The sequence below is a fragment of the Mycobacterium sp. genome, assembly GCF_035499775.1.
Lineage (GTDB): Bacteria > Actinomycetota > Actinomycetes > Mycobacteriales > Mycobacteriaceae > Mycobacterium.
This window is the reverse complement of the sequence record NZ_DATJYB010000093.1, coordinates 1-56,211: the sequence shown is the minus strand read 5'-3', so window position 1 is coordinate 56,211 and position 56,211 is coordinate 1. Positions and strand designations below refer to the sequence as shown.

Sequence of the window (56,211 nt, the reverse complement as noted above, 5' to 3'; positions counted from 1 at the left end):
GCCGTGGACAACCGCGCCGTGCTCGACGCGCTGTTCGGTGACTGCGAGCGCCTTGGCGTTGAGTGGGCGGCGCCGGTCGACGATCTGTCCGAAGTCGAAACCGACGCCGTTGTAATTGCCAACGGCATTGACGCACCGGCACTCTGGCCCGGACTGCCGATCCGTCCGGTGAAGGGGGAGGTGTTGCGGCTGCGCTGGCGCAACGGTTGTATGCCGCTGCTGCAGAGGGTAATTCGTGCCCGGGTCCATGGGCGCCAGGTGTATCTGGTGCCGCGCCGCGACGGCGTGGTGGTGGGCGCCACGCAGTACGAACACGGTCGCGACACCGCGCCGGTCGTGTCGGGGGTGCGGGATCTGCTCGACGACGCGTGTGCGGTGGTGCCCGCGCTCGGTGAATACGAACTTGCCGAGTGTGCCGCCGGGCTGCGCCCGATGACGCCCGATAACCTGCCAATTGTGCAACGCCTGGACGCACGGACCCTGGTCGCCGCCGGTCACGGCCGGTCGGGATTTCTGTTGGCGCCATGGACCGCCGAACAGATCGTGTCCGAACTCGCTCCGGTGGGGGCCGTGCCGTGATCGTCGTGGTGAATGAGCAGCAGGTCGAGGTCGACGACCGGACCACTGTCGCGGCTCTGCTGGAGTCGCTGGGCTTCCCGGACCGGGGTATCGCGGTGGCGCTGGATCAGGCGGTGTTGCCTCGGTCTCACTGGGCGGCAACGCTTTCCGAAGGTGTCCGAATTGAGGTGGTGACGGCGGTGCAAGGTGGTTGACTCCAAACTGACGATCGCGGACCGCAGCTTCGCCTCGCGGCTCATCATGGGTACCGGGGGAGCGACCAATCTGGCGGTGCTGGAAGAGGCGCTGATCGCCTCGGGAACCGAGCTGACGACCGTCGCGATCCGCCGCGTCGACACCGAAGGTGGAACCGGACTGCTCGACCTGCTCAACCGGCTGGGCATCACGCCGCTGCCCAATACCGCGGGGTGTCGCGGTGCCGCCGAGGCGGTGCTCACCGCTCAATTGGCGCGCGAGGCACTGAATACCAACTGGGTCAAGCTCGAAGTGATCGCCGACGAACGCACCCTGCTGCCCGACGCGGTCGAATTAGTCAAGGCGGCAGAGCAATTGGTGGATGACGGGTTCGTGGTTCTGCCGTACACCAACGACGACCCGGCGCTGGCGCGGCGGCTGGAGGACACCGGTTGCGCGGCGGTGATGCCGCTGGGTTCGCCGATCGGCACCGGCCTGGGCATCACCAACCCGCACAACATCGAGATGATCGTCTCGCGGGCCGGTATTCCGGTAGTGCTCGACGCCGGGATCGGTACCGCGAGCGACGCGGCGCTCGCGATGGAATTAGGTTGTGACGCTGTGCTTTTGGCCACCGCGGTGACCAGGGCCGTAGACCCCCCGACGATGGCCGCCGCGATGGCCGCCGCCGTCACCGCGGGCCATCTGGCGCGCCGGGCCGGACGGATCCCGAAGCGCTTCTGGGCGCAAGCGTCCAGCCCGACCCGATGAGCGCACCGAAACGATATGTCGCGCTGGGGAGTTCGATGGCGGCCGGGCCCGGCATCCGGCCCCGCGCCGCCGGAGCGCCGTGGCGGTCGGGCCGATCGGCGCGCAACTACCCGCATCTGGTCGCCGAACAACTGCACTTCGACCTGGCCGACGTAACCTTCTCGGGTGCGACCACCGCGCACGTGCTCGCCGATCGTCAGTTCGGTGCGCCACCGCAAGTCGACGCGCTGGACGGATCGGAGGCCCTGGTCACGGTCACTGTCGGCGGCAACGACGTCGGCTACATCCCCCTGCTGATGGCCGCGTCGTTACCGGCAGCGATCCGTAGGCTTCCGCTGCTCGGCGATCGCATACGTGAGCTGCTGGACCGCGACATGCGTGATCGGGCGCTGGGTCAGGTATTTGATTCACTGTGCGCGGTCGGGCAGGCGCTGCGCGAGCGCGCGCCCGACGCGCGGATCTTGTTCGTCGACTATCTGACGGTGCTGCCGCCTGCGGGTGAATCCGCCTCGCCGCTTTCGGGATCCGTCGCCGAGCTGGGCCGCCACGTCGCGACCACGCTGGAACGGCTCACGGCCGAGGCCGCAGCGGCGACCGGCTGCGAGGTGGTGCAGGCCGCGGCGGCCAGCCGGGACCACCACGCGTGGTCGGCCGCGCCTTGGACGACCACGCCGACCAGAACCGGTGTGCCGCTACCGTGTCGGCCGGCGCCGCTGCATCCGAATGCCGCCGGAATGCGTGCGGTGGCGGAACTTGTTGCGGCCCAGTTGTGATCAGCCGTTGGTCTGCCACCACTTGTAGAGCGCACCGTTGTCGGTGTTCGACGCGCGCAGGTGGCCCAGCACCTTCTTGGCGTCGATAGTCCAGGTCAGTGTCGCGGCGCCCTGGTAGGTCCCGCACGCGACCTGTCCAGCCGTACCCGAACCGCCCTGGTGCCAGGTGCCGGGTGACTGGCCACCGTCTCCGCACGCGGTCAGGGATATGTCGTGGATGTTGGAAGTGAATGCGGAGGACAAATCGGTGGTGCTGCTGAAGAGTTGGTAGATCGCGGAGGCCGGTCCGCTCGAGTCGGGGCTTTGTCCGCAGTCGAGCTCGGCCAGGACAGGACCGCTCAATGAACCCGATTTGCAGCTGTCGATGGTGTAGCCCTTGGAGAGGGAGCCGGCCAGCGTATTGAGATCCGCCGAGCTAGCGGTGGGATCTGCGTGCGCGGTCACAGTGCCCAGGCAGGCGAAGCTGCCCATGAGCGCTGCAGCCGCCGCGGCTCGGAGCGCATGGGTGAGATGAGACATTTTGACTCCTTGCGGTGGTAGGACGTCGTTGACCGGATGCAGAGCTTTCCCAAAAGGCATCGTAAAGCTATGCCGCAGGCATGCAACATGTTCGGCGAAAATTGTTTTGGGCGATTTCGGCCGCCCAGTGGGCCACCGTCGTCCAACCGGCTTGAATTCACCAATACGGGAACGTGATTCGCTGCTCGCATGCCAGGCAGGTGGATCGATTTCCGCCGCTGCCCAAGGTCAGCCGTTGGCTTTCCACCACGTGTACAGCGCGGCGGTGTCCCCGTTGGATGCGCGGATAAGACTCATCACGGTCTTGGCGTCGGTGGTCCAGATGACCTCGGCCTGGCCCTGGTAGGTCCCGCATGCCAGTTGCCCGGCAGCGTCGGTGGAGGCGCCCTGGTGCCAGGGGCTGGGCGACTTGACGTCCCCGCAGTTGGCCAGCGCGTCAGCCGCGATGCTGCTGGTGAACGCACCGCTGAGGTCGCCGGCGCTGCCGAACAGCAGGTACTTGGCAAACACCGGCCCGCTGGGGTCTGAGTTCTGCCCGCACTCGATTACCGCTTGCACGCCGCTCGGACCGACCGTGGATTTGCAGTTGCTGGAGCTGTAGCCCTTGGAAAGACTGGCGGCGAGCGTGTCGGTGGGGTCTGCGTTCGCGGTGGCGGTACCCGCGCAGACGAAGCTTCCCACGAGCGCCGCGGCCGTCAGCACGTTGGTGAGATGAGACATCTTGACTTCCTTACGGTTGTCGGACCGGCGGACCGAAAGCAGGGCTTTTGCTACAGGCATCGTAGGGCTACGCCCAGGCCACGCAACACATTCCGCTAGAAATTGTCTGTGTGGGCATTAATTCCCGCACTGGCAGGTGTCGCCGTATTGGCGCCGAAACAATAAAACAACAACGTATTTCGGATGCGCATTACCGCCGGTCCGTAATGGGATTTGCGATTGGTATGCCGGTGTCACGGCGTAAGGGTATGGTAGGCACCGCTTTGCGCCAGCTAACTCCTCGTGACCGGAGATCCCGTGACAGAGCCGCCGCCACCATCGCCCGGGTATCCGCCGCCACCGCCGGCCGAGCAGGCGCCGAACAACTACTTGGTGTTGTCCATTGTCGGGCTGGTGCTCTGTGTGATCCCCGGGATCTTCGCGGTGGTCAAGTCCGCCCAGGTCTCCGGACTGTGGGCGCAGGGTCAGTACGCGGAGTCGCAGGCGGTCGCCAACAGTGCCAAGACGTGGGCGATCTGGTCGATCATCCTGGGCGGCGTCGCTTACGTCGCCGCCGGCATCCTGGCGACCGTTTTGATCTTTGCCGGCGACCACAGCGCGGCGATGCCCGCCATGATGTTCTGAGTCAGGAGATCGCTGATGCTGACCCGCCAAGAGTCGGCGCCGCGGCGTCTGGGCGCGCCGCTCCTGGTGGCCGCCTCCGCGACGTTGGTGTGTGCCGCCGTCTGGGTGGGTGATCCGACCACACCGCACGGTCCGCTGCCGGTTTGCCCGACGAAGGCGCTACTGGGTATCGACTGCCCCGGATGCGGCAGTATGCGGATGCTGTATTCGCTTATGCACGGCAACCTGTCGGCGGCGGCCAGGTTCAACGCCATGGGTCTGGTGGCGGTGGCGCTGCTGGTGTGGGCATATGTGGCTTGGACCTATGGCCGCCTGAAGGGCCGACGGATCAAAAGTTGGCAGCACCAGCGCTGGGCGCCGGCGGTGACACTGGGGTTGATGCTGGCTTGGTTTGTGGTGCGCAACATTCCTTTTCCGCCGTTCAGCGGACTGTTCGTCTGAACGCCGCTGAGCCGGGACTATCAGCGGTGGGTACCGAACGGCTAACCTTGGGCGCGATGGTGAACAAATCAAGAACGACGCCGGCTGTGCTTGCCGTAGTCGCCCTCACTTTATTTATCCTGACCGGCTGTTCGCACGGCAAGGGTCAGGCGCTGCCGACGAACGGCAATCCCGCCGCGGCCGAATTCGCCACCTCGGTGCGCAACAAGGTGACCGCCGACGCGATGATGGTGCATCTATCGAAGCTGCAGGACATCGCCAACGCCCACAACGGCACCCGGGCGGTCGGTACCCCGGGCTATGAAGCCAGCGTCGACTATGTGGTGAATGTATTGCGCAACAGCGGTTTTGACGTGCAAACGTCCCAATTCTCCGCTCACGTGTTCCACGCCGAGAAGGGATCGCTGACCGTTGGCGGCAAGACCCTGGAGGCACGTGCGCTCGAGTACAGCCACGACACCCCGCCGGACGGGGTGACCGGGCCGCTGGTGATCGCGCCGTCCAACGACAGCCCGGGCTGCTCGCCGTCGGACTACGACGGGTTACCGGCGCAAGGCGCGGTGGTGCTGGTCAATCGTGGCAACTGCCAGTTCTCGCAGAAGTTGGACGCCGCAGAGAAGCGCGGAGCGGTAGGGATGGTCGTCGTCGACAACGTCGACGAGCAGCACATGGGCGGCACCCTGGGGGAGAACACCGACGTCAAGATCCCGGTGGTGAGCGTCACCAAGTCGGACGGCATGGTGCTGCGCGGATTGACCGGGCCGGCCACCATAAAGCTCGCTGCGAGCACCCAGAGTGTCAACGCGCGCAACATCATCGCGCAGACCAAGACGGGGTCGACCAACGACGTGGTGATGATCGGCGCGCATCTGGACAGCGTGCCCGCGGGGCCGGGTATCAACGACAACGGCTCCGGGGTGGCCGCGGTTCTGGAAACCGCGGTTCAACTGGGCAACTCGCCGCAAGTGCACAATGCGGTGCGGTTCGGCTTCTGGGGTGCTGAGGAACTAGGACTGATCGGGTCGCGCAACTACGTCCAGTCGCTGGACCTGGACGGGCTCAAACACATTGCGCTGTATATGAACTTCGACATGCTGGCATCGCCCAACCCGGGCTACTTCACCTACGACGGCGACCAATCGCTGGCGCTCAAGGACCGCGGCCAACCGGTGGTTCCGGAAGGCTCGGCCGGCATCGAGCGGACATTCGTCGCCTACCTGAAGGCGAACGGGAAGACCGCGCAGGACACCGGGTTCGACGGTCGTTCCGACTACGACGGATTCACCCTGGCCGGTATCCCGGCCGGCGGCCTGTTCTCCGGCGCCGAGGCGAAGATGTCTGACGAGCAGGCCAGGTTGTGGGGCGGGAAGGCCGGCGAGCCGTTCGATCCCAACTACCACCAGAAAGGCGACACCCTCGAACACATCGACCGCACGTCGCTTGGGATCCAAGGCGGCGGGGTGGCCTACGTGGTGTCCCTGTACGCGCAGGACCTCAGCGGGCGAAACGGTGTTCCGGTGCTGGAGGACCGTACGCGGCACGTGCTCGTCAAGCCATGACGCCGGTTCGCGGCCTGGCCACGGTCCTGGTGGTGATCGGGCTGCTGGCGGGCTGCTCGTGGCACCGGTCTTCGAGCACCGGAACGCCGGTTGCCGCGCCGGATCTGGGTCGTGCGTTGGCCGCAAAGGTGACCCTGGACCGGATGGTCACCCACCTGCGCGCGCTGCAGGATATCGCCAACGTCAACAAGGGCAACCGGGCGCAGGGCACACCGGGGTTCGACGCCAGCGTCGATTACGTGGCGAAGGCGTTGCGCGGCAGGGGGTTCGACGTTTCGACGCCGCAGTTCGACCGGTTGTACACGGTGTCGGCGGGCAAGCCTGCGCTGACGGTTGCCGGCCGCAGCTACCAGGTCGACCAGGCCTCGCTGCTGGTCCGCACACCTGCCGGCGGGCTGACCGGCCAGCCGGTCCGCCCCAAGCAACCGGCCGGCTGCGCGCCCGGTGACTACCCGGCGGAGGTGCCGAAGGGGGCGATCGCCGTCGTCGACGACAGCCACTGCTCGGTGGTCGACAAGCAGAACAGCGCAACGGCCAGGGGCGCCGCGGCGCTGATCGTGATCAGCCAGCCCAGTGGTGCGGGAGCTCCGCCCACGTTGTTCACCCCCGGCTACTACAACCAGCTGACCGTGCCGGTCGCGGTGGTAGGTGGCGCCGGTGCCGCCGCGCTGGGCCGTACCAGCGCGCCGGTGCGCCTGGTGCTGGACGCTGAGACCCGCAAGATCACTTCGCGAAACGTGTTGGCACAGACCAAGACCGGCAAGACGGAAGAGGTGGTTATGGTCGGGACCCACCTCGACAGCGGGCCGGACAGTCCAGGCGTCAACAACGCCGGGTCCGGGGTGGCCGCGGTGCTGGAAACCGCGTTGCAGATGGGCCCGTTGGCGCCGGTGACCAACGCGGTGCGCTTCGTCTTCTGGGGGGCCGCCGAGGACGGACTCAACGGGTCCACGGACTACGTCTTCGGCCTGGACCGCGATCGGCTCAACGACATTGCGCTGTACCTCAACTTCGACATGCTGGGTTCCCCGAACGCCGGCTTCTTCACCGACGACGGCGACCAGTCCGGTCCGCCCGGCACCGGTGTGGCGTCTTCGGATGTGCCCGAAGGCTCGGCGGGCATCGAGCGGACGCTGTCCGGCTATCTGAACCTGGCCGGTAAGCGACCCGCTGACATGCCGTTGAACACCCGGACCGATTACCATCCGTTCCTGGTCGCGGGGGTGCCGATCGGGGGTATGAACACCGGCGCCTCGCAGACGAAAACCATAGTGCAGGCCCGACTCTGGGGCGGTCAGGCCGGCGTCGGGTTCGACCCGAACTATCAGAGCCCCCGTGACACGGTAGACAACATCAACCGGGAAGCATTGGCGGTCATGGGTTCTGGGGTGGCCTATGCGGTGGGCAGTTACGCGGAGTCGATCGGCGGCCCCAACGGAGTCCCGGGCCACGACAAGCGGCATCGCCCGCGGATGCCGTAACTGAGGATGGCCGCTACGGCGTCTTTGGATTTCGTTGTGCGGGGTTCGTTGTGCCGTTACGGTTAGCCGAGCGTTCTAAGATGGGGTTCCTTTTAGTGCTGCTGTGCAGGCCGGTCGGGACGGGGTTGGTCAATGAATAGCCACGTGCGAAAGCTACGTTGGTTGCCGGGTGGTCGCCCGCGCAGAGCGGTCGTCGGTGTGCGCGCGGCGTTTGCCTGCGTAACGGCGACACTCGTGCTGGCGGCATGCACCACCATGGTCGACGGGCGGGGCCTGTCGGTGCTCAACGACCCGTTCCATGTGGGGGGTCTGCCCGCGACCAACGGACCCAGCGGGCCCCGCCCGAACGCGCCCGCCGCGGTCGGCACGGTCGTCAACACCAACAACGGACCGATTGACAAGCTGGCGCTGCTATCGCTCAACGACATCGAGGATTACTGGAAGGCGCACTACGGCCCACCGCTGAAAGGAACGTTCAAGCCGCTCGACAAGTACGTCTCGTATGACTCCACCGATCCGCGCAGCCCGATCATCTGTCACAGCGAGACCTACAAGATGCCCAACGCCTTTTTCACCTCGCGGTGCAACTTGATCGCCTGGGACCGTGCCGACTTCTTGAACGTCGCGCAAAAGTATTTCGGCGACATGTCCGTCACCGGTGTGCTGGCGCACGAGTTCGGCCACGCCGTGCAGTACATGGCCAAGTTGGTGACCAGAAGCACCCAAACCATCGTCAAGGAGCAGCAAGCCGACTGTTTTGCGGGTGTCTACATGTTCAACGTGGCAGACGGCAAGTCGAAGCGCTTCACGATAAGCACCGCCGACGGGCTCGACCACGTGCTGGCCGGCATCATCACCACCCGTGACCCGGTCATGGACTCCGATCAGGAAAACGACGACGAACACGGGAACGCGCTGGATCGGGTCAGTGCCTTCCAGATGGGCTTCATCACCGGCACCCCGGCCTGCGCCGCGATCGACATCAAGGAAATCGAGCAGCGCCGCGGCGACCTGCCCAAGACCTTGCGGCGAGAGGCCAACGGGGACAGGGAGACCGGTGAGGTCCCGATCAACGAAGACACCCTGCAGACGTTGATGGAGCTGTTGGGGAAGATCTTCTCCCCCAAGAACCCACCCTCGTTGGTCTTCAAGCCTGCCAATTGCCCCGATGCCAAGGCCAGCCCGCCGGCGTCGTATTGCCCGAAGACCAACACCATCTCGGTCGACCTGTCCAGCCTGTCCTCGATGGCGAAGGTCGCCGGCATGAGACAACACTCGCTACCGCAAGGTGATGACACCGCCCTGTCGATCGTGATGTCGAGATACACGCTTGCGGTGCAGCATGAACGCGGCTTGCCGATGCAGAGCCCGTGGACCGCGCTGCGGACCGCGTGCCTGACCGGTGTCGTGCACCGCCAAATGGCCGAGCCCATCGAGCTGCCGTCCAAGAAGCAGCTTTTGCTGACCGCCGGTGACCTCGACGAAGCCGTCTCCGGGCTGCTGACCAACCGCCTGGTCGCCAGCGACGCCGACGGTGCCACGGTGCCGGCCGGGTTCACCCGGATAGCGGCGTTCCGTGGCGGCGTGGTCGGCAAAATGGAAGCCTGCTACACGCGCTACCCCGCATAGTCTGCACGGGCGGACTGGCTGACCTGGGGTTTGGCGTGAGCCCAGGGCGGAAATCCGCCCCTGCCGATCTCCGCGCAGGTTCACACCGTTGTGCGGCAAGGCAATATGTCGCTTAGAGGTGGAGCCGGCGGTGCCCCAGCCCGTTAAAAGTGCCGAGCGATCTCCGGGTGTGGAACGTAGTGCGCAGGCTCTGCGTCTTCGTCTTTTGAGTGGTCGTTGTGTACCCAGCTCGCCAGAAACCAGGTGACCAGCAGCCAACCCAGCACCATGGCGGAAATGGCCCAGGCGCGCCGGACCATCAGCGCGCTCCCACACTGCCCGGCGACGTCGTGACCCTCGGTTTGGCTGGCTTGGCTCAGGGTGGAGTTGAAGCCGTTGCCGCAGCTCACCTTGATCCCGTACGTGTCGTAGAGGCCGAGGTGGATCGGATAGAACATGGCCGCCAGACCGAAGGCCGCCAGCAGCACGCCGACGACCCCTATGTATACCTGTCGATGACTCACGGCTTCTCCCTGGATGTTAACTACGAATTCGGCAGCCGGGCTCAAGTCATGCAGACGTTTGCGAACAGCAGGACGGGCCAGGACACGATCGAACCCAAGAAAGAGACCGCCAGATCGGCACCGTGCATTTGACTCAAATGCTGGGTGTGCGTCGCCGACCAGATGGTCCCTAACAGCAGATACGGTGTGCCGAGGATTAATCCGATGACGAGCAGTTGACCGATGGTGATCTCGAAGTCGAGCACCTGACGAATCCTCTGCAGCATGTGCGATCTCCTCGGCGGGGGTCCCGGTGAGCCGTAATTATGTTAATCGAGATTCCTACCATCCGAAAGGTAATGGCAAGGTTTGGGAAGGGCCCGTCCGGGCTATGGTGAAGCGGTGTCTACCGCGCCCGCCCCGACCGGCTTGTCGGGCGAGGCGGCGCCCGGCGTTCGGCGGCGGCCCAAGGACCGCAAAACCCAGATCGCCCGTGCGTCCGCCGAGGCGTTCAGCGCGCAGGGGTATCACGCGGTCAGCATGGAAACCATCGCCGCCAAGGTCGGGATTTCGGCGGCCGCGCTGTACCGGCATTACGACGGCAAATATGACCTCTTCCGCGGCGCCGTGCTGAACTTGAGCCAGCAACTGGTCGATTGCACCGATGCGGCGGAACCCGACGACTCGTCGGCAACGCTCGACAAACTGGTCGCGGCACTCATCGACGCCACGCTGGACAATCGCGAGTCCGGTGGTCTGTACCGCTGGCAGGCGCGGTATCTGCGGGCCGAGGACCAAGCCACGCTGACCGATCAACTGAAACTGGTGAACCGGCGAATCCACAAGCCGCTCATGGCGATCCGGCCGACGTTGGTATCCACGCAACGGTGGATGCTGTCGGCGGGTGTGCTCAGCGTGATCGGCAGCATCGTCGACCACGGGGCGCGGCTGCCCACCGACGACATTCGGCTGCTGCTGGCCGAGGCCGCCTCGGCGGTACTGGGTGCCGACCTACCGCAGCCGGGGGACATCTTTCCCCGCCCGGCGTCCTGGCGGATCTTCGCCGAGGACGCCGGCGTCTACGAAGCGTTGCTGCACGCGTCGATGGCGCTGTTCAAAGAGCGCGGTTATTCCGAGACCAGCATGGCGCAGATCGCCAAGGCCGCCGGTGTGTCGGTGTCCGGGATCTATCGCTATTTCTCCGGCAAGTGCGAAATCCTGGCGACCGGGCTGCGCCGCGCGGCCGACCGGGCCTCCGGCCAGCTGTCGCCGATTCTGGGCGCGCTCACCGAGCCCCGCCAGACGTTGACGCTGCTGATCGATGCTTATGTGGCAACATCTTTCGCCAACCCGGAGCTGGCCGCCGTCTACTACACCGAGCGGGTCAACCTGACACCGGCCGACCAGATGCTGCTGCACAATGTGCAGGGGTCCACGATCGACTCGTGGGTGCGGCTGCTGACGGCGGCGCGGCCGTCGTGCACACCGATGCAGGCGCGGTTTCTGGTGCACGCGGCGATGGCGCTGGTGGTCGACTTGGGGCGGATGGTCAATTATGAAGACGAGTCGGCCTACACGCAGGCGTGTGTGCGAAAACTGATGGAGCTCACGCTTTTTGGCCCGGAAGAAGATGCAGCGCCGCCGCAACCGCCAGGCCGGCGACGTCGAGGGTCTTCGAGCCCAAGTCGTGGCGCGCGCCGGTGATTTCGACGACCTCGGTCGGTGCGGCGATCAGCGCCGCGGCAGCGCGTAGCTCGGCCAGTGTGCCGAACGGATCCGAGCTGCCGTGGGTGAACACGGTGGGCACCGTGATGTCCGGCAGGTGCTCGGTGCGAGGACGCTCGGGCTTACCCGGCGGATGGACCGGGTAGGAGAACAGCGTCAGCACATCCACCGGTGCTTGCTTCTGGGCCACCACCATCGAGGTCTGCCGACCGCCGTAGGAATGTCCACCGGCGACCAGCGGACCGTCGGCCAGGCCACGGCACAACTCCATCGCTTCGACGATGCCCGCCTGGTCGCTGGCCGCCGAGCCGGGCGGCGGACCTTTCGGGCGGCGCCGTCGATAGGGCAGGTTGTAGCGCACCGCCAGCCAGCCGCGCCGGGCCCACTCGTCGCAAACCTGTTGCAACAGTTTGGAATCCCGGTTCCCACCGGCGCCGTGGGTGAGCACAACCACTCCGAGCGGGGAGCTTTCCGGTTCGTGCGCGACACCCGCGATCTCCTCGAGGCTCATAAGCCGAGCCTGAACAGCGGCGAGACGGGCCCGTGGCCGCCGCCGAGCGGATAAGCGGCGCGCAGGGATTCGGTGACCCATTGCTTCCCGAAGCCGACCGCGTCGGGCACGGTGTACCCGTGCGCGAGCGCACACGCCACCGCCGTGGCCAGCGTGTCACCGCCGCCGTGGTCGTCGCCGGTGGCCAGCCGCTCGGCTTCGAACTCGTAGAAGTCCGCGCCGTCATACAACAGGTCGCAACTGAACTCCGAGGATCGCAGGTGCCCGCCCTTGACCAGTGCCCATCGCGGGCCCAGGGCGTGCAGGGCCTTCGCCGCGGCCCGCTGCGATGTGGAGTCGATAACCTCTATATCCACCAGCAGGCGCACCTCGTCGAGGTTGGGTGTCACCAGTGTGGCCAACGGAAACAGTTGGCCCCGAAGCGACTCCAGGGCAGACGGGGCCAGCAGGGGATCTCCGTGCATGGACGCGCACACCGGGTCGACGACCAACGGGACGGACAATTCGAGCCGCTGCCAGGTGTCGGCCACCGTGGCGATGATGCTCGACGACGCCAGCATCCCGGTCTTGGCCGCCTGGATGCCGATGTCGGTGACGACGGCTTCCATCTGGCCGGCCACCACGTCGTCGGGAACTTCGTGAAAGCCCTTGACTCCCAAGGTATTCTGCACCGTCACCGCGGTGACCGCGACGCACGCGTGCACACCCAGCAGCGCCATGGTGCGCATGTCGGCCTGGATGCCCGCGCCGCCTCCGGAGTCCGATCCGGCGATGGTCAGCACCCGCAGCGGCGTCGCCCCCGGCGACGGCAGGGGCAGGATCGGGGGCAGGAAGCTCACTGGGTGATCGGCAGATACACCCGGTTGCCGTGCTCGGCGAACTCGCGCGATTTTTCCGCCATTCCGTCGGCAAACAGCGCGTCGATGTCCTCTTCGGTCTCCAGCCCGTGTTTGGCGGCGTAGTCCCGCACATCCTGGGTGATCCGCATCGAGCAGAACTTCGGCCCGCACATCGAGCAGAAGTGCGCGGTCTTGGCGGGCTCGGCCGGCAGCGTCTCGTCGTGGTATTCCCGTGCGGTGTCGGGATCCAGCGACAAGGCGAACTGGTCGTTCCAGCGGAACTCGAAACGCGCGGTGGACAGCGCGTCGTCCCGCTCCTGCGCGCGGGGATGTCCCTTGGCCAAATCGCCTGCGTGCGCTGCGATCTTGTAGGCGATCACCCCGTCCTTGACGTCCTTGCGGTCCGGCAACCCGAGGTGCTCCTTCGGGGTGACGTAGCACAGCATGGCGGTGCCGGCCTGGGCGATGATCGCCGCGCCGATCGCCGAGGTGATGTGGTCGTAGGCCGGCGCGATGTCGGTGGCCAGCGGACCCAGCGTGTAGAACGGGGCCTCCTCGCACCACTCCTCTTCCAGCCGCACGTTCTCGACGATCTTGTGCATCGGGATGTGGCCCGGGCCCTCGATCATCACCTGTGCGCCATGGGCTTTGGCGATCTTGGTGAGCTCGCCCAGGGTGCGCAGCTCAGCGAATTGGGCGGCGTCGTTGGCGTCGGCGATCGAGCCCGGCCGCAGGCCGTCGCCCAGGGAGAAGGTGACGTCGTAGCCGGCCAGGATGTCGCAAAGCTCCTCAAAGTTGGTGTAGAGGAACGACTCTTGGTGGTGGGCCAGGCACCAGGCCGCCATGATCGATCCGCCGCGGGACACGATGCCGGTGACCCGCTTGGCGGTCAGTGGCACATACCGCAGCAGCACGCCGGCGTGCACGGTCATGTAGTCGACGCCCTGTTCGCACTGCTCGATGACGGTGTCGCGGTAGATCGCCCAGGTGAGTTCGGTCGGATCGCCCTTGACCTTCTCCAGCGCCTGGTAGATCGGCACCGTGCCGACCGGAACCGGCGAATTGCGCAGGATCCACTCGCGGGTTTCGTGAATGTTCTTGCCGGTGGACAGGTCCATGATGGTGTCCGCGCCCCAGCGGGTGGCCCACACCATCTTGTCCACCTCTTCGGCGATCGACGAGGTCACCGCAGAGTTGCCGATGTTGGCGTTGACCTTGACCGCGAACGCCTTGCCGATGATCATCGGCTCGCTCTCGGGGTGGTTGTGGTTGGCCGGGATGATCGCGCGGCCCCGGGCGACCTCGTTGCGGACCAGCTCCGCCGGCAGGTCTTCGCGGGCGGCGATGAACGCCATCTCGGCCGTGATTTCGCCGGCGCGGGCGCGCTGCAACTGCGTGCCGCGGTCGCGGATCACACCGGGCCGCGGCGGCAGGCCGGCCGCCAGGTCGATTTTCGCGTCGGGATCGGTGTAGGGCCCGGAGGTGTCGTACAGATCGAAGTGGTCGCCGGTGGACAGGTGCACCCGGCGGAACGGGACACCGAGACGCGCCCCGCCCGGGCACTCCACGTCGCGGTAGACCTTGCTGCTGCCCGCAATCGGTCCGGTGGTCACGGAAGGTTCGACAATTACGGTCATTTCTCATCTCCCTACGCCGGCATTACCCGGTCAGGTTCGTACGGTCGACGGCCCCGAGCCGTCCTCTCAGCACACTCGGCGTGCGCTCCCGCGTTTGGGTGGTTTCCACGCTAGCGCAGACCCGCCGTGATTGGCAGCCTGGCAGCGTCGGTCGCACGAATCGGCCAGCGGATGGACGCCAGTCGCTAGCACAAACTGCTAGCATCCAGCGATGGCGAGGATGATCACGCTACGACTCTCGGACGCCGCATACAACGCCGTAAAGCGCTACGCAGACGACGACGGGAAGTCGATGAACGCATGGATCGAGTCCTTGTTGGATAGCGAGGACATGCGGCGACGCTGCGCGGCGCACGACCAGTGGATGCAGCAGCACCCTGAGTTCGCCGCATTCAGTGAGACCTGGCCCGACCGCAATCTCGACGATTTGCCGAAGCGTTGAAATCACCTCGCCGGGGCGACATTTGGACGACGGGCATTGGGATCGGCGTCTTGGTCATCTCGTCGACGGTGTACAACGAGATTTCCAGCGAACCGACCGTCATTGTCGTGCCGATATTCGACCAAGACCCTGACACCGGCTTCGGGGTGGAGCTGGGCGACTCCCAGTGGGTGGCGCCCGGCCTGGTGACCAGTCTGCGAAAGGCTGCCCTCAACAAACTCAGCCGTCGAGTCGACATCCAAGCCCTCACCGATGTCGACGACGTGCTGTTCAAGATTCTCGCGACACCGGACCGATAGCAGCGTTGGCCCGGCTCATCTCCGGGCCCGGGCCTCCTGGTAGCCGGTGGGACCGCAGAGTGGGATGATTCGAGGCGTGCAACAGCCCGCCAAGAACGGCGCACCGGATCAGAGCGACGAGCTGATCAGCGCGGCTGTGGCCGCCGGCCCCGGGTACTTGAACGTGGGGAGCTTCCGTTTCTGGTTCGTGGGTCAGCGCTGGGAGTGGTCCGACGAGGTGGCCCGGATGCACGGGTATGAGCCCGGATCCGTGGTGCCGACGACCAAACTGCTGCTGTCGCACAAGCATCCGGACGATCGCGCACACGTCCAGGACCTGCTCGACTACGCGTTGCGCTCAGGCGAGTCGTTCTCCAGCCGGCACCGGTTCGTCGACACCTCGGGCAATGTGCACGACGCGATCGTGGTGGCCGACCGCATGCTGGACGAGTCGGGGGCGGTGCTGGGCACCGAGGGCCATTACATCGACCTCACCGACACCTTCGACGAGACGCGCCAGGAAGTGCTCGACGAGGCTCTGCCCGACCTGTTCGAGAGCCGTGCGGCGATCGAGCAGGCCAAGGGCGTCCTGATGGCGATCTATCGGGTCAGCCCCGAGCAGGCGTTCCGTGTGCTGCAATGGCGCTCGCAGGAGACGAATATCAAGTTGCGTGCGCTGGCGGCCCAACTCGTCGCGGACGTTCAGGGCCTGTCAGCGGTGCCTGCCGCCACCCAGAGCAAGTTCGATCACCTGCTGCTGACGGTGCACGAGCGCGTCAGTGGCGAACCCGCCAGGTAGGCCCACTAGGCTCAAAAGCGTTTTGGACGGCGCGCGGCATCGGGCTCCCCACGTCGTCTACCGGCCGGATTTGACACATTCGAGGCGGAGAAACGCAATGGAACTGTTGGACGTCGATCACGAAGCTCGCGACGACGCGGTCGTCGTGCACGTCAAAGGCGACGTCGACTCCAGCACCGTCGACCAGTTGATCGCCAACCTGACCGACGCGCTGGGCCTGGCTGGGGCCCACCCGGCAAGGCTTCTCATCATCGATCTGGCGCTGGTGAGCTTCTTCGGGAGCGCCGGGTTGAATGCGGTGCTCGAGAGCCACCAGGAAGGCACGGCGGCCGGGACGTCCGTCCGGCTGGTGGCCGGCCACGGTCAGGTGCTGCAACCGATTCAGGTCACGGAGCTGGACCGGATTCTCGACATCTACCCGACGCTGTCCGACGCGCTGCGGGGCGTCAAACCTGCAGAGGATCCTGAGCGGTAGCGATGGGCGGTGCTCTGCCGGCTGACCTTGCGGCTGCGGCCGCGTTGGGCGGGGAGATGGGCCGCCGGTTCGCGGAGTTCGACTGGGCCGCTCATCCGCTGGGCCTGCCGCAAGACTGGCCGGCCGAGATGCGGACGATCGTCGCGACGACGCTGACCTCGCGGTTCCCGTACCTCCTTTGGTTAGGCCCGCGCGACCACTTCATGGTCTATAACGACGCCTACATTCCGATCCTGGGCAACAGACACCCAGACGCGCTGGGTCAGCCCAGCGAGCGGGTGTGGTGGGACGTCTGGGACTCGATCGGCCCGATGATCGAAAGTGTCGTCGCCACCGGCAAGGCCGTCTGGGTGGACGACCTGCTCTTGCCGGTGATCACCGCCGGCCGGCGGGGCGAACGGTACTTCACCTTCAGCTACAGCCCGCTGATGAGTGACAGAGCAGTGGTCTACGGGGTGATGGCCACGGTCAGCGAAACCACCGAACGGGTGCTGAGCCAGCGTCGTCTGCACTTGCTCAACACCGTGGCGGCGGCCGTCATGGAGACCCGCACGATCGACGATGCAGTGGCCACCGCAATCGCGGTGTGCACCGACCAGCCCGCCGATCTACCTTTCGTCGCCGCGTATGTCGGCGAGACCGGCCTGCGCGGGGCGACGCCGACGGTACTGCGCCTGCTGCCGCAGACGCTGGCAGAACTGACCCACGCAGAGCTGCAACCGGAGTCACGGGCGTCGGTGACGATCGAGAACGTCGGGTCGGTGATCCCCGGCATTCGCCAGGCGCTGCGGACGAATTGCCCGGAGCAGGCGCTGGTGCTGTCGTTTGGCGAGGGCCCGACCGCCGGGGCGCTGGTAGTGGGGATCAGCCCGCGTCTCCCGCTGGACGCGCTCTACCGCGGGTTCTGCCAATTGCTCGCCGACCAGCTGTCCTCGGCATTGGCGTCGGCCGTCTCCTACGAGCAGCAACGGCAACGAGCCGAAGCGCTCTCCGAACTGGACCGCGCCAAGACGACGTTCCTGACCAACGTCAGCCACGAGTTCCGCACCCCGCTGACGCTGCTGATCGGGCCGCTCGACGATGCGCTGACCGACGCCGGGCCGGACGCCCTGCTGGTCGATCGGCTGAGCACGGCAGGACGCAACGCCCGGCGGCTGCAGCGCCTGGTCGATTCGTTGCTGGACTTCTCCCGCATCGAAGCCGGCCGGGCCAACGCGAGGTTGGTGTGCATCGACGTCGGCGCCCTTACCGCCCACATCGCGTCGTCGTTCACCGAGCTGTGCGCGCGGGCCGGACTGGATCTGGCGGTGCACTGCGATCCGGCGCTGGCCGACATCGACCCGGGCATGTGGGAAACGATCGTTCTCAACCTGCTCTCCAATGCGGTCAAATACACATTGGCAGGCTCGATTTCGGTCGAAGTGCGCAGTGAGGCGGCGCACTGCCGGGTTGCCGTGCGGGACACCGGCGTCGGGATCACCGAGCAGGACATCAGCCGGCTCTTCGAGCGCTTTTACCGGGCCGACAACACGCACGGCCGCAGCGTGGAAGGCACCGGCATCGGGCTGGCACTGGTACGCGGCCTGGTCGAGCTGCAACGCGGAACGGTGCAGATCGACAGCGAACCGGATGTCGGAACGACCGTGACCATCCTGCTGCCCCGAGCGGCCCGATCGGTTGAAGGCACGGCGATCGACCAATCGCCGGCCGGGCTGCTGGACGAGACGAATCCGTACGTCGCCGAGGCAAGTCAGTGGCTGGCTCCCACACCGCAGACCCCGCAAGGTACGACGGACGCGACCGGCCGGCCACGCCGGTTGGTGCTGATCGCCGACGACAACGCCGACATGCGGGTCCATCTGGACCGGGTGCTCTCGGCGCACTGGGATACCGCTTTGGTCGGCGACGGCGTGTCGGCCTTGAACGCGACCCGCAACCTGCAACCCGACCTGATCGTGACCGACGTCATGATGCCGGGCCTGGACGGGTTCGAATTCGTCGCGGCCGTGCGCGCCGACCCGGCATTGGCGGCCACCCCGATCCTGATGCTGTCCGCGCGGGCCGGTGTCGAGGCCGTCAGTGAAGGCTTCGCCCACGGTGCCGACGACTACCTGCCCAAGCCGTTCCGCTCCCAGGAGCTGGTCGACCGGGTGGCGGCGCGGCTATCGGCCACCGCCCGCGAGCGCACCCGACAACAGCTGGTGTCCGGTTTTGTGCACCTCGACGCCGCGTTACAGGCCACCGACTCGGTCGCCGGAATCCTGGCCGCCGTGCTCGACTCGCCAGTCGGTTCCAGCGACGCCGACGCGGTGGCGATCGGTGTCCTGGACGGTGAAGACAACGTCCGGTTCGAATACGCCGGCGCGGTTCCCGCGGAACTGCGCGACCGGTACCACGTGGCCAGGCTGGACAGCCCCCTGGTGGGGGTCGACGTCATCGGCCGGGGTGAGCCGATGGTCATCTCCGACACGTTCAGCCTTCCGCCGCGCTACCAGCACGCCGTGCGGGACACCGCGGCCAGCGTTCGCGCCTGCGTCGCCCAGCCGTTACGCGGTGGGGTGGGGCGCATCATCGGCGTGCTCACCCTGCTGTGGGCCAACCCCCGCCAGTTCGAGGCGGCCGAACTCGACGGGTTCGCCCGCACGGCCGAGCTGACTCAGTCGGCCCTGGACCGGGTCCGTGTCATGGCGCGCGAGCATCGCATCGCCGTGGACTTCCAGGAGCATCTGCTGGACCTGGATAGCAGGTCGACCGCCGCGGTGGTGGCTGCGGTGTATCAGCCGGCGGGTGAGGCCATGCGGGTCGGCGGCGACTGGTATTCGGTGACGCCGCTGGACCGGCCCAGCACGATCGGGATATCCGTCGGCGACGTCGTCGGACACGGCCTGCCTGCCGCGATCGTGATGAGCAGGCTGCGCGCCGCAGTGGCCGCCTCCGCGCTGACCAGCGCCGAGCCGGGGGCCGTGCTGCGGGCGCTGGACACCTATGCGGCCACCGTCGCGGGCGCGCGTTGCGCGACGGTGGCCTACGCACTGATCGACGCGACAGACCCGAGGGGCACAGTGATCAGCTACATCTGCGCGGGGCACCCCTACCCGCTGCTGGTCTCGCCTGATCGTGATCCGATATTCCTCGAGGCCGGGCGGTGTCCACCGTTGGCCACGCCGGGAAGCCACCCGGCCGGCGTCGGCGCGCACGCCGACGTGCCACCGGGCAGTTTGATCCTGTTGTATACCGACGGACTGATCGAACGGCCCGGCGAGACACTCGACGAAGGATTCGCGAATCTGAAGGCCGTCGCCGCAGGCTGCGCCGACCTGCCGGTCGAGACCGTGTGCGACGAGCTACTGGATCGGATGAGGCCGCCCGGCGGCTACCGCGACGACGTCGTGGTGCTTGCCCTGCGCCCCAGCCACGCCGGGCCGCGCAGCTTCGTCATCGTGCTGCCGGCGGTGCCCGCGGAGGTCCCCACGCTCCGTGCTGCAATGCAGCACTGGTTGACGCGCATCGCGGTCGAACCCGAACGTCAGGACGACATCCTGTTGGCCACCAGTGAAGCGGTGACCAACGCGGTCGAGCACGGCAGTCACTGCGACGCCCGCAAGACCGTGTCCGTCGAGGCCTTCGTGCACGGGGACAAGATCGTCGTGACGGTCAGTGACTCGGGCCGCTGGGTGGGCGATTCCTCGGCCAGTCTGCGCAGTCAGCGGCGTGGGCGGGGCCTCACCCTGATCAGCCGGCTCGCCGACGCGGTCGACACCGTGCGGAGTTCCGAGGGCACCCGAGTCACCATGCAGTTCGAGCGCGCGGTCGCGGTCTGATCAGGCCTCTTCCATCGCTTCGCCGAGCTCCTCGAGGAGCCGGTTGTGGTGGTTGGCCGCCAACAGGTGTCCGGCCGCGATCACCAGCGCGACCGGCCAGTCGATGAGCTCGAACGCGGCCAGAGCCGCCAGACCGCCGTAGTAGGCCAGTTGCTCGGGCCGCGGTATCTCCACCTGGCCGAGAATCGGCAGGTTCACTGCGAAGGTCTCGCCTTCGCGGATCTGCTGCACGGCCTCGCTCTGGGTTGCCGCCCGGCGAGCCTTCTTTTCCGCCATCATTTGCCTTTCGGTAAGGAACGGTTTGCCGACGAGCCGGATCGCACGGTCACCGTCGAAACTATGTCGACCAACGACCGACTGGCCGATCCACTGATTTCGCCGATCGCCTCGATCCTGCGTGCCCCGTTACTGGAACTTTATGCGCTCCTGTGGCGCGCGGGCGTCGTGGAGATTGTGGAGAAGGATCCGGCTGCTCGGGGTCATCGGGGTCATCGGGCTCGTCGGGCGTCGGAGCGGCAACCAGCTGCCGCGGCGGCGGGCTCTGCGGCAGCACCCGATCGACGACACGGCTGAGGCCGGCCACCGCGACGGTCGCAACCGCCGCGGCTGCCAGGCTCTCGGCCCATCCGATCGGGTCGAGTGGTGTGCAGCCGATCAGCTGACTGACCCCCGGAGTGCTGATCAAGACGCCCACCAAGCCGAGCGAGCCCAGCGCGGTGAGCACCACCATCGGGGCCTGCGACTCCAGCAGCGTCTGGCCCAATTCGGCCCCGATCAGTGCGACCAGCGCCGCGGTAGACGCGCGTCCCGGAATCGGCGGTCCGGTCAGGCCCGCGACCGCCCACGCCGCGGTGGCGGCCGCCGCCGTCGTGACGCCGCGGATGGCGACGGCGTTCCACAGCGCGGCCTGATCGGCGCCGCGCAGGCTGGGGTCCACGGTGCCGCGCGGTTTGCTGACCGCGAGGGCCGCGGCCGGCAGCGCGTCGGTGATCGTGTTGACCAGCAATAGCTGCCGGGTGTTCAGCGGCGAAGTACCGGTGATCGCGCTGCCGATGACGGCGAAGGCCACCTCACCGGCGTTACCGCCGAGCAGCACCGATACGGCCGCCTGCACCCGCCGCCAGAGCTGGCGCCCTTCTTCGATGGCCTCCAGGAGCGCGTCGATGCGGCCGTCGACCAGCACCACGTCGGCCACCAGGTGGGCCGGGTCGCTGCCGTGCGCGACCACACCGATACCGACCGTGGCGGCCCTGATTGCCGCGGCGTCGTTGGCGCCGTCACCGACCATCGCTGTCCGCACCCCGGCGCTCTCCAGCGTCTGGACGACCTGGACCTTGTTTTCCGGCGTCATGCGGGCGAAGATCACCCGCTCGGTGACAACGCGCTCCTGGTCCTTGCGTGACAGCGATTCCCACTCGGCACCGGTGATGACCTGCTCGGCCGTCACCGGCAGGCCCAGCTCCTCGGCAATCGCCTTCGCGGTGATCGGGTGGTCGCCGGTGATCAGCTTGATGCCCACCCCTTGGTCGCGCAGACTCGCGATCAGGCCGGCCGATTCCGGGCGCGGGGTGTCGGACAACCCGAGGAATCCGGCCAGGGTCAACCCGTCTTTGCAGTATTCGGCGATGTCATCGGGGTTGTCCTTGATCGCCTGAGCCTGTTTCGACGTCAGCCGGCGCTGCGCCACCGCGATGACCCGCAAGCCGGCGGCGGCCATTTCGGCGACGGTGCCGTTCAGCAACGCGAGTTCACCACAGGCGGCCAGCACCACTTCGGGTGCGCCTTTGACGGTCAGGTCGGTTCCGGTCGCCGAGGCCGAGAACGACCTGCCGGAACGGAACGGCAGGTGCGCGGTGGGACCCGAGCCGTTACCGCTGGCGGGCGCGGCCCCCCCGAAAACCCTAGCCTCGGCGGCCTCGACGATGGCGACGTCGGTCGCGTGCACCTGCGGGCCGCCGTGGGTTACCGGCGCGGCGTGCGCCGCGCAGTGCAATACCCGCTCGTCCAAGTAACCCGCCGCGGGGTGGACCTGGGACACCCGCAGCCGGTTCTCGCTGAGCGTTCCGGTCTTGTCGAAGCAGACCACCTCGATGCGGCCCAGCGCCTCCACCGAACGCGGAACACGAACCAGTGCGCCGAATTTCGTCAAACGCCGGGCCGACGCCGCTTGCGCCAGCGTCGCCACCAGCGGCATCCCTTCGGGGACCGCGGCGACCGCGATGGCGATGGCGCTGGAGACCGCGTCACGCAGCGGGGTGCGGCGCAACAGCCCGAGGGCGCCGACCAGCGCACCGCCGCTGATGCTGACCGGAAGTGCCTGATTGGTGAGCTGGCCGAGCTGATGTTGCAGGCCGATGTCGGAAGACAGCTCGCCGGATATCAGATCGGCGGCGCGCCGCTGCTGGGTGTCGGCGCCGACCGCGGTCACCAGTGCGACGGCGGTACCGGCCACCACCGTCGTCCCGGCGAACAGCATGCAGCGGCGCTCGGCGAGCGGGGCGCCGGGCGTGGCCTCGACCTGCTTCTCCACCGACAGCGACTCGCCGGTCAGCGTCGACTCGTCCACCTCGACGTCGACTTCCTCGGTGATCCGGGCGTCGGCGGGAACCACCTCGTGGGTGCGCACCTCGATGACATCGCCGGGCCGCAGTTGTGCGGCGTCGACCTCGATATATGTCCGCTCGCCGTCGGCGCCGGTGACTACCTTGCGGGCGGGCGGAATCTGCAGCGCAAGTAAATGGTGCAACCGCTTCTCGGCGCGAAGCCGTTGAGCGGCGGCCAGTATCGAGTTTCCGGTCAGCACCGAACCGACCAGCACCGCGTCGACGGGTGAGCCGAGTATCGCGCTGGCCGCCGAGCCGAGCGCCATCACCGGGGTCAGCGGGTCGGACAATTCGGCTCGGACAGCCTTGACGAGTTGCCACACCGCCTGCACGGGTGATTCGGACGGTGGTGCCGCCCGACGGTAAGGCACCACCCGGCCGTCGGGCGCGGGCAACGTCTTACGGGCCTGCTCGACCGACATCGCGTGCCATTCGTGTACTTCCACAGGGCGGGGTGTGTCGGCGTTGAGGATTCCGCGGGCGAGCAGATACCCCGAGAACAGGCCTGCCGCCGCGCCGACGTTCACGGTTTCGGACCCGAGCGCGCCCCGGACACCCGGGATCAAAAACAGCGACCCCAACGCCGTTGCGCCTGCCGCTATCGCGGCGCCCCGCTCGGTTGCGGTCTTGGCCGCGGGCAGGGCGTGCAGCACCCGCCAGGCGGCCGTCAGATCCGGCAAGAGCAGGTCGGCATTCACCAGGCACGCGTTGGCGCCGTCTCGGGGCAGCACGCCCAGCGCCAGGTGCGCCGACGAAATCGCTTGCGCGGCAGACGATGACAGCACGGCTACGGTTCGGCCCGCCTCCGCCAGATCGGCCACCGCGGCGGCCAGCGCGTCGTCGATGGACTTGGTTGTCCCGCTCTTCACCGGCTTTTTCAGAGGCCGGACTTCGTCGAACGCGGGTCGCAATTCGCCCAGTGAGTCGTCGTCGACCGTGATCAGTTGCGCCCCGGTGCGGTGTGCCTCGGCGACGACGGCCGAGGCCAGCGGATCGTGCGCGGGCAGAAAGAGCGCCTCGACTTTGGAATTCGGCTCGCTGCCCGATATCCCGCGCACTGCCCGCCAGCCGGGGCGCAGGCTGTTCTTCTCCAGCATGAGCTGGGCGCGATTCCACGCCGCGGACAGTTCGCTGTCGTCGGCGCCGCGGATGCGCGCCACCCGCAACGTCTCGGTACACAGGATCCGGGGGTCGATGACGATGGCGTCGACCTTGTTCAGCCGGCGCAGACTCTCCGGCCGCAACGGCAACACCGAGTGCTGCTCGGCCAGGCCGCGTCCGAGGGTGGTGGCGAACGCCTCGGGGGTGGTGCGGTTGGCCTTGGGGGTGGTCACCTGCACCGCCGCGGCGGCCATGTTCACGTCGCGGGTGCCGGCCCCCAGCGCCCCGGCGCTGATCGCCTGCAGGAGTGCGAAACGCCGGACACTGCTCTCCATGCCCCTGGAGGGCTGTGGCCGCGGCGACCGGTACGCGGGCGGTTGGTCGGCGTGTTGCGCCAGCGCCGGCTCATGCTGCTCCCAAGCCCGGGCCTCGGCGCGGACCTCGGCGGCTTTCAACGACTGGATCGTCAGGCCCAGCGACAACGACGTCGGCGACTGGGAGAGAGTCTGGCTGGTCGCCTGGACCAGCGTCATCACGGTGTCGGTCGCGGGCCCGCCGATGCGCTGGTCGAGCTGACGGCGTAGCCAGGGCTGGTAGTCGAAAAACGTGATGCCGGCGGCGACCGCGACCGGCAAACGCGGCCAGAACAGCGCGCGGCCGGTGAGGGCGATGCCCAGGCCGGCCGCGTTGTAGGCCACCGTCAGCGCTCTGGTCGCCAGCACCACGCCGTCGCCCGGCAGACTGCGCGACGGCGACGGTAATTCTGTCCCTGTCCGGAGGTGTTTTTCGGCTTTCTCGACCGCGCGGCACAGCTCGCGCAGCGAGGCGCCCTGCTTGTCGAGGCTCACGACCACGCGCGACAGCGGGTAGTTCAGGCTGGCCGACGTGACGCCCGGCTGGGCCCGGATCACATCCAGCACCACCCGCCCGAGTTCACCGTCGTCGATAAGCCCGCGGACCTCGATCCACGCGCGGCTTTCGCCCCGCCAGCAGTGCCGGCTGAGCGTTTCGGGGGAGAGTTCGCCGGACAGCACCTTGCCGCCTTCGCGCAGTGGGATGGCGGCGATCCCGACGCTGGTCTTGACTACCGAGCCGGCGGTGTTCCCCAGGGTTCCCGCGACGGCGGTGGTCGCCTGGACGCCCGCCGTGAGGGCGCGCAACGGCAAACGCTGTATGGATTTGGCAATGCTCAAGGGGTTACTCAGTGATATTCCGGGGATCGGCTAGTTGGTACTGCGCAACTCAGCCGAGCCCGCGCGGCGGCCCGCGGCCTTCTTGGCCGCCGCCTTACGCGCTGGTGTGGCCTTTGCCGGAGCGGCTTCTTCGGGTTCCGGCTTGGTGGGTACCGTCGTCAGCTTCGCCTTCGCCGGCGGGGCTGGCGCCTCGGGCTTCTTTGCCATCCTGCTCAACACCAGGGCACCGCCGCCGACGGCCAGCACAATCGGCCAGTCGATCAAGCCGGTGACACCAAGCGCACCCATCGCCACCGCGGCGGCGGCCGTCGACTTGCTGCCCTTGCCGATTCCCTGCTGTATGCCCTCAGCAGCTCCTTTGACGCCTCCGACAACTCCGTTGACCGCGGCGCCGCCGACAGCGCCGGCGGTCGCCGTAGTCGCCGTCGCGGCACGACTCACTGTTCGACCCACGCCACGAACCGCTCCGCCGACGACACCCATGATGACTCCCTGGCCGTTAATGTCTCTTGCTGCAAATCTTGTTGGCTACGCCTGCATCTAATGGTTGATCGCACAGGTAACAGGATCTACGAAATTGTTAACTGCAGCTTTCATCCAAGAGCCCGCTGCGTTAAGCCTGCCACGTTGTAAACATGTAGACAACGCGCAGGCGTCTGGAATTCATGTCACTCGGACCAGCCTACGCCGGGATTGAGCCTCCGTCGGTGTGCACGTCGACCAGCACCGGGGCATGGTCACTGGGCGCCTTGCCTTTGCGTTCCTCGCGGACGATCTGCGCGTCGGCCACCCGTCCGGCCAACGCCGGCGAGGCGAGGATGAAGTCGATTCGCATGCCCTGCCGCTTCGGGAACCGCAGCTGGGTGTAATCCCAATAGGTGTAGACGCCGGGCCCCGGCGTGAAAGGCCTTACCACATCGGTGAATTGGGCGTCGACGATGGCATTGAACGCGTTGCGCTCCGGCTCGGAGACATGCGTTGAGCCGGCGTAGAATTCGGTGCTCCAGACGTCTTCGTCGGTCGGGGCGATATTCCAGTCACCGACCAGCGCGATCGGAGCACCGGGATCGTCGCGCAGCCAACCTTCGGCCGTATCACGCAGCGCAGCAAGCCAATTCAGCTTGTAGATGTAGTGCGGGTCGTCCAGGGTGCGGCCGTTGGGCACGTAGAGACTCCACACCCGCACGCCGCCGCAGGTGGCGCCGAGCGCGCGGGCTTCCGCGCTGGCAGCCACGTCGGGCTTGCTGCTCCAGGTGGGCTGGCCGTCGAAGCCGATCTGTACGTCGTCGAGGCCGACCCGGGAGGCGATCGCCACGCCGTTCCACTGATTGAAGCCGACGTGGGCGACCTCATATCCGAGTTCGAACAACGGCAGGGTGGGGAATTGGCTGTCGGCACACTTGGTCTCCTGCATGGCCAGCACGTCGACCTCGGCGCGGGCCAGCCAATCGACGACGCGATCCAGGCGGGTGCGAATCGAATTCACATTCCAGGTGGCGATCCGCAGCCGCCTACCGTCGCCGCCGTCAACCGGGCCGTCGGGCATGGCTAGACGGTATCCCAGGCACCTGACTGGGCCACGAGATAGCGGCGGCGATGGTGCAGCCGGAAGCCCAGCGACTCGGCGAATCCAGTCGCGCCCGCCACAGCCACGTAGGCGCGGGTCGCGCCCTGGCTCGCGCCCCAGGCCAGCAGCTCTTCGCACACCCGGCCGTCGTCCACCTGCAGCGCGGATAGGCCGACCCATCGGGTGCCGTCCGGTGCCTCGGTCACCGCGGCGCGCGCCATGGCTGCGCCCGGTTGGCCGCCGAACGTCACGCTGGCGTGGCTTTCGTCGTCGAGTTGCACTCTGGCGTGACGCTCGAGGGAGGCTGCGCGCACGTCGCGCACGTCGCGCACCAGCATCCGGTCCTCGTGTTCGGGGGTGAAGCCCGCGGGCGGTTGCAGCAGCCGATCGGGGATGGCCAGTCGCGGTGTCAGGCCGCTTCGGGCGTACCAGGCGACGATCCCGGGTATCGCGGCGGCGTCAGCGGAAATATCCAGTGGCACAGCAGAATTGGCTGTGAGATCGGCTCCGGGGTCGGCGCGCAGCAGCCAGCCGTGCAGCCAGGTGTGCTCCACGGCGGGCCAAGCGGCGGCCGCGGCGTGTTCGAGCGCCCGGATCTCGGCGGTGCGCACCGGCGCGTCGGTCAGGACGCGCAGCGCCACCACGTCGGCGGGCGCGAACTCGACGACGGCCCCCGACTTCGTGCGCACCCGCACCACCGGGTCGACGACCAGTAGGTGACCTACCGCATCGGTCAGCGGCGGGACCGATCCCGCGGGCCGCCGGTAGCGAACCGTCACCCGCGTTCCGAGGTCCGGCCACGAGATCATCAGTGACCGAACGGGTCGGGCCCTTCACCCGGCGTCCACGACAGTCCGGGAACGCCCCAGCCGTGTGACTTGACGGCCCTTTTCGCGGCGCGGGCGTGCCGGCCGATGAGGCGGTCCAGGTACAGGAAGCCGTCCAGGTGCCCGGTTTCGTGCTGCAGCATGCGGGCGAACAGGCCGGTGCCTTCGAGCGTGATCGGACCTCCGTCGGCGTCCAGGCCGGTGACGCGTGCCCACTTGGCGCGACCGGTGGGGAACGACTCGCCGGGAACCGACAGGCAACCCTCGTCGTCGTCGCCCGGGTCGGGCATGGTCTCGGGTATTTCGGAGGTTTCCAGGACCGGGTTGACGATTACGCCGCGGCGGCGGGCAGTCATTCCGCGATCGTCGGCGCAGTCGTAGACGAACAACCGCAGCCCGTACCCGATCTGGTTGGCGGCCAGGCCGACCCCATGGGCGGCGTCCATCGTGTCGTACAGGGTCGAGATCAAGTCGACCACCTCTGGCGGTAGTGACCCGTCTGGCGCGACCTGAACCGGCGTTGTCGGATTGCGCAGGACGGGATCTCCCACGATGCGGATGGGAAGGACTGCCATGGTCGGCTAGCTTAGAGCTTGTCGGCTTGGGCGAGATGTGACCAATGCAACTAAGTCTGGCGACTCGCGGTCTGCATTCCTGCGCAACACTTGCCAGCGTGGTTCAATATTCGCCGAAACGTGCCCGTATCTGAGTCAAGTCATCGAGCAAGAAGTTCGCCGGAAGGGTCCAGGGGAAGCGATATGGACAGCGCCATGGCGCGGGCAAATCGATCGGGGGACGACTCTGAAATCGCTGATGGGCTGACCCGCCGCGAACACGACATCCTGGCTTTTGAACGCCAGTGGTGGAAATTCGCCGGTATCAAAGAAGAGGCCATCAAAGAGTTGTTCTCGATGTCGGCGACGCGCTACTACCAGGTGCTCAATGCGCTGGTAGACCGGCCCGAAGCGCTCGCCGCCGACCCGATGTTGGTAAAGCGGCTGCGCCGGCTGCGCGCCAGCCGGCAAAAGGCGCGCGCAGCGCGACGCCTCGGCTTTGAGCTGACCTGACACTCGCCCGTCTCAGCGGGCGTTTTTACAGGTTCTGGCCCAGTCCTGGCTACAGTGAACTCGATGAACTCGCGCGTGCCCGATTCCTCAGGGCTTCCCCTACGGGCCATGGTGATGGTGCTGTTGTTCCTCGGCGTCATCTTCCTGCTGCTCGGGCTGCGGGCGCTGGGGTCTTCGGGGAACGCCGACGATTACTCCTCGGCACCGGCGTCTTCGACCAGCACCAGCGCGGCCGCGGCGCCGGCGGCTAGTTCGACCAGCGCTAAGCCCCCCGCGGCCCAGGCCGAGGTACGCGTTCTCAACATCTCGGAGAAGGTGGGCGCCGCCGCGAAACTCGTGACGCAGCTGAAGGCGGCCGGATTCAAAGTGGCCGACGCCGCTAACCTCGAGCCGCCCCCGTCGGAGGTCAAAGCCACCACGGTCTACTACGGCGATGGTGAGGGTGAGAAGGCCACCGCTGAGGCGGTGGGCAAGAACCTGGGCGCACCGGTGGAGCGGCGTATCTCCGCACTCGCCGACCAGCCCCCCGGCGTCATCGTGTTGGTCACCGGCTGACGGTTTTGCCGGCCTCAAATTGATTGCCCGGCTACCGCGCGGAACGTTTCGGCCCGCATCCCTGCCAGGCTAGGCTTCTCGCTATGCCTCTCCTCGCCGGTCACCGCAATGTCGCCGCCGCCGTGTCCGCAGTGTCCGCGGCCAGTTGTGTCGCGCTGCTCAGCGCGTGCTCGTCGCCGCAACATGCGTCGACGATAAAGGGTACGGAGCCGCCCGTCTGGACTGGAGCGGCGGCGGCCTCGTCCGGCCACCCGGGTCCCGCGAGCCCTGAGCCTTCGCCGGCCAGCCAGAGCATCACCACGCACCTGAAAGGGCGCGACGGCGCCGAGATCGCGACGGCGCTGTTCGAGTTCAACAACAGCTACGCCACCATCACGATCATCACCAGCGGCAATCAGCTGACCCCCGGGTTCCACGGGGTGCACATCCACAAGACGGGCAAGTGCGAGGGTGACTTCACGTCCGCCGGCGGCCACTTCCAGGGGCCGGGGCACTCCGGACACGGCAGCAGCGGTGACCTGACTTCGCTGCAAGTGCGCAAAGACGGCTCGGGGACATTGGTGACCACCACTGACGCCTTCACCATGGCGGACCTGACCACCGGCGAGAAGACCGCCATCATCATTCATGCCGGTGCCGACAACTTCGGCAACATCCCGCCAAAGCGCTACAGCCAGATCAATGGCGGGGCAACGGGTCCCGACGACACCACGATGTCCACCGGTGACGCCGGCGATCGGGTGGCGTGCGGTGTCATCGGTGCCGGCTAGCGCGCCGGGCAACAGGGGCAGAACCCACATCGACTTCGCCAGCTCACCGCGACCGACGGTGGGTGTGGAATGGGAATTCGCGCTGGTCGACGCGCAGACTCGTGATCTGAGCAACGAAGCCACCGTGGTCATCGCCGAGATCGGCGAAAACCCGCGCGTGCACAAGGAATTGCTGCGCAACACCGTCGAAGTGGTGAGTGGCATCTGTGACTGTGCCGCCGAAGCGATGGAGGATCTGCGCGACACCCTGGGCCCGGCCCGGCGGATCGTGCGGGATCGCGGCATGGAACTGTTCTGCGCCGGCACCCACCCGTTCGCGCAGTGGTCCAGCCAGAAACTGACCGACGCGCCGCGCTACGCCGAGTTGATCAAGCGCACCCAGTGGTGGGGCCGCCAGATGCTGATCTGGGGTGTGCACGTGCACGTCGGGATCTCGTCTGCGGCCAAAGTCATGCCGATCATGACGTCGCTGCTCAACTACTACCCGCATCTGCTGGCGCTGTCGGCGTCCTCGCCGTGGTGGGGCGGCGAAGACACCGGCTACGCGAGCAATCGGGCGATGATGTTCCAGCAGTTGCCCACCGCGGGCCTGCCGTTCCACTTTCAGACCTGGGCCGAGTTCGAAGGTTTCGTCTACGACCAGAAGAAGACCGGCATCATCGACCATATGGATGAAATCCGTTGGGACATCAGGCCGTCTCCGCATCTAGGCACCCTTGAGGTGCGCATCTGCGACGGCGTGTCCAACCTGCGCGAGCTGGGTGCGCTGGTGGCGTTGACGCATTGCCTGATCGTCGATCTGGACCGTCGGCTCGACGCCGGCGAGACTCTGCCGACGATGCCGCCCTGGCATGTGCAGGAGAACAAGTGGCGTGCCGCCCGCTACGGTCTGGACGCGGTGATCATCTTGGACGCCGACAGCAACGAGCGGCTGGTGACCGACGATCTGGCTGACGTGCTGAACCGGCTGGAGCCGATCGCCAAGTCGCTGGACTGCGCCGACGAGCTGGCGGCCGTCGCCGACATCCACCGTGACGGCGCGTCCTACCAGCGGCAGCGGCGGGTGGCCGAGGAGCATGACGGCGACCTGCGCGCTGTCGTTGACGCGCTGGTCGCCGAGCTGGAGATCTAGCCATGACGGAATCTGTTGTGCGCGCGATGTTTCCGCTTGAAATGGCACTACTGCCCAACCAGGATCTGCCGTTGCGTATCTTCGAGCCGCGCTACGGCGCGTTGGTACGACACTGCATTGGGACCGGCGAGCCGTTCGGTGTGGTGCTGATCTCGGCCGGCCGGGAGGTCGGCGGCGGTGACTCGCGTTGTGACGTCGGCGTATTGACCGATATCGCAGCCTGTGTCGAACGGGGTGTGGGCCGGTACTCGCTGCAGTGCCGGACCGGCGAGCGGATTCGTGTGTGCGAGTGGCTGCCCGACGATCCCTACCCGCGTGCGGTCGTGGAACTGTGGCCGGACGAGCCCGGCGAGCCCGTGCTGGCAGCCCAGATTGCCGAACTCGAGGACCGGGTGATGGCGTTGTTCGAGCGAATCGCGACCGCCCGCGGTGCGCAGCTGCCGGGCCGCGACGTGGTGCTGGACTACGGCGATATCGACCGGGACGACGCGGGGCAGCGGCTGTTTGCGCTGGCGTCTCGTATCCCGATCGGCGTGGCGGACCGTTACGCGGTGCTTTCGGCGGCCTCGGCCGTCGGTCGGTTGGCCGCGCTCAGCGAGGCCGTCGAGTCGGTGGCCGCGATCGTCGAGTTCCAGCTGTCCGAATAGTTGGGCTCGGCGAGTGACTGACCCCCAGCGTCAGCAGCTCGGCCAGAGCCACACCCAGGTTGTGCAGGTTGGTGGGCAGCGAATAGGTGCGGTCCGCAGTCCAATTCACGATTCCACCGGACAGCGCGCCAACGATGATGTCCGCCAACGTTTCTGCGTCGCGGTGCGCCCCGACCTCGCCGCGCGCCACACCCTCCTTGACGAGTTCGACGAACGTGTCGTGCAGATTGGAACCGCGCTGGGTGCCCTGGATGCCGAAGCCGCTGGTAGCCAGCATTTCCCTGATCATCTCGCGATAGGTGTCACCGGATTTCACCAGCGCGGCGGCGATGTCGTCGAACACGCCGATAAGACGCGCCGGTATCGGCTCAGCGGAACGGTCGAAGACCACGTCGTGCAGGTTGACCAGCCGACGTTCCGCCAACGCTCGAACCATGTCCTGACGGGTGGCGAAGTGGTTGAAGAACGTCCGATTGGCGACATCGGCCTGCTCGCAGATCTCCTCGATGGTGGTCGCCGCAACACCTTTGCGCAGAAACAGCTCAAAAGCGGCCCCGAGAATCCTCTCGCGTACTTCCTGCTTACGCCGTTCCAGTCTGTTCACGGGCTATCTCGCACAAAGCTTCTCGGACAGGGCCCACAGCTCCTCAGCGTGCTGCTTGTCACCAGCATAGGGCGCCGGCTCGCCGATCCGGCAATCCTCGAGATAAAGCCCACCCCGGTCGGCCAGTTCGGGGCTTACTGCCGCCCACACCTGGGTGGCCACACCGAATTCGGGCGTGGTGACGTCGAGATGACCGGCGGCGAGTTCGCGGAGGTGCGAGAAGTCCGAACGGGACATGTGCCGCGCCAGCGACGTCGCCACCGTGCCCGGGTGGACGGCGTAACAACGGATTCCGGACTCACCCAGCCGACGGTCGGCTTCGACGGCGTGCAGGATATTGGCCGTCTTGGACGCGCCGTACGCGACGAACTTGTCGTACTCACGCTGCTCCCAGTTGGGATCCGCCAGATCGACGTCGCCCATGCGGTGGCCTCCCGACGAGAGGATGACGATCCGGGCGCCCTGCGCCGCGGCGAGCTGCGGCACGAGCAGCCGGGTGAGTTCGAAGTGGCCGAAATGATTTGTGCCGATCTGTAATTCGAAGCCGTCCCGGGTGCGGCCGAACGGGGTGAACATGACGCCGGCGTTGTTCATCAACACGTGGATCACCGGTGTGATCTCGCGGATCGCTGTGGCGGCCGCGCGCACACTGGCCAGCGCGGTCAAGTCGAGCGGCACCGTGGAGGTCCGGGCGCTCGGCACTTCGTCATGTATCCACTGGGCCGCCTGGGTCAGGGCGTCGTGGTTGCGTGCGGCCAGAATCACGTGTGCGCCCGCGGCGGCCAGTGCCCGCCCCGACTCGCGGCCCAGTCCGGACGAGGCACCGGTGATCACACATACCTTGTCCGACAGGTCGATTCCGTCGACGGCGTCCAGGGCGCTGCGAGTGGTGGTCATGCCGGTGTGAGTTGCCATAGCGGAGTGACCCGGGCCGGGTCGCACTCCTCGTCGACGATCCACTTGCACATCCGCCGGATCGGTTCGATCGCGTCCTGCGGCATGGCAACCGCGACGCTGCACGCATAGCCCAGGCTGGTCAGCCGCTGAGCTCCGAACAGCGGCAACGTATCTCGCAGCTGCCGCTTGAGCGATTCGGGGTAGATGCCGATGGTCTGGGTGTACGCGTTGACTGCGGCGGTGACCTTGTCGATGCTGTCCACCGGAACGATATTGGCGACCCGTCCGCAGAGCATCGGCGAGTAGTCTACCGCCTCGTCGAATTGGGAGACGACGATCGCACCCTCGCGCCGCTCGCCACCGATGACGCGGTAGAAATCCTCTGCCATGCGGGATGATTCGAGATGGTCGAACAGCTCGCGGCTGGGGTAGAGTGGCGGGGTGCTGACGACAGCGGGAAGCGACACCAACTCCTGGTAGATCAACTCGCCGAGCCGGTTGGCGTTGGCCAGCCCGGGCGCGTCGGTTCCGCTGACTACGTAGATGACCCGTGCGTTGGCGCACCCTTCCTGGTTGGCCACGCCGATGTCAATTGCGGTGCGGCGGGCCACTTCCCGCATCGTGGGCTCGTCGTCGAACGCTTCGTGCCCGATGATGGTGGCGCTGCGCTTGGGGTCCAGCGCAATGAGCTCCAAACCGGGCTGGATGTAGCGGGTTACGTGCTTGACCGACGCCAGCCCGCCCCACGCCACGATCTTTTCGATGTGGTGGGGTTGGTAGAGGTGTTCTTCGACGGCCAGATCGCCGCCCTTCCAATACCCGACCACCAGGTGTTTGGTGATCGGGTGGCCGGGTGCGACGTCGGCCAGCGTGCGGGCGATCGCGATTGCGGTAAGCGGATCGTTGGACGGCGCCTTGACGATCACGTCGGAGCGGGTGATCACCGAGCGCAGGATGGTCACCGCCGAAACCAGCCCGCCGTTGCCCGCCGGGATGTGCAGCACGCGGGACCCGAAGGCCCGCACCCGCAGCTCGCGACCGTCGCGCAACGCGTGCGGGACCCACCCGTTGAGGTAGTCCAAACCGACCTGACTGTCCGCGATTTCGGTCACGTTGTCGCGGGAGAACAACGGCCGCAGCAAGCGGTAGCTGTTCTGCATCATCTCCGCCGGCAGCACATTGGCCAGCAGTGCGGCTTCGTACGCGTCCTGCAGGTGGGTGTTCGAGTCGAAGTCCAGCGCGTCACCGAGCGCCTCGAGCACATCGAGGATCTCGCCGAAGCTCAACTCGTAGAGGTCGGTCATCTCCGCCGGGCTCGCGAGCGGGACCTGCGCGACGTATTTGGTCATGTCCGGCGCCTGGAACTGCGAAGCCCCCTTGCGGTTGTCGAACGGCACCAGGTCGTCGGTGATGAGCCGCCCGCGTAGGAACAGCGGGACGGTGTACGCGATCACAGGTCCACGCCCGCCATGAAGTTGACCGCCTCGTTGTGCACCTCTTGCGTTGCAGCGCAGGTGATCCGGTCGTCTTCGACACCCTGCTTCTCGCTGTAGCGCATGATGTCCTTCTCGAACGCGAGGCTGGCCTGCCCGCACGGGCACTGGAGGTCCCAGTCGATGGTGACCTCGTCGCCGGAGATGACGCCGCCCCAGTGAGCTCTGAGCAGGATGTCGTAGACGGCCGCGCGGCCGGTTTGCACGCCGGTGCGCGGCAGCGGTTCGCTGGTGTCGGGGTCGAGCACGAAGGGGACTACCCAGGGTGCGACGTGGTAGCGACCCTCGCTGCAACCCCAGTGGAAGGTGCTGGACTCGGAGAATCCGTAGCCCACCTGGATCCGTTCGACACCGAGGAATTCCCTGATGACGTCCATGAAATCGTCAGGCAGCGCAACGCCTTTCATGCCGCCGCCGGTGAGGATCGCCGAGTTGGGCGCGAAGACGTTGCGGACCCCACGCTGCAGACCGGCCTTGGCGATGTCGTACATCAAGTGATAGGTGCCGAGCATGAATACCCGCTTGCCGCGCAGCTGATCGGTGATGCGGGTGAAGAACGCCTCCATGTCTTCGGCCTGGCGGGCCTGCATGGCGATGAACTCGTCCTTGCGGGCGGCCAGCGCCGGGTCGATCTGCAGGCGGTCCAGTTCGCCGCGGGACGCCGCCGCCCGCATCTTGGAGGCCAGGAACATCAGATCGGTGTCGATCGCACCGGGATAGAGTGCGTGGAAACGGGTTTCGTCGCCGCCGGTGAAGCCGCGCTTGATCATGTTGGCGATGCGCAGATGACCCAGCTTGCCGTTGGCGAAGTTGGGCCAGACCACGTCGACGGACGGGTGCAGCTGGGTGTCGGTGGGTTCTTCGCCAAAGGTCTGGAATAGGCAGATCTTCCACAACGTCATGCCGTCCTCGGCGCCGCGTTTGTCCTTGGGCAGGATCGAGATGGTGCCGGTGGTGCCGCTGGACGTGATGACCTCCAGCGGCGTCTGTGCGTCGAGCCGGTCGATCCAGTCGTCGATGCGGGTGCAGCCGGCGGTGTCGACGCCTGACAGGTCGTAGCTGGTGAGCTTGTCCAGCCACTTCGTCATCAGGTCGAAGCGTTTGTTGTCCACCAGCACCGCCGGATACGACTTGAACGTGGTATGCGAAAACATCAGTGGCACAACATCATTGAACTCACTGATTCCGGTCACGCCGAGCCGGTCGGCGAGTTTGCGCAGCATCTCGATGCTGTCGTAGTGCTGCCGGAATCGGATGCCCATGGCCCGCCGCTGCAGGTCCTCGAGCTCGTCGCGCCCGATGCTGTGCATCTGCGTGTAGGACTGGCCGAAGAAATTGATCGGGTCGTCCATGAATTCGGTCACCGACCGAGCCGCGAGTGTCATGCTGTTGACGTTAGCGCACGGTTGCAGTCAAGCGCAATATTGCAGTTAACTGCAAGTTGCCGAGCAGACGCAAAAGCACCCGCCGGGGCTGCAGGTGCTTTTACATCTGCTCGGCCAGGGACTTCAGCGTCAGCAACTGCTTGCGCATCATCACCAGGTCGCCCAGGGCGAGCACGCGGGCGACCGGTCGAGGCCCCGCGAACAGCACCCGTGCGTGCAGGCGGGTGCCGGCGCCCTCGGGGCGCACCGCGTACGTGACCGCAACGCCGTTGGACCGCAACGTGATCTGCTCGTCGTCGACGAACGACTGCAGCACGAACAGCGTCATGAAACGCTGTCCGACTTCGAGGTGCACCAGCTCGGGGTCGCGTTGCCGGGGACTGCGACGGCCGAGGTTGTCGAGGATGTCGTAGCTGTAGGGCGCCACCCGCAGCTGGCAGAGCCAGGCGAACACGATCGGCGGGGGAGCGTCGATGCTGATCGCGCGGTCCGCCTGAAGGCCCCGCGGGCACAGCGCGTCGCAGGGGAGCGCCTCGACTCGTTCGGCCGGCCGCGCGCCCCAGGTCAGGCCCGGGGTCAAGAAACGGCCACTCGTCGGGCGCTGCGCTCCATCAGCCGCGGTGCCAGGGCCCGGTGCAGCGGGCCGACCATGGCCCAGACTGTTCGGGCGGCGGTTTTGTGAGAGTAATGCAACCGCGTGGTGAGCACGGCACGCCGACCGTCCTGGCGTTGCAACGTCAGCTGGCCGCGCATGAGCGGCCCACCCGTCGCCAGCACGATCTCATCGGGGTCCGAATGCGTTATCGGCCAGCCGATTACGTGCTCGGGCGACGAATACGGGCCCAGCCGAAATCTCAGCACGTGGCGATGGATCCACACCACGAGGCTGCCCACCGCGCCCGGCTGATCACCCAGGGCGTCGCGGAACGCCTGTTCGGCAGTGCGCAAGTCGCCGTGCAGGATTGGGACTTCGAAGACGTCGGTGTAGTCAGCGCGCTCGGCGAGAACCGCCGAAGCAATACGTTTGAGCGTCCATCGCACCGCGACGCGGTGCCCGCCGGTCCCGATGACGAGCGCGCGATAGATCTTGCCGTGCAACCCGCGGAAGGCGGCCCAGGTCAGCGCCCGCAGTCGGGTGTGGTCAGCGTGGGCGTCCAGTTCGAACACCCAGCGGTAGACCGCGAACGGGTGCCGGCCTTTCAGCGCGAACCGCTGCGGCGCCGTCGCCTCGTCGAGCACGAAGCCGAACGGCACGGTCGACGGGTCGGAAGCGTCCCGGCACAAAACGCGCAGCAGCGCCGACCAGACTTCCGCGACAGGAGCGTCGATTGAGATAGCATGCTCATCGATATAGGGCAATCGTTCCATATAGAAGGACTGTACTAGATCATGGCCCCTCCGCGGAAGCACGAGACCGATGTGATCCTGGACGCGACCCGTGCCCTGGTGCTCGCGCACGGACCGCGCGCGGCCAGTGTCGCGGCGATCGCCAAGGCCAGTGGCGCACCGGCCGGCACGCTGTATCACCGGTTCGGCAATCGCGACGGCGTGGTGACCGCGGCGTGGCTGCGCGCACTCGAACGGTTCCAGTCACGCGCACTGGCCGCCACCGCGGACACGCCGCTGGACACCGCGGCCGCCATGGCCGTCGCGGCGATCGGCTTCGCCCGCGAGTTCCCGGACGACGCGCGGCTGCTGTTGACCATCCGGCCCGACGACCTGCGCGACGGCCAACCCGACGCGGCGTTCCGGGAGACCCTGGCCGCGATGAACGCTCCGCTGATCGAGCGGGTGCGCGAATTGACCCAAAACCTTTACGGCAGTAGCGATCAGCGGGCGCTCGACGCGGTCAGCAGAGCCGTGGCCGACCTGCCCTATGCCGTGGTGCGGCGACACGCCCGCGACGACCCGATGCCCGACTGGCTGGAAGCCGATGTGGCCGCGGCGACCCGGGCGGTGCTACAGAGCTTTCGTTGTTAAAGAGCGCGAGCGAAGGCGCGTAGCGAATCCACCTGAGCCCGATCCAAAGACGGGCGCACGGTCTTGCGGGCGGCTTCGAGGTCGGCGGCGGTCACGTCGGCGGCGTCGATGGAGCGCCGCATCGCCGTCAACGCCGCCTCGCGCAGCAGTGCCACGCAGTCGGCGGCGCTGTAACCGTCGAGTTCGGCGGCCACCTCGTCGAGGTCGACGTCGTCGCTCAGCGGGATCGATTTGCCTGCGGTGCGCAGGATTTCGCGTCGGGCATCGGCGTCGGGCGGCTCGACGAACACCAAGCGCTCCAGTCGGCCCGGGCGCAGCAGTGCCGGGTCGATCAGGTCGGGGCGGTTGGTCGCGCCCAGCACGACGACGTCGCGCAGCGGGTCGATGCCGTCGAGTTCGGTGAGCAGCGCGGCCACCACACGATCGGTCACACCCGAGTCGAAGCTCTGGCCGCGCCGCGGCGCCAGTGCGTCCACCTCGTCGAGGAACACCAGCGACGGCGCCGAATCGCGGGCCCGCCGGAACAATTCGCGGACCGCCTTCTCCGAGGAACCCACCCACTTGTCCATCAGCTCGGAGCCTTTGACCGCGTGCACGCTGAGTTGCCCGGTGCTGGCCAGCGCCCGGACCAGGAAGGTCTTGCCGCACCCGGGCGGGCCGTACAGCAACACCCCGCGCGGCGGGTCGACGCCCAGTCGGGCGAAGGTGTCCGGGTGCTGCAACGGCCACAGCACCGCTTCGGTCAGGGACTGCTTGGCCTCGGCCATATCGCCCACGTCGTCGAGGGTGACGCTGCCGACGCTCACCTCCTCGCTGGCCGAGCGGGACAGCGGCCGGATGACGGTCAGCGCGCCGATCAGGTCGTCCTGGTTCAGCGCCGGTGGCTGGCCGTCGGTGCTGGCTCGGGACGCGGCCCGAAGCGCCGCCTCGCGCAACAGTGCGGCCAGGTCAGCGACGACGAAACCCGGTGTGCGACTGGCAATCTCGTCGAGGTCGAGCTCGCCGGTGGGAACCCGCTTGAGCAGCGCCTCCAGCAGCGCCTTGCGGGTGGCGGCGTCGGGCAGCGGCAGACTCAGCTCCCGGTCGCACAGTTCGGGCGAGCGCAGCCGGGGATCGAGCTGGTCGGGTCGCGCCGAAGTGGCGATCAAGGCGACACCGTCCGAAGCGACCGCCGTGCGCAGCTCGGCCAGAATCAGCGCGGCCACCGGCTCGGCAGTGGCCGGCAGCAGGGCGTCGATGTCGTTGATCAACAGCACCCCGCCGCCGTCGCGGACCGCCGTCACCGCCGCGGCGACGGCCTTGAGCCGGTTGTCGGCGGCCAGCGCGCCGACCTCCGGGCCGTCCAGCGCCACCAGCCGACGCCCCGCGCACACCGCGCGTACCAGCGTCACCTTGCCCACCCCGGCCGGTCCCGACACCAGCACACCCAGGTTGGTGCCGGCGCCCAGCGTCTTGAGCAGGTGTGGCTCGTCGAGGGCCAGCTTGAGCCACTCGGTGAGCTTGGCGGCCTGCGGCTGGGCGCCTTTGAGCTCCTCGACCTGGATCTCCGGAAGGCCGATGATGACCTTTTCGCGCGCGTCCGTCCCGGCGCTGTACGGAACCCCGTCACCCCAGCTGACCAGTGAGTTGGGCTGCACGCTGACCGGTCCGTCGGGGTCGACGCCGGTGACGGTCAGCAGCTCGGATGTCCAGCTGATCCCGACCGACGTGGCCAGCGCACGGCTGGCGGCGGACGTCGAGGTGCCCGGGCCCAGGTCGCGGGGCAGCAGCGATACGGCGTCACCGACGGTCATCACCTTGCCGAGTAGGGCCTGGCGCAGGGTGACCGGTGAGATCGACCGGGTGGCCAGGGTGGATCCGCTCAGCGTCACCGACCGCGCGCCGTAGACGATGACCGGGCTGATGATCACCGCGGTGCCCTCGCGCAGCCCGGCGTTGGACAGCGTCACGTCGTCGAGCAGCACGGTGCCGACCGGGATGTCCTCGGCAGTCATTCCCGCCACCGCCGCGGTGGTCCGCGACCCGGTCAGCGCCACCGCGTCCCATTCCCGAATGCCAAGGGCGACAATGGCGCTGGGGTGCAACCGGATGACGCCGCGGCGTGAGTCGACGGCTGAGGTGTTCAGCCGGGCGGTGAGCGTCAACTGACGGTCGGCGTCCCCGAACGCGGGGGAAGTCACGGCAATCGCCCGCCTGGCTTGCGCAGCCCCAGCCGCGCCATCGACCGCCCGCTCGGCTTGCGCAGCCCCAGCCGTGCCATCGACCGGCGATGCGGCTGTGCCCGGCGGTCTGCCCGCCGCACGGCGCGCCGTTCCTTCGGCTTGTCGTCCCACACCTCCGGGTGTTTGGCCAGCCAGCGCCTGCTGCGCATCGCGAACGGGATATGGCACACGTAGGCGATGATGATCACCCAGATCGTGATGAACGGGGCCCAGACCGCTCCCGCCGCGACGACCACCGGCACCGCCAACAGCAGGGCTGCCCAGTTCGTCGGAATCGCCAGGGTGTGAAACTTCTTCATCGGCAGCGCGCTGACCATCAGCAGCGACGTGCCCGCGATCCAGAAGGCCAGGAACCAGACCGAGCTCCACCAGCCCTCGCCGAACTGCAGTTTCAGGCCGATCAGGCCGATCATCGAGACCGCGCCCGCCGGCGCCGGCATCCCGACGAAGTACTCCTTCGCGTAGGGCGGCAGGGTCCCGTCGTCCGCCTGGGCGTTGTACCTGGCCAGCCGCAGCACGACGCACACCATGTACAGCAGCACCGCCATCCAACCGGCCGGCCACTTCGACAACAGCGTCACGTAGACCACCAGCGCGGGCGTCACGCCGAAGTTCACCGCGTCGGCCAGCGAGTCGATCTCGGCACCCATCCGCGACTGCGCGTCCAGGATGCGGGCCACCCGGCCGTCCAGGGCGTCGAGGATGGCGGCCACGGCGATCAGTGCCATCGCGGGGATCGGCTTGTGGTCGAGGGCGAGCTTCACCGAGGACAGGCCCGCACACATGGACAGCACCGTGATCGCGCTGGGCAACAGATGCAGGTCGACGGTCCGCCTGACCCGGGGCTTGTCGATCATGGCAGCTCGGCCAGCACGGTTTCGCCGCCCACCGCGCGCTGCCCGACCTCGACCAGCAGCTCGGAGCCCACCGGCAGGTAGGTGTCCAGCCGGGAGCCGAACCGGATCAGGCCGTAGGTGTCGCCGATCGACAGCTTGTCCCCGACGTGCGCGTCACACACGATGCGGCGCGCCACCAGACCGGCGATCTGCACGGCTACCACGTCGGCGCCGTGGGCCGTGCGGATCCGCACGCTGGTGCGCTCGTTGTCGGTGCTCGCCTCGGGTAGGTCGGCCGACCCGAAGCGGCCCGGCCGGTGTTGCACCGCGACCACCTCGCCGCTCACCGGGGCCCGCTGCACGTGGGCGTCCAAGATCGACAGGAAGATGCTGACCCGCGGTAGCGGCGCGTCGCCCATGCTCAGCTCGGAAGGTGGGGCAGCGGTGTCGATTACGCAGATCAGGCCGTCGGCCGGCGCGACGACGGCGCCCGGACGAGTGGGTGGCACCCGCGGCGGGTGACGGAAGAATGCCGCGCAGGCGCCGGCGGCAAGCAGGCCCCCGCGGCGCAGCCACCGAAGGCGGCGGCCGGCCAGGGCCACGGCCAGGCCCGCCGAGATGAACGGCAGCCCGGCCGGATGCACCGGCGGAACGGTGGAGCGCACCAACTCGAGCAGGTGCAGGGGGCCCGAAGGACCAGGGCCAGGGGGGCGTCGTGCCACGCGGTCATCTTACGAGGCAAGGTGAACGGACATGCCCCAGCCGACGGGGCCGCACTGAAAACGACACACCTGAGGGGGGCTCAGGGATTTCCGCCCAACCGCACGGCCGCGACGCGAGCCGGCTGCGCCGCGCGAAGGTAGGCGTGACCGCTGCCTTTATCGCTCACGCTGTGCTGTTTTCGTCGTGGGCGGCCCATATCCCGTACGTGAAGGCGCAGTTGGGCCTGTCCGATGCGGCGCTGGGAACGGCGCTGTTCGGTGCGCCGGTCGGCTCGCTGCTGGCCACTCTGCTCAGCCACTGGGCGCTGCCGCGCTGGGGTAGCCACCGGTTGGTTCCCATCACGGTCGCGGGCTACGCGTGCGTCGGCGTGACGGTAGGGCTGGCCACGTCGGGACCGTTGCTGTTCCTGGCGCTGGCCCTGTGGGGCATGTTCCAGGGTGCGCTGGACGTCGCGATGAACACCCAGGCCGCCACCGTCGAGCGGGTTGCGCAGGCTCCGATCATGTCGCGCTTCCACGGGATGTGGAGTGTCGGCGCGTTGCTGGGAGCCGTGATCGGCGCCGGGTCGGTCAGCGCCGGCATCGGTCTCACCGCCCAGCTCGCCGTTCTCGGGGTTGTCGTCCTGGTCGTGGTGGAAGCGCTGACCCGGCACCTGATTCCCGACGCCAGGCCGGCCGCTGTCGATTCAGACGCGGGCCCGGCGAAACGGGCCTGGCTGAACAGGACGGTGGCCGTCCTGGGAGCGGTCGCGTTTGCGTCCTTCCTGTGCGAAGGCGCCGCCACCGACTGGTCGGCCAACTACCTGCACGACGTCGTGGGCGCCGGTCCGGGCGTATCGGCGCTGAGCTATGCGGCCTACACGCTGATGATGGTCGTGACCCGGTTCGGCGCGCTGCGACTGCACTCGCGCGTCTCGGCCCGTCGGCTGCTTCCGGCGCTGGCGCTGCTCGCCGCGGTGGGCATGAGCGTGACACTGGCGACCGCCGACCCGGTGGTCAGCGTGATCGGATTCGCCGGCCTGGGAGCGGGCGTGGCGCTGCTGGTGCCGACCGCGTTCAGCGCCGCCTATTCGGCCAGTAGCGCCGGATCGGCGATCGCTCTGGTCGCCACGACGGGCTGGGTGGGCTACCTGCTCGGTCCGCCGCTGATCGGTCACCTCGCCGGGTGGGTCGGACTATCGGCGGCGCTGATCACCATCCCGGTGATGATCTCGGTCGCCGGCGCCGTCATCGGGTGTACCAGGGCTTTCGATGCGGCCGACGAATTCCACCGCGACGTGATGACTTAGGTGAGGTCCCACACTTGCACCAGGGTCCCGGCGGCTACTTCCACGACGTCTTCGGGAATGTCCAGCAGGCCGTTCGCCGACGCCAGCCAGCGCAAATGGTGTGAAGCGGGCGGGCCGTAGCTGGTCACGCTGGCTTGGTCTGCCGAGGTGTCGAGTACGGCGCGACGGAACTGCCGTTTGCCGCGCGGCGAGCTCAGCGTCTCGGTGAGGATCGCGGGCCGGTGCATCCGCTGCGGATCCGGGAGCCCCATCGCCCGGCGCAGCGCGGGGCGGATGAACACCTCGAAGGACACCTGCGCGCTGACCGGGTTACCGGGCAGGGTGACGATCGTCGTGCCGGCCACGCGTCCGACGCCCTGGGGCATTCCCGGTTGCATCGCCACCTTGACGAACTCCACCCCTTGGCCGCCGTCCCGGCCGAACGCGTCCTTGACGACTTCGTAGGCGCCCGCGCTGACGCCCCCGCTGGTGATGATCAGGTCGGCATCCGCGGCGTACCGGTCGAGGACGGTGCCGAACTGCGCGACGTCGTCGCCGGCGGTCCGGGTGGCGACCACCGTCGCGCCCGCGTCGCGCACGGCGGCGGCCAGCATGATCGAGTTGGACTCGTAGATCTGCCCTGGCCGCAGCGGGATGCCCGGCGGCACCAGCTCCGATCCGGTGGAAATGACCAGCACCCGCTGCCTGGGGATCACCGTCAGCTCGGCCAGTCCCAGCGCGGCGGCCAACCCGAGCACCGCCGGCGTCACGACCTGGCCCGCACGCAGCACCGTGGTGCCCGGGGCGACGTCTTCGCCGGCACGCCGGATGTGCGCGCCGGGCTGACGGGTCTGGCGGATCGTCACCCACTCCACCCCGCCGTCGGTGTCTTCGACGGGCACGACGGCGGTCGCCCCGGCCGGCAGCGGCGCGCCGGTCATGATGCGGTGCGCGGTGCCGGGTTTCAGCGTCAACTCGTCGGTGCGCCCCGCCGGAATGTCCTCGGCGACCGGCAGCACCACCGGGTGCTCCTCGCTGGCCTGCGATATGTCCTCGGCGCGTACCGCGTAGCCGTCCATCGCGGAGTTGTCGAAGACCGGCAGCGACAGCTGCGCGACCACGTCGTCGGCCAGGACCAGCCCCTGGGCCTCCGTCAGCGGAACCGCTCCCGCCGGGCGGGGCCGGATCATCTCGGCTACGACACGCTGATGTTCCTCGACTGACCGCATGCGGTCATTATCCGGCGGGCCAGCCGGGGCCGGGCTCGCCAGTGGTCGCCGCTCCCGACGTATGGTTGAGAACGTGATTACCGGGTTGGCCCACTCGGGGGTCTGCGTGCCCGACTGTGAAGCCGCGGTGGCGTTCTACCGCGATGTATTGGGCCTGCGTGTGCTGTCGCCGCCCTACGTGATGGCCGGTAACGCGATTCGCAACGATATGGGCGAGCTGGTGTCCGACCCCACCATGAAGGCGGCCATCGTCGGGTTCGGAGACGACGGCGACCGCGTCTTCGAGGTGATCGAGTACCTGAACCTCGAGGGCGGCTCCGGCGACCGGACCCTGACCGATCACGGGCTCTCGCACGTGGGGCTGATCTGCGACGACATCGACGCCACTCGGGCCGAACTGGAAAGCAAAGGGGTGCGCTTCCTGGTCAGCGGCATCGCCGACGTCGCACGGGTCCGCACCACCTGGTTCGTCGATCCCTGGGGCGTGGTGTTCATCCTGGTGGAGAAAAGCCGGCCCGAGCGACCCTACTTCGCGCAATGGGGGTGAAGTCGAGGGTTGCCGTCATCGGTGCGGGCGCCGGGGGCATCGCGATGGGCATTCAGCTGGCCGACGGCGGATACGACTTCACCATCTTCGACCGCGCCGACGGCTTCGGCGGGACTTGGCGGCACAACACATTTCCGGGTGCGGCCTGCGACGTCCCGTCGCATCTGTACTCGTACTCGTTCGCGCCCAACCCGCGGTGGAGCAAGACCTACGCGAACCAGCCCGAGATCCTGGCCTACTTGGAGAAGGTCGCCGCCGACCACGGGCTCGTCGCGCACCTGCGGCCCGGCACGGCGATCAGCACCCTGCGCTGGTCGGACGATCGGCGGACCTGGACGCTTGCTGCCGAGGACGGCTCCGAGCACGAGTTCGATGCGGTGGTCAGCGCCGTCGGCATGCTCGATGTGCCGCACATTCCGGACATAACCGGCGCGCAGCGGTTTCGCGGCCGGCAATTCCATTCGGCCCGTTGGGATCACAGCAAGTCGACGGCCGGGGAGCGGGTCGCGTCCCTCGGCACCGGCGCCAGCGCGATCCAGTACGTCCCGGCGATCGCGCGGGAGACGGCGCATCTGACGGTGTTCCAGCGGACCCCGATCTGGATCTCGCCGCGCTTCGACTTCCCGTTCACACCTGATCAGCACGAGTTGTTCGAACGCAATCCCGCCGAGGCGCAGAAACTGCGCGACGAGGCCTTCGATTCCTACGAGTCGTCCAGCTTCGACGTCGATGCCGCGCAGACGCGCGACGCGACCGACCTGGCCCGCAGCTACCTGATGCGCAAGGTCGCCGATCCCGAATTGCGTGCCAAGCTGACGCCGGACTATCCGGTCGGGTGCAAGCGGCCGCTGATGTCACGCGAGTGGTATCCGAGCTTCGCGTTGCCCAACGTCAGCCTGGAAACGACGGCGATCGCCGAGCTGACCGAACGCGGGGTGCGCACCGCCGACGGTGTCGAGCACCGCGTCGACACCGTCATCTACGGCACCGGGTTCAAGGCCGCCGACTACCTGGCCAGCATCGACGTGTACGGCAGCGGCGGCCGTCATCTTCGCGACGACTGGAACGACGGCGCCGAGGCCTACCTGGGCACGCTGGTCGCCGGGTATCCGAACTTCTTCATGCTCTACGGCCCCAACACCAACGGGGTCAATTCGATCCTGTACATCCACGAGGCGCAGACGAGTTTCATCCGCCACATCCTCGACGAGACGGGAAGCCAGGGGGCGCGGACCGTCGAGGTGACGCCGGCAGCGCAGCGGCGCTACAACGACGAGATCCAGCGCGCGATGCAGGGCAAGGTCTGGCTCGCTTGCACCAACTACTTCCGGCATCCCAGCGGGAAGGTGGTCACCCAGCTGCCCTACAGCGGCCGGACCTTCTACGAACGCACCCGCACGATGGTCGCCGAGGATTTCACGGTGCGGTAAGTGTGGCTCGGCCCTACTTTGCTCAGCCGAATTGCGCCTTGAGCCAGGCGATGATCTTCGGCACCACCTCGGGAGCCTTGCTCATCGCGACGTGGCCGGTGTCCTCGATCAGGTGCACCTCGGTGTTCGGGCGGCCCTGGAAGACCAGGGTGTCCGATTGCGGGATGAAGTAGTCGTCAGCCCCGTTGATCACCAGCATCGCCGAATTACGTTGCTGGGCAAGCAGATCCCGGCGGCGCAGCTGTGCCAGGCCGGTGCTCAGCTCGTCCAGGGTGGGCGAGTGGTCCCAATGCATCGCGTTGCCGACGATGTCATGCATGCCGTACGGCAGCCGCTGCACATTCTCCGCGTCGAACGCGTGATCAACCGGACCGCCGAGATCGACGGCGGCGTCGACGATGCCCGCCAGCCCCGACATCGCGGAGAAGTTGCCGCCGAACGAGACACCGAAGTGCCCGACCCGGCCGTTGCCAAGGGTCCGGGCGTAATCGGCAATGCCGCGGATCACCTCGTCGGCGTGCCCGTCGAGCGGGACCGCCGTTTCACCGGTGCCGGGGTGGTCGAACGCCAGGGTGGTCACCCCGGCGCCCATGGTGAAGCCGACCCACCACGGGTGGATGTCCATCTTCCAGGTGTCCACGCCGCCGCTGGCGATCAGCACCGGACGCGACGCGTAATCACCGTCGGCGGAGTACACGTGGACGGGCACCTCGACGGTGCCGCCGCGGTATTCGACCGCGACGATGCGCCGCTCGAAGTGCACCGGGAAGTCCTTGGCGGCCAACTCGAATTGTTCGAGCTGTCGTTGCATGGCCCGCTCCCGGGCCGGGTCGGTCAGGCAGGGGAATTTCGCGCAGCCGTAGACCATGGACGCCAGGTAGTGCTCGCCGCGGTCGGCGTACTCCTTGGCCAGTTGCGACCATTCGTAGACCCAGCCGCCGGGAGCGTCGGCCCACATGTCGGTGGTTGCCGCCGCGACGCGCTCGATGTCAGCGAGCGGGATGCCGAACTTCTCGAACTGGTGGGTGCGGTCCTCGAACATGTCCGCGGCCGAGACGGTATAGGTGTACATGGTGTTCAGCTCCTAATTGTTGCGAAGTAGTCGGCGACGGTAGTGGTGTCGTCGAGCGTGGCGACGGCGCCGATGTAGCCGTCCGGGCGGATCACTACTTGACCCCCATTCTCGAGCCCAAAGCGTTGTGCCACCAGGCCTTCCGGATCGGCGACGACGGCGTCGTATCCGGCGACCGGTGTGTCGTCAGTGCTCACCAACACCTGACGGTGCCCGTGGGCGCCCGAGGCCGGGACGGGTCCGGCGGCGATCGTGACGACGGTGTGACCGTCGGCGCCGAATTGTTTCTGTGCCGCCGCGTCGGACATGTGCGGAACATGGTCGCCGGCAGCGACTTTGGCGTGCCGGGGCCGCCGGTCGACCGCGATCGGACTGGTGCGGTAGTTGAGGTTGACTCCCGCGACGGTGTCGGCCATGAACCGTCGCGCCGCGGGGATCTGCGACGCCATGCGTATCGCCACGTTGCGGATCCGACCCGGCAGGCCGGACAGCGTGCCGGCGTTGGTGAGACGGTCGGTGAACTTGATGACCCCCTCGGCTACCGGCAGTCGCTCGGCCTGGTAGCTGTCGAGCAGGGTCTGGCCGGCTTCGCCGTGCACCACCGCCGCCAGCTTCCAGGCCAGGTTGAAGGCGTCCTGCATGCCGGTGTTCATGCCCTGGCCGCCGGCCGGGCTGTGGATGTGGGCGGCGTCGCCGGCCAGGAAAACTCGGCCGAAGCGGTAGGCGGGCACCCTGGCGTGGCGGATCTCGAAGCTGGTCAGCCAGTGCGAGCGCGTTATCCGGATGCCGCCGATCCGCCGGTCGAGGATTGCCTGCAGTTCGTCCTGCGTCGGGTTCGCGTCGATCGGGGTTCCGGGCGCGTCGTGCAACTCGGCGAGGAAACGCATCCGGTTGTCGCGCATCGGCAGCACCACCACACCCCCGTCGGGGGAAAGGAACGTGTGCATGGAGTCGAGGTCCAAGCTGTGCTCGGCGTCGACGTCGCCCAACAGGATGCGCTGGCCTTCGAAGCAACCCTCGAGTTTGGTGCCGACCATCTTCCGGACAATGCTGTGACCCCCGTCGGCTCCGATCACCCAGGAGGCGCTGACCTGCTCGGTCGATCCGTCCGCGTGCCGCAGGGTGACGTGCACGGCTTCGGCGTCTTGGCTCAGCGCCACCAACTCGACACCGCGGTCGACGGTCACGCCGAGCGACTCGAGGTGCTCGCCCAGCACACGCTCGGTTTCGGTCTGCGCGGTGGTCAGCGTGAACGGGAACGCGCTGTCGACGTCGGCGAGCGGCACGCGGAACAGCTTGCGGTGCCCGGCGTACAGCTGCATCCCGTGGGCCTTGATCCCGGTGCTCACCAGCTCGTCGACCAGGCCCATCCGGGCGAACATGTCCAGGCTGCGGGGGTGCACCGCGATTGCGCGGGACTGGTCGGTGGGTTGGGCCAGCTTGTCGATCACCCGCACGCGGACGCCGCGTCGGGCGAGTTCGGCGCCGGCGACCAGGCCGACGGGCCCGGCGCCGACTACGAGGACATCGGTGGTGTGCATTTCTCCTCCTGGTTTTTCACGCCTTGTTGAAACTTTGTTTCACGGTACGTTGAAAATAGTCTCAACGCAAGAGGAATTTCACGCTATGATGAAACTTATGGCTGAGACCTCCAAGAAGGCGATAGCTCCCGGTCCGCGCGATGAACGCGGGGTGCTTTCCGCTCGGATCGCTGCGGCCGCCCGCGACGAATTCGCCGAGCACGGCTGGGCCGGCACCACGATCCGGGCGGTCGCGCGGGCGGCAGACGTGGACCCCGCGCTGGTCTATCACTACTTCGGATCCAAGGAAGGTCTGCTGGACGCCGCGACAAACCCGCCGCAGAAATGGCTGGAAAACATCGCCAAGGTGTGGACGACGCCGGTCGAGAGGCTCGGCACGGCACTGATCGAGTTGCTGCTGGCCAGCTGGGCCGACGACGAGGTCGGGCCGACGCTGCGGGCCATCCTGCAGACCGCCGCGCACGAGCCGGCAACCCGCGAGAAGCTGCGACGCGTCGTGGAGGGCAGCCTGATGGGTGTCTCGCACCTCGGCACCGACGAACGCGACCGCCTGGTCCGCAGCGGGCTCGTCTCGTCGCAGATGATGGGCTTCGGGTTGATGCGCTACGTCTGGAAGATCGAGCCCATCGCGTCACTGTCGGACGAGGAGGCGATCGCCGCCGTCGGTCCCAACTTGCAGCGCTACGTCAACGGTGACCTGACGGCCGGACCGTGAGCAGACGCAGAATCGCATGATTCGCCACGCAGGCGTGCGATTCTGCGTCTGCTCGCGGGCCTAGATCGGGTCGTGACGGACATCCACTCCTGGCGTTCGTCGTCGGTCATGTCGGCCAGCGCAGCGAAACCTTCGAAGTAGGCCTCGCGCGGAGCGCCGGGAGCGAACAGCACCAGCACCGATGCCGGTTCGTCGGCCTCGTTGCGGAAACCATGAATGCCGCCGGGCGGGACATACAGGAAGTCGCCCTGGTGGCCATCGAACCAAGCGGTGCCGTCATAGAGCCGCATCGTCCCGGACAGCACGAAGAAGGCCTCGGACATGGCGCGGTGGAAATGCGGTCCGGGCCCACCACCGGCCGGGTCGATGTCGACTCGGTACAGCCCGTAATCGCCGCCGCTCGCCTCCTGGTTTGCCAGGTAGCGGTGCTTGGTCCCGTGCCATTCCCAGTCCGGCGGCGAGTCGGCGGGCCTGAGCCAGGCGCTGACCTCGGGCTTGTCCTTGGTGTATCGGGGCGGCGGGTAGGGCGGCACCACAAGGGACATATTTCCAGTGTGGCCTGGGGTCGCCTCAGGGCTCGCGCGGGACTGGCCGGGCCGCCGGGGTGACTTTCGGGCCTTGGCGGGCACAGTGGCCACGGCCTCGACGTAGCATCGCTGCCGTGGCCAGTTCGTCCGCCGAGGAACGAGTAAGGGCGCAAAGGCTTCTCGACGCCCAGCACAAGGCTGCGAGCCTGTTCGACGAGATCGAGCGCCGCGGCATGATTCGCGCCGGAATCGGCGAGCAGCAGTTGTCCGACCAGATCCGCGATCTTGCCGCCGACATGCTGGGAGTCACCCGCCATTGGCATCGACGGATTGTGCGAGCCGGCGTGAACACGCTGCAGCCCTTCAAGGAACATCCGCCGGATCGGGTGATCGCCGACGACGACATGGTGTTTCTCGACCTCGGCCCGATCTTCGAGGAGTGGGAGGCGGACTTCGGGCGAACGTTCGTCCTGGGTCCGGACCCGGACAAGGCGGCACTGCGGGATGCGCTGACGCGGGTGTGGCAAGCGGGCCGTGAGCATTTCGAACGCTCCCCTCAGATCACCGGCGCCGAATTGTTCGACTACAGCGTCGAGTGCGCCCGCGTCGAGGGTTTTGAGTGGGGCAGCCCCATCGCCGGCCACCTCGTCGGGGAGTTTCCGCACCGGAAGATCGCCGGCAGCGGCGTCGAGTGGTACATCGCCCCGGGGTCGAACAAGCCGATGCGGCGCAACGACCCGCTGGGGCGCCGGTGCCACTGGATCCTCGAGATTCATCTCGTCGACCGGGCCCGCGGCTTCGGAGGCTTCTACGAGCAGCTCCTGGACCTACCCTGATTCACGTACCAGCACCCATTTTGGGGCCAAAATGGGTGCTATTGCGCCTGCTCGCGAGGCTCAGCCCACCGGATAGACGACCCCGGTGAGCTTTTCGGACACCGCCCACAGCCGGCGTTGCACGTCGACGTCATGGGACTTGGCGCTGGACCCCACCACCTTGGGGTAGCCGCGCTGTTGGCCGAAGCCGTCGGGGCCGTAGTACTGCCCGCCGAGCACCTGCGGGTCGGTGGCCGCCCGCAGCGTCGGCAGCGCCCCCATCGCCGCGTCCTGAAGCAGCGGTTCGATCACGACCGACGCCCGCGCAACCACGGACGGCAGGTTGCGCATCAGCTCGGTGCGCGAACCGCCGGGGTGGGCGGCCGCGGCGATCGTCGTCCCGCGTGGTGCCAGCCGACGCTGCAGTTCATAGGTGAACAGCAGGTTGGCGAGCTTGGCCTGCCCGTAGGCCGCGACGCGGTTGTAGCTGCGCTCCCATTGCAGATCGTCGAAATGAATGTCGGCGCGGATGCGATGGCCCACGCTGCTGACCGTCACAACCCGCGAGCCCGCGACCGGCAGCAGCCGGTCCAGCAGCAGGCCGGTGAAGGCGAAGTGGCCTAGGTGGTTGGTGCCGAACTGCAGCTCGAAGCCGTCCTTGGTGGTCGACTTGGGCGTCCACATCACGCCCGCGTTGTTGATCAGCAGGTCGATGTGGTCGTGGTCGGCGCGCAGTTGGTCGGCTGCGGTCCGGACGGACTCCAGCGACGTCAGGTCGAGCTCCTGCAGCGCGACGTCGGCACCCGGGCTCTTGGCGGTGATCGCCGCGGCGGCGTCCTTGCCTTTGTCGAGATTGCGCACCGCCAGCACGACGTGGGCACCGTGCTCGGCGAGTGCGGCGGCGGTCTCGTAGCCGAGGCCGGTGTTGGCTCCGGTGATGACGGCGACGCGACCCGATTGGTCGGGAATGTCTGCGGTGGTCCACTTGGCCATGGGAAACTCCTCGTTAGAATGGGCTAAACGGGGCGATCGCTCCGTTTGATCGAGACTATACGGAACGTACGCCCCGCTTTGTCAAGAGGTGTTGAGATGGCACAACCGTCCCGGCCGTTACGCGCCGATGCGGCGCGCAACCGCACGCGTGTGCTCGAGGTCGCCTACGAGACGTTCGCGGCCGAGGGCCTGTCGGTGCCGATCGACGAGATCGCCCGGCGCGCCGGTGTCGGGGCCGGCACCGTCTACCGGCATTTCCCGACGAAGGATGCGCTGTTTCAGGCGGTGATCGAAGACCGGATGCAACGCCTCGTCGACGACGGGTACGCCCTGCTGGAATCTGCCGGGCCCGGCGACGCACTCTTCACCTTCCTGCGCTCGATCGTGCTGCAGTGGGGCGCCACCGACCGCGGCCTGGTCGACGCGCTGGCCGGATTCGGCATCGACATCACCCGCGCCGCGCCCGAGGCCGAAGACGCGTTCTTGGCGGTGCTCGGCGAGCTCCTTCGCGCAGCGCAGGAAGCCGGCACCGCGCGGCCCGACATCAGCGTGCGCGAGGTGAAGACGATCCTGGTCGGATGCCAGGCGATGGAGGCGTACAACTCGGAACTGGCCGAGCGGGTGACCGACGTCGTCGTCGACGGTTTACGCTCTCCGCGATAGTCGGCCCCTTTCTTGCACTCGTCATAGGCGAGTGCTAAGAATGACGTTGGCACTCGCGACTGGCGAGTGCTAGGTCGGGACGGTGAGGCCAGCTCTGGTCGTCCGTCGCGGGCACTGCGCCCGGCCAGCGTAAGTAACGGGGTTGCCGCCATCCGGTGGCCCTCGTTTCATTCCCAATCCGGAGGAATCACTTCGCAATGGCCAAGCAAATTGCGTACGACGAAGAGGCCCGCCGCGGCCTCGAGCGGGGCCTGAACGCCCTCGCCGACGCGGTACGGGTGACGTTGGGCCCCAAGGGCCGCAACGTCGTCCTAGAGAAGAAGTGGGGTGCCCCCACGATCACCAACGATGGTGTGTCCATCGCCAAGGAGATCGAGCTGGAGGACCCGTACGAAAAGATCGGCGCCGAGCTGGTCAAGGAAGTCGCCAAGAAGACCGACGACGTCGCCGGCGACGGCACGACGACGGCCACGGTGCTGGCCCAGGCGCTGGTGCGCGAGGGCCTGCGCAACGTCGCGGCGGGTGCCAACCCGCTGGGCCTCAAGCGCGGCATCGAGAAGGCGGTCGAGAAGGTCACCGAGACCCTGCTCAAGTCCGCCAAGGAGGTCGAGACCAAGGACCAGATCGCAGCCACCGCTGCGATTTCCGCGGGCGACCAGTCGATCGGTGACCTGATCGCCGAGGCGATGGACAAGGTCGGCAACGAGGGCGTCATCACGGTCGAGGAGTCCAACACCTTCGGCCTGCAGCTCGAGCTCACCGAGGGCATGCGGTTCGACAAGGGCTACATCTCGGGCTACTTCGTCACCGACGCCGAGCGTCAGGAAGCGGTCCTCGAGGACCCCTACATCCTGCTGGTCAGCTCCAAGGTGTCGACCGTCAAGGACCTGCTGCCGCTGCTGGAGAAGGTCATCCAGGCCGGCAAGCCGCTGCTGATCATCGCCGAGGACGTCGAGGGCGAGGCTTTGAGCACCCTGGTCGTCAACAAGATCCGCGGCACCTTCAAGTCGGTGGCTGTGAAGGCCCCCGGCTTCGGTGACCGCCGCAAGGCGATGCTGCAGGACATGGCCATCCTCACCGGTGGTCAGGTCATCAGCGAAGAGGTCGGCCTGACCCTGGAGAACGCCGACGTCTCGCTGCTGGGCAAGGCTCGCAAGGTGGTCATCACCAAGGACGAGACCACCATCGTCGAGGGCGCCGGTGACCCCGACGCCATCGCCGGACGGGTGTCCCAGATCCGCGCCGAGATCGAGAACAGCGACTCCGACTACGACCGCGAGAAGCTGCAGGAGCGTCTGGCCAAGCTGGCCGGCGGTGTTGCAGTGATCAAGGCCGGGGCTGCGACCGAGGTCGAGCTCAAGGAGCGCAAGCACCGCATCGAGGACGCGGTCCGCAACGCCAAGGCGGCCGTCGAGGAGGGCATCGTCGCCGGTGGTGGCGTGGCCCTGCTGCACGCGGCCCCTTCGTTGGAGGAACTGAACCTCTCCGGCGACGAGGCGACCGGGGCCAACATCGTGCGCGTGGCGCTCGAGGCTCCGCTGAAGCAGATCGCCTTCAACTCCGGGCTGGAGCCCGGCGTTGTCGCCGAGAAGGTCCGCAACTCGCCCGCCGGTACCGGCCTGAACGCGGCCACCGGTGAGTACGAGGACCTGCTGAAGGCCGGCGTTGCCGACCCCGTGAAGGTGACCCGTTCGGCGCTGCAGAACGCGGCGTCCATCGCGGGCCTGTTCCTGACCACCGAGGCCGTCGTCGCCGACAAGCCGGAGAAGGCGGCCGCTCCCGCGGGCGACCCGACCGGCGGCATGGGCGGTATGGACTTCTAAGTCCCAGCTACGAAAAAGCCCGGCTCCCAAGAGGAGCCGGGCTTTTTCGTGAGCGGCGTTCGCCGAGTGTGAAGCCAGCCGCACAGTCGACGCTGAGCGTGCGGCCAGCTTCACGTTCGGCGGCTGTAGGTTCGAACGTGTGGCCCTTCCGATTCCATCACCCACCAGCACCGCCGTAGTTACCGGCGCTTCGTCGGGCATCGGCGCTGACATCGCCCGTGAGCTCGCCGATCGCGGGCACGGCGTCACCCTGGTCGCCCGCCGTGAGGACCGGCTGCGTCAGCTGGCCGACGAGCTGGCGGGCAACGTGCGCGTGGAACTGATCGCCTGCGACGTCGCAGACGCGGCAGCGCGCGCCAACCTGTTCGACGAGATCCAAAGCCGCGGGCTGACCGTCGACATCCTCGTCAACAACGCCGGCATCGGCACCCTGGGCTCGGTGACGAAAACGACGGTCGCCGATGAGATCGCGCAGGTGCGGGTCAACGTCGAGGCCGTCGTCGACCTGAGCACCCGCGCGGTCCAGCAGATGGTGCCCCGCGGAAGAGGCGCAGTCCTCAACGTCGGATCCACGGCGGGCTATCAACCCTTCCCCGGGCAGATCGGTTACGCGGCCACCAAGGCGTTCGTGAATAACTACACCCAGGGGCTGCGCGGTGAACTCGCCGGCACCGGAGTAACCGTGGCGCTGCTGTGCCCGGGACCGGTGCGCACCGAGTTCATGAAGAGCGCCGGCATGGACGAGCGAGACTTCGCGGACGCGTTCCCGAAGGTCCTGTGGAAGCCGTCGCGGGAGGTGGCGCGCGCCGGAGTCGACGCGCTAGAACACGACCGCGGAACGGTGATTCCCGGGCTGCCGAGCCAAATCATGACCCGCCTGTTTCAGTTCATGCCGCGACGGCTGCTGCTGCCGGCATTGAACAGTCAGCATCCGAGCCTCAAAAGGGACCGGTCAGTGCGCTGACGGCCAGGGCCTCATCCAGCCCTCCAGCGGGAGCGCCAGCGCGTTGCACAGCGTGCAGATCGTGCGATACCAGCCGACCGCGGTAAGCAATTCGATTCGTTGCTCGTCGGTAAGGAAGTGCCCCAGTGCTGTCCAGGTCGCCTCCGACCACGACCCGGTGCGCTCCAGTTCGTCCACCGCCTCGATCAGCGTCCGTTCGGCGGGCCGCCACCGCGGATCGTCGGCACGGCCGGTGACCAGCGCGTCGCACTCGTCGTCGCTGACCCTGGCGATCGGGCCCCAGAACGCCGCCTGCCCGCCCCACTCGTACTCGCAGCCCACCAGTGCACAGATGCGCAGGATCGCGATCGTCCGCGTCCGGGGTGGCAAAAGCGCTGCGACATATAGGGATTCACCGAGCTTGCGCAACCGGGTAGCCAGCGACGGATGTCGCTGCAGACAGCGCACCAGAAGCAGCGGCTCGTAGGTGCGGTCCGGATGACCCCAACTGTTGATGCTCGCGGCATCTTCCTCGCTCCACGGCGCAGCGAGCGGTGCGATACGGCTCACGCCGGCTTGCTGAACACGACGCAGTCGTGCAGGCAGCCCTTGGCCGCCGAGGGAGAGTCGGCCTCGCGGTGCAGCAGGGCGCGGGTGGGTACCACGCCGCACCGGGCTGCTTCGGCGCCGGCATCGGAGATCTCAGCACACCCGTCGACGATCAACGAGTAGCCGCCCGGTTCGGGCGGGGGCCAGAGCAGGGTC

General features: G+C 67.5%; 56 protein-coding genes, 3 pseudogenes and 1 riboswitch (1 of these 60 only partly in view). Of the genes and pseudogenes, 30 read left to right on the top strand and 29 right to left on the bottom strand.

The window, feature by feature from the left end:
* The 4 genes in view from thiO to VML93_RS06030 are tightly spaced (each overlapping or abutting the next) and all read left to right on the top strand, a layout consistent with a single transcriptional unit that may run on beyond the window.
* Positions 1–579, top strand: the 3' portion of a protein-coding gene (thiO, locus tag VML93_RS06045) for a glycine oxidase ThiO (protein ID WP_325608663.1). The gene continues 426 nt to the left of window position 1, outside the view; only the last 579 of its 1,005 coding nucleotides appear in the window; the start codon falls outside the window, past its left edge; the stop codon is at positions 577–579.
* Complete coding sequence (gene thiS, locus VML93_RS06040) at positions 576–773, top strand: sulfur carrier protein ThiS (protein ID WP_325608661.1); 198 nt, start codon at positions 576–578, stop codon at positions 771–773. Before thiO ends, thiS begins: the two co-directional genes overlap by 4 nt.
* Positions 766–1,524, top strand: coding sequence for a thiazole synthase (locus tag VML93_RS06035; protein ID WP_325608659.1), 759 nt, complete (start codon positions 766–768; stop codon positions 1,522–1,524). The genes thiS and VML93_RS06035 overlap by 8 nt, the downstream gene beginning before the upstream one ends.
* The gene (locus VML93_RS06030; protein WP_325608657.1) at positions 1,521–2,297 is read left to right on the top strand and encodes an SGNH/GDSL hydrolase family protein; all 777 of its coding nucleotides are present in this window, start codon (positions 1,521–1,523) and stop codon (positions 2,295–2,297) included. Before VML93_RS06035 ends, VML93_RS06030 begins: the two co-directional genes overlap by 4 nt.
* Here VML93_RS06030 and VML93_RS06025 read toward each other — a convergent pair whose 3' ends face one another.
* Together VML93_RS06025 and VML93_RS06020 are read right to left on the bottom strand one after the other, a co-directional pair.
* Entirely contained in the window at positions 2,298–2,816 is a 519-nt protein-coding gene (locus VML93_RS06025; RefSeq protein ID WP_325608655.1) for a serine/threonine protein kinase, read from the bottom strand.
* A gap of 228 nt (positions 2,817–3,044) precedes the next feature.
* Entirely contained in the window at positions 3,045–3,536 is a 492-nt protein-coding gene (locus VML93_RS06020) for a serine/threonine protein kinase (protein ID WP_325608653.1), read from the bottom strand.
* Between the two features lie 297 nt (positions 3,537–3,833).
* Between VML93_RS06020 and VML93_RS06015 the strand changes: the two genes are divergently transcribed.
* From VML93_RS06015 to VML93_RS05995, 5 genes are all read left to right on the top strand, one after another.
* Complete coding sequence (locus VML93_RS06015; protein ID WP_325608651.1) at positions 3,834–4,160, top strand: CD225/dispanin family protein; 327 nt, start codon at positions 3,834–3,836, stop codon at positions 4,158–4,160.
* Between the two features lie 15 nt (positions 4,161–4,175).
* Positions 4,176–4,601, top strand: coding sequence for a DUF2752 domain-containing protein (locus VML93_RS06010; protein WP_325608649.1), 426 nt, complete (start codon positions 4,176–4,178; stop codon positions 4,599–4,601).
* Positions 4,602–4,657: 56 nt separating this feature from the next.
* Positions 4,658–6,160: a M28 family metallopeptidase gene (locus VML93_RS06005; RefSeq protein ID WP_325608648.1), complete on the top strand. Its 1,503-nt coding sequence runs from the start codon at positions 4,658–4,660 to the stop codon at positions 6,158–6,160.
* Positions 6,157–7,641 (top strand): M28 family peptidase, encoded by a 1,485-nt coding sequence (locus VML93_RS06000; protein ID WP_325608646.1) that lies wholly within the window; start codon positions 6,157–6,159, stop codon positions 7,639–7,641. Before VML93_RS06005 ends, VML93_RS06000 begins: the two co-directional genes overlap by 4 nt.
* 132 nt (positions 7,642–7,773) lie before the next feature.
* Positions 7,774–9,270 (top strand): peptidase, encoded by a 1,497-nt coding sequence (locus VML93_RS05995; RefSeq protein WP_325608644.1) that lies wholly within the window; start codon positions 7,774–7,776, stop codon positions 9,268–9,270.
* A 143-nt stretch (positions 9,271–9,413) separates the two neighbouring features.
* On the opposite strand, the gene VML93_RS05990 is transcribed toward VML93_RS05995, so the two are convergent.
* Entirely contained in the window at positions 9,414–9,773 is a 360-nt protein-coding gene (locus tag VML93_RS05990) for a hypothetical protein (RefSeq protein WP_325608642.1), read from the bottom strand.
* A 41-nt stretch (positions 9,774–9,814) separates the two neighbouring features.
* Positions 9,815–10,039 (bottom strand): hypothetical protein, encoded by a 225-nt coding sequence (locus VML93_RS05985; protein WP_325608640.1) that lies wholly within the window; start codon positions 10,037–10,039, stop codon positions 9,815–9,817.
* Positions 10,040–10,154: 115 nt separating this feature from the next.
* Between VML93_RS05985 and VML93_RS05980 the strand changes: the two genes are divergently transcribed.
* Complete coding sequence (locus VML93_RS05980; protein WP_325608638.1) at positions 10,155–11,456, top strand: TetR/AcrR family transcriptional regulator; 1,302 nt, start codon at positions 10,155–10,157, stop codon at positions 11,454–11,456.
* On the opposite strand, the gene VML93_RS05975 is transcribed toward VML93_RS05980, so the two are convergent.
* From VML93_RS05975 to thiC, 3 genes are all read right to left on the bottom strand, one after another.
* Positions 11,359–11,988 carry an alpha/beta family hydrolase gene (locus VML93_RS05975; RefSeq protein ID WP_325608636.1) on the bottom strand — a complete coding sequence of 210 codons (630 nt, stop codon included), beginning with the start codon at positions 11,986–11,988 and terminating at the stop codon, positions 11,359–11,361. The genes VML93_RS05980 and VML93_RS05975 overlap by 98 nt on opposite strands.
* Positions 11,985–12,818: a bifunctional hydroxymethylpyrimidine kinase/phosphomethylpyrimidine kinase gene (gene thiD, locus VML93_RS05970; RefSeq protein ID WP_414686290.1), complete on the bottom strand. Its 834-nt coding sequence runs from the start codon at positions 12,816–12,818 to the stop codon at positions 11,985–11,987. Before thiD ends, VML93_RS05975 begins: the two co-directional genes overlap by 4 nt.
* A 5-nt stretch (positions 12,819–12,823) precedes the next feature.
* Complete coding sequence (thiC, locus tag VML93_RS05965) at positions 12,824–14,464, bottom strand: phosphomethylpyrimidine synthase ThiC (protein ID WP_325608633.1); 1,641 nt, start codon at positions 14,462–14,464, stop codon at positions 12,824–12,826.
* Positions 14,456–14,566: riboswitch (TPP riboswitch) on the bottom strand. It overlaps the preceding gene by 9 nt.
* A gap of 109 nt (positions 14,567–14,675) precedes the next feature.
* On the opposite strand from thiC, the gene VML93_RS05960 reads away from it, so the two are divergent.
* The 5 genes from VML93_RS05960 (at position 14,676) to VML93_RS05940 (ending at position 20,279) form a co-directional block, all read left to right on the top strand.
* The gene (locus VML93_RS05960; RefSeq protein ID WP_325608631.1) at positions 14,676–14,906 is read left to right on the top strand and encodes a hypothetical protein; all 231 of its coding nucleotides are present in this window, start codon (positions 14,676–14,678) and stop codon (positions 14,904–14,906) included.
* 50 nt (positions 14,907–14,956) lie between these two features.
* Positions 14,957–15,205 carry a MazF family transcriptional regulator gene (locus VML93_RS05955; protein ID WP_325608629.1) on the top strand — a complete coding sequence of 83 codons (249 nt, stop codon included), beginning with the start codon at positions 14,957–14,959 and terminating at the stop codon, positions 15,203–15,205.
* Between the two features lie 121 nt (positions 15,206–15,326).
* Positions 15,327–15,983 (top strand): PAS and ANTAR domain-containing protein, encoded by a 657-nt coding sequence (locus tag VML93_RS05950; RefSeq protein ID WP_325608680.1) that lies wholly within the window; start codon positions 15,327–15,329, stop codon positions 15,981–15,983.
* A gap of 97 nt (positions 15,984–16,080) precedes the next feature.
* Positions 16,081–16,458 (top strand): STAS domain-containing protein, encoded by a 378-nt coding sequence (locus tag VML93_RS05945; RefSeq protein ID WP_325608627.1) that lies wholly within the window; start codon positions 16,081–16,083, stop codon positions 16,456–16,458.
* Between the two features lie 2 nt (positions 16,459–16,460).
* On the top strand, positions 16,461–20,279 hold the full coding sequence (locus VML93_RS05940; protein ID WP_325608625.1) for a SpoIIE family protein phosphatase: 3,819 nt from the start codon (positions 16,461–16,463) through the stop codon (positions 20,277–20,279).
* Here the strand turns inward: VML93_RS05940 and VML93_RS05935 are convergent, their stop codons facing one another.
* Positions 20,280–20,555: a hypothetical protein gene (locus VML93_RS05935; protein WP_325608677.1), complete on the bottom strand. Its 276-nt coding sequence runs from the start codon at positions 20,553–20,555 to the stop codon at positions 20,280–20,282.
* A 63-nt stretch (positions 20,556–20,618) separates the two neighbouring features.
* Between VML93_RS05935 and VML93_RS05930 the strand changes: the two genes are divergently transcribed.
* Positions 20,619–20,852 carry an Rv1535 domain-containing protein gene (locus tag VML93_RS05930; protein ID WP_325608675.1) on the top strand — a complete coding sequence of 78 codons (234 nt, stop codon included), beginning with the start codon at positions 20,619–20,621 and terminating at the stop codon, positions 20,850–20,852.
* 64 nt (positions 20,853–20,916) lie between these two features.
* Here VML93_RS05930 and VML93_RS05925 read toward each other — a convergent pair.
* The 5 genes and pseudogenes from VML93_RS05925 to VML93_RS05905 all read right to left on the bottom strand — a co-directional run.
* Positions 20,917–23,148, bottom strand: a pseudogene (locus VML93_RS05925) (cation-translocating P-type ATPase); the annotation flags it as partial.
* A gap of 2,058 nt (positions 23,149–25,206) precedes the next feature.
* Positions 25,207–25,659 carry a hypothetical protein gene (locus tag VML93_RS05920; RefSeq protein ID WP_325608623.1) on the bottom strand — a complete coding sequence of 151 codons (453 nt, stop codon included), beginning with the start codon at positions 25,657–25,659 and terminating at the stop codon, positions 25,207–25,209.
* Between the two features lie 199 nt (positions 25,660–25,858).
* Complete coding sequence (locus VML93_RS05915) at positions 25,859–26,683, bottom strand: exodeoxyribonuclease III (RefSeq protein WP_325608673.1); 825 nt, start codon at positions 26,681–26,683, stop codon at positions 25,859–25,861.
* A gap of 41 nt (positions 26,684–26,724) precedes the next feature.
* Entirely contained in the window at positions 26,725–27,552 is an 828-nt protein-coding gene (locus VML93_RS05910) for a GNAT family N-acetyltransferase, cg3035/Rv0428c family (RefSeq protein ID WP_325608621.1), read from the bottom strand.
* Entirely contained in the window at positions 27,552–28,145 is a 594-nt protein-coding gene (locus VML93_RS05905) for a peptide deformylase (RefSeq protein WP_325608619.1), read from the bottom strand. Before VML93_RS05905 ends, VML93_RS05910 begins: the two co-directional genes overlap by 1 nt.
* A gap of 183 nt (positions 28,146–28,328) precedes the next feature.
* Here VML93_RS05905 and VML93_RS05900 point away from each other — a divergent pair, with 183 nt between their 5' ends.
* The 5 genes from VML93_RS05900 to VML93_RS05880 all read left to right on the top strand — a co-directional run bounded on the left by VML93_RS05900 (position 28,329) and on the right by VML93_RS05880 (position 31,741).
* Entirely contained in the window at positions 28,329–28,637 is a 309-nt protein-coding gene (locus VML93_RS05900) for a DUF3263 domain-containing protein (RefSeq protein ID WP_325608617.1), read from the top strand.
* A 63-nt stretch (positions 28,638–28,700) separates the two neighbouring features.
* Positions 28,701–29,192: a LytR C-terminal domain-containing protein gene (locus tag VML93_RS05895; RefSeq protein ID WP_325608615.1), complete on the top strand. Its 492-nt coding sequence runs from the start codon at positions 28,701–28,703 to the stop codon at positions 29,190–29,192.
* Positions 29,193–29,275: 83 nt separating this feature from the next.
* Positions 29,276–29,962 (top strand): superoxide dismutase[Cu-Zn], encoded by a 687-nt coding sequence (sodC, locus tag VML93_RS05890; protein ID WP_325608613.1) that lies wholly within the window; start codon positions 29,276–29,278, stop codon positions 29,960–29,962.
* Positions 29,943–31,094, top strand: a complete 1,152-nt coding sequence (locus VML93_RS05885) for a glutamate--cysteine ligase (protein ID WP_414686289.1) — start codon at positions 29,943–29,945, stop codon at positions 31,092–31,094. The genes sodC and VML93_RS05885 overlap by 20 nt, the downstream gene beginning before the upstream one ends.
* 2 nt (positions 31,095–31,096) lie before the next feature.
* Positions 31,097–31,741, top strand: a complete 645-nt coding sequence (locus VML93_RS05880; protein WP_325608611.1) for an LON peptidase substrate-binding domain-containing protein — start codon at positions 31,097–31,099, stop codon at positions 31,739–31,741.
* On the opposite strand, the gene VML93_RS05875 is transcribed toward VML93_RS05880, so the two are convergent.
* From VML93_RS05875 to VML93_RS05850, 6 genes are all read right to left on the bottom strand, one after another.
* Positions 31,686–32,345 (bottom strand): TetR/AcrR family transcriptional regulator, encoded by a 660-nt coding sequence (locus VML93_RS05875; RefSeq protein WP_325608609.1) that lies wholly within the window; start codon positions 32,343–32,345, stop codon positions 31,686–31,688. The genes VML93_RS05880 and VML93_RS05875 overlap by 56 nt on opposite strands.
* A gap of 3 nt (positions 32,346–32,348) precedes the next feature.
* Positions 32,349–33,242, bottom strand: coding sequence for an SDR family NAD(P)-dependent oxidoreductase (locus tag VML93_RS05870; RefSeq protein ID WP_325608607.1), 894 nt, complete (start codon positions 33,240–33,242; stop codon positions 32,349–32,351).
* The gene (locus tag VML93_RS05865) at positions 33,239–34,696 is read right to left on the bottom strand and encodes an acyl-CoA reductase (RefSeq protein ID WP_325608605.1); all 1,458 of its coding nucleotides are present in this window, start codon (positions 34,694–34,696) and stop codon (positions 33,239–33,241) included. Before VML93_RS05865 ends, VML93_RS05870 begins: the two co-directional genes overlap by 4 nt.
* The gene (locus tag VML93_RS05860) at positions 34,693–36,120 is read right to left on the bottom strand and encodes a hypothetical protein (RefSeq protein ID WP_325608603.1); all 1,428 of its coding nucleotides are present in this window, start codon (positions 36,118–36,120) and stop codon (positions 34,693–34,695) included. The genes VML93_RS05865 and VML93_RS05860 overlap by 4 nt, the downstream gene beginning before the upstream one ends.
* Before the next feature lie 100 nt (positions 36,121–36,220).
* On the bottom strand, positions 36,221–36,700 hold the full coding sequence (locus VML93_RS05855) for a hypothetical protein (RefSeq protein WP_325608601.1): 480 nt from the start codon (positions 36,698–36,700) through the stop codon (positions 36,221–36,223).
* Complete coding sequence (locus VML93_RS05850; protein ID WP_325608599.1) at positions 36,697–37,488, bottom strand: DUF2867 domain-containing protein; 792 nt, start codon at positions 37,486–37,488, stop codon at positions 36,697–36,699. The genes VML93_RS05855 and VML93_RS05850 overlap by 4 nt, the downstream gene beginning before the upstream one ends.
* A 21-nt stretch (positions 37,489–37,509) precedes the next feature.
* Here VML93_RS05850 and VML93_RS05845 point away from each other — a divergent pair, with 21 nt between their 5' ends.
* Positions 37,510–38,100 carry a TetR/AcrR family transcriptional regulator gene (locus tag VML93_RS05845; protein WP_325608597.1) on the top strand — a complete coding sequence of 197 codons (591 nt, stop codon included), beginning with the start codon at positions 37,510–37,512 and terminating at the stop codon, positions 38,098–38,100.
* Here VML93_RS05845 and VML93_RS05840 read toward each other — a convergent pair.
* From VML93_RS05840 to VML93_RS05830, 3 genes are read right to left on the bottom strand one after another with little or no spacing between them, the layout of a single operon-like run.
* Entirely contained in the window at positions 38,097–40,280 is a 2,184-nt protein-coding gene (locus VML93_RS05840; RefSeq protein WP_325608595.1) for an AAA family ATPase, read from the bottom strand. The two genes, VML93_RS05845 and VML93_RS05840, sit on opposite strands and share 4 nt — an antisense overlap.
* The gene (pssA, locus tag VML93_RS05835) at positions 40,277–41,179 is read right to left on the bottom strand and encodes a CDP-diacylglycerol--serine O-phosphatidyltransferase (RefSeq protein WP_325608593.1); all 903 of its coding nucleotides are present in this window, start codon (positions 41,177–41,179) and stop codon (positions 40,277–40,279) included. Before pssA ends, VML93_RS05840 begins: the two co-directional genes overlap by 4 nt.
* A complete protein-coding gene (locus tag VML93_RS05830) occupies positions 41,176–41,880 on the bottom strand; it encodes a phosphatidylserine decarboxylase (protein ID WP_325608591.1) in 705 nt (234 codons plus the stop codon). Before VML93_RS05830 ends, pssA begins: the two co-directional genes overlap by 4 nt.
* 122 nt (positions 41,881–42,002) lie before the next feature.
* Between VML93_RS05830 and VML93_RS05825 the strand changes: the two genes are divergently transcribed.
* Complete coding sequence (locus VML93_RS05825; protein WP_325608669.1) at positions 42,003–43,169, top strand: MFS transporter; 1,167 nt, start codon at positions 42,003–42,005, stop codon at positions 43,167–43,169.
* On the opposite strand, the gene glp is transcribed toward VML93_RS05825, so the two are convergent.
* The gene (gene glp, locus VML93_RS05820) at positions 43,166–44,377 is read right to left on the bottom strand and encodes a gephyrin-like molybdotransferase Glp (protein WP_325608589.1); all 1,212 of its coding nucleotides are present in this window, start codon (positions 44,375–44,377) and stop codon (positions 43,166–43,168) included. The two genes, VML93_RS05825 and glp, sit on opposite strands and share 4 nt — an antisense overlap.
* A 73-nt stretch (positions 44,378–44,450) precedes the next feature.
* Here glp and VML93_RS05815 point away from each other — a divergent pair, with 73 nt between their 5' ends.
* Positions 44,451–44,924: a VOC family protein gene (locus tag VML93_RS05815; protein ID WP_325608587.1), complete on the top strand. Its 474-nt coding sequence runs from the start codon at positions 44,451–44,453 to the stop codon at positions 44,922–44,924.
* Complete coding sequence (locus VML93_RS05810; RefSeq protein WP_325608583.1) at positions 44,915–46,354, top strand: NAD(P)/FAD-dependent oxidoreductase; 1,440 nt, start codon at positions 44,915–44,917, stop codon at positions 46,352–46,354. Before VML93_RS05815 ends, VML93_RS05810 begins: the two co-directional genes overlap by 10 nt.
* Positions 46,355–46,376: 22 nt before the next feature.
* Here the strand turns inward: VML93_RS05810 and VML93_RS05805 are convergent, their stop codons facing one another.
* Together VML93_RS05805 and VML93_RS05800 are read right to left on the bottom strand one after the other, a co-directional pair.
* Entirely contained in the window at positions 46,377–47,426 is a 1,050-nt protein-coding gene (locus VML93_RS05805; protein WP_325608581.1) for an alpha/beta hydrolase, read from the bottom strand.
* Between the two features lie 5 nt (positions 47,427–47,431).
* On the bottom strand, positions 47,432–48,967 hold the full coding sequence (locus VML93_RS05800) for an FAD-dependent monooxygenase (protein WP_325608579.1): 1,536 nt from the start codon (positions 48,965–48,967) through the stop codon (positions 47,432–47,434).
* Positions 48,968–49,064: 97 nt separating this feature from the next.
* Between VML93_RS05800 and VML93_RS05795 the strand changes: the two genes are divergently transcribed.
* Positions 49,065–49,682, top strand: coding sequence for a TetR/AcrR family transcriptional regulator (locus tag VML93_RS05795; RefSeq protein WP_325608577.1), 618 nt, complete (start codon positions 49,065–49,067; stop codon positions 49,680–49,682).
* 83 nt (positions 49,683–49,765) lie between these two features.
* Here VML93_RS05795 and VML93_RS05790 read toward each other — a convergent pair.
* Positions 49,766–50,227: pseudogene (locus VML93_RS05790) on the bottom strand (cupin domain-containing protein); the annotation flags it as partial.
* A 116-nt stretch (positions 50,228–50,343) separates the two neighbouring features.
* Here VML93_RS05790 and VML93_RS05785 point away from each other — a divergent pair.
* Complete coding sequence (locus VML93_RS05785) at positions 50,344–51,045, top strand: M24 family metallopeptidase (protein WP_325608575.1); 702 nt, start codon at positions 50,344–50,346, stop codon at positions 51,043–51,045.
* A gap of 60 nt (positions 51,046–51,105) precedes the next feature.
* On the opposite strand, the gene VML93_RS05780 is transcribed toward VML93_RS05785, so the two are convergent.
* Positions 51,106–52,017, bottom strand: a complete 912-nt coding sequence (locus tag VML93_RS05780) for an SDR family NAD(P)-dependent oxidoreductase (protein ID WP_325608573.1) — start codon at positions 52,015–52,017, stop codon at positions 51,106–51,108.
* A gap of 96 nt (positions 52,018–52,113) precedes the next feature.
* On the opposite strand from VML93_RS05780, the gene VML93_RS05775 reads away from it, so the two are divergent.
* The 3 genes from VML93_RS05775 to VML93_RS05765 all read left to right on the top strand — a co-directional run bounded on the left by VML93_RS05775 (position 52,114) and on the right by VML93_RS05765 (position 55,467).
* Positions 52,114–52,680 carry a TetR/AcrR family transcriptional regulator gene (locus VML93_RS05775; protein ID WP_325608571.1) on the top strand — a complete coding sequence of 189 codons (567 nt, stop codon included), beginning with the start codon at positions 52,114–52,116 and terminating at the stop codon, positions 52,678–52,680.
* A gap of 197 nt (positions 52,681–52,877) precedes the next feature.
* Positions 52,878–54,503: a chaperonin GroEL gene (groL, locus tag VML93_RS05770; protein WP_325608569.1), complete on the top strand. Its 1,626-nt coding sequence runs from the start codon at positions 52,878–52,880 to the stop codon at positions 54,501–54,503.
* Positions 54,504–54,642: 139 nt separating this feature from the next.
* Entirely contained in the window at positions 54,643–55,467 is an 825-nt protein-coding gene (locus VML93_RS05765; protein WP_325608567.1) for an SDR family oxidoreductase, read from the top strand.
* On the opposite strand, the gene VML93_RS05760 is transcribed toward VML93_RS05765, so the two are convergent.
* Together VML93_RS05760 and VML93_RS05755 are read right to left on the bottom strand one after the other, a co-directional pair.
* The gene (locus tag VML93_RS05760; RefSeq protein ID WP_325608564.1) at positions 55,456–56,016 is read right to left on the bottom strand and encodes a carboxymuconolactone decarboxylase family protein; all 561 of its coding nucleotides are present in this window, start codon (positions 56,014–56,016) and stop codon (positions 55,456–55,458) included. The two genes, VML93_RS05765 and VML93_RS05760, sit on opposite strands and share 12 nt — an antisense overlap.
* Positions 56,013–56,211, bottom strand: a pseudogene (locus VML93_RS05755) (pyridoxamine 5'-phosphate oxidase family protein); the annotation flags it as partial. The pseudogene VML93_RS05755 and the gene VML93_RS05760, both read right to left, overlap by 4 nt.

Excerpts from the sequence above, each read along its gene's own strand:
- thiC (WP_325608633.1), bottom strand. The coding sequence starts at position 14,464 with ATGACCGTAATTGTCGAACCTTCCGTGACCACCGGACCGATTGCGGGC.
- VML93_RS05935 (WP_325608677.1), bottom strand. The coding sequence starts at position 20,555 with ATGGCGGAAAAGAAGGCTCGCCGGGCGGCAACCCAGAGCGAGGCCGTG.
- VML93_RS05975 (WP_325608636.1), bottom strand. The coding sequence starts at position 11,988 with ATGAGCCTCGAGGAGATCGCGGGTGTCGCGCACGAACCGGAAAGCTCC.
- groL (WP_325608569.1), top strand. The coding sequence starts at position 52,878 with ATGGCCAAGCAAATTGCGTACGACGAAGAGGCCCGCCGCGGCCTCGAG.
- VML93_RS05905 (WP_325608619.1), bottom strand. The coding sequence starts at position 28,145 with ATGGCAGTCCTTCCCATCCGCATCGTGGGAGATCCCGTCCTGCGCAAT.
- VML93_RS05895 (WP_325608615.1), top strand. The coding sequence starts at position 28,701 with ATGAACTCGCGCGTGCCCGATTCCTCAGGGCTTCCCCTACGGGCCATG.
- VML93_RS05860 (WP_325608603.1), bottom strand. The coding sequence starts at position 36,120 with ATGACACTCGCGGCTCGGTCGGTGACCGAATTCATGGACGACCCGATC.
- VML93_RS05880 (WP_325608611.1), top strand. The coding sequence starts at position 31,097 with ATGACGGAATCTGTTGTGCGCGCGATGTTTCCGCTTGAAATGGCACTA.
- VML93_RS06010 (WP_325608649.1), top strand. The coding sequence starts at position 4,176 with ATGCTGACCCGCCAAGAGTCGGCGCCGCGGCGTCTGGGCGCGCCGCTC.
- VML93_RS06020 (WP_325608653.1), bottom strand. The coding sequence starts at position 3,536 with ATGTCTCATCTCACCAACGTGCTGACGGCCGCGGCGCTCGTGGGAAGC.
- VML93_RS05960 (WP_325608631.1), top strand. The coding sequence starts at position 14,676 with ATGGCGAGGATGATCACGCTACGACTCTCGGACGCCGCATACAACGCC.
- VML93_RS05845 (WP_325608597.1), top strand. The coding sequence starts at position 37,510 with ATGGCCCCTCCGCGGAAGCACGAGACCGATGTGATCCTGGACGCGACC.
- VML93_RS06005 (WP_325608648.1), top strand. The coding sequence starts at position 4,658 with ATGGTGAACAAATCAAGAACGACGCCGGCTGTGCTTGCCGTAGTCGCC.
- VML93_RS05800 (WP_325608579.1), bottom strand. The coding sequence starts at position 48,967 with ATGCACACCACCGATGTCCTCGTAGTCGGCGCCGGGCCCGTCGGCCTG.
- pssA (WP_325608593.1), bottom strand. The coding sequence starts at position 41,179 with ATGATCGACAAGCCCCGGGTCAGGCGGACCGTCGACCTGCATCTGTTG.
- VML93_RS06000 (WP_325608646.1), top strand. The coding sequence starts at position 6,157 with ATGACGCCGGTTCGCGGCCTGGCCACGGTCCTGGTGGTGATCGGGCTG.
- VML93_RS06030 (WP_325608657.1), top strand. The coding sequence starts at position 1,521 with ATGAGCGCACCGAAACGATATGTCGCGCTGGGGAGTTCGATGGCGGCC.
- sodC (WP_325608613.1), top strand. The coding sequence starts at position 29,276 with ATGCCTCTCCTCGCCGGTCACCGCAATGTCGCCGCCGCCGTGTCCGCA.
- VML93_RS05805 (WP_325608581.1), bottom strand. The coding sequence starts at position 47,426 with ATGTACACCTATACCGTCTCGGCCGCGGACATGTTCGAGGACCGCACC.
- VML93_RS05940 (WP_325608625.1), top strand. The coding sequence starts at position 16,461 with ATGGGCGGTGCTCTGCCGGCTGACCTTGCGGCTGCGGCCGCGTTGGGC.
- VML93_RS05995 (WP_325608644.1), top strand. The coding sequence starts at position 7,774 with ATGAATAGCCACGTGCGAAAGCTACGTTGGTTGCCGGGTGGTCGCCCG.
- VML93_RS05945 (WP_325608627.1), top strand. The coding sequence starts at position 16,081 with ATGGAACTGTTGGACGTCGATCACGAAGCTCGCGACGACGCGGTCGTC.
- VML93_RS05910 (WP_325608621.1), bottom strand. The coding sequence starts at position 27,552 with ATGATCTCGTGGCCGGACCTCGGAACGCGGGTGACGGTTCGCTACCGG.
- VML93_RS05920 (WP_325608623.1), bottom strand. The coding sequence starts at position 25,659 with ATGGGTGTCGTCGGCGGAGCGGTTCGTGGCGTGGGTCGAACAGTGAGT.
- VML93_RS05775 (WP_325608571.1), top strand. The coding sequence starts at position 52,114 with ATGGCACAACCGTCCCGGCCGTTACGCGCCGATGCGGCGCGCAACCGC.
- VML93_RS05870 (WP_325608607.1), bottom strand. The coding sequence starts at position 33,242 with ATGACCACCACTCGCAGCGCCCTGGACGCCGTCGACGGAATCGACCTG.
- glp (WP_325608589.1), bottom strand. The coding sequence starts at position 44,377 with ATGCGGTCAGTCGAGGAACATCAGCGTGTCGTAGCCGAGATGATCCGG.
- VML93_RS05930 (WP_325608675.1), top strand. The coding sequence starts at position 20,619 with ATGTCGACCAACGACCGACTGGCCGATCCACTGATTTCGCCGATCGCC.
- VML93_RS05985 (WP_325608640.1), bottom strand. The coding sequence starts at position 10,039 with ATGCTGCAGAGGATTCGTCAGGTGCTCGACTTCGAGATCACCATCGGT.
- VML93_RS05900 (WP_325608617.1), top strand. The coding sequence starts at position 28,329 with ATGGACAGCGCCATGGCGCGGGCAAATCGATCGGGGGACGACTCTGAA.
- VML93_RS06025 (WP_325608655.1), bottom strand. The coding sequence starts at position 2,816 with ATGTCTCATCTCACCCATGCGCTCCGAGCCGCGGCGGCTGCAGCGCTC.
- VML93_RS05850 (WP_325608599.1), bottom strand. The coding sequence starts at position 37,488 with ATGGAACGATTGCCCTATATCGATGAGCATGCTATCTCAATCGACGCT.
- VML93_RS05810 (WP_325608583.1), top strand. The coding sequence starts at position 44,915 with ATGGGGGTGAAGTCGAGGGTTGCCGTCATCGGTGCGGGCGCCGGGGGC.
- VML93_RS05795 (WP_325608577.1), top strand. The coding sequence starts at position 49,065 with ATGGCTGAGACCTCCAAGAAGGCGATAGCTCCCGGTCCGCGCGATGAA.
- VML93_RS05780 (WP_325608573.1), bottom strand. The coding sequence starts at position 52,017 with ATGGCCAAGTGGACCACCGCAGACATTCCCGACCAATCGGGTCGCGTC.